Below are 57,671 nucleotides of genomic sequence, written 5' to 3'. Positions count from 1 at the left end.
CGCAAATGGGTTGGAACACGATTTACAATCTAAAATCTGGTTTATTTAAAGATATTGCTGAAAATGAATACATGTATTTAGTACACAGTTTTTATGCGCCACTTTGCAAAGAAACGATTGCTACCACTGATTATGAAGTGGAATATTCATCGGCTTTGGAAAATAAAAATTTCTTTGGAACGCAATTTCACCCTGAAAAAAGTGGTGATGTAGGCGAGCAAATCTTGAAAAACTTTTTACTACTAACTTCTAACTACTAATTTTATCATGAGAATCATACCAGCCATAGACATCATCGACGGAAAATGCGTGCGTTTATCCAAAGGAGATTACAATACTAAAATTATTTACAACGAAAACCCATTGGAAGTAGCCAAAGAATTCGAAGCACATGGAATCGAATATTTGCATTTAGTAGATTTAGATGGAGCGAAGTCAAGTAAGATTGTAAACCATAAAATATTGGAACAAATTGCAACTCAAACTAGTTTGAAAATTGATTTTGGTGGTGGTTTAAAAGCGGATTCCGATTTGAAAATTGCTTTTGAAAGTGGTGCAAACCAAATCACAGGTGGAAGTATAGCAGTGAAAAACCGTGCTATTTTTGAACAGTGGATTGCGAAATTTGGAGCCGATAAAATTATTTTAGGTGCTGATGCCAATAACGAAAAAGTAGCGGTTTCAGGTTGGTTGGAAGAATCAAACGAAGATTTAGTACCTTTTATTCAAAACTATCAGTCAAAAGGAATAGAATACGTAATTTGTACCGATATTGCTAAAGACGGAATGTTAGAAGGGCCAAGTTTTGATTTGTATTCTAAAATATTGAGTCAAGCCAAAGGATTAAAATTAATCGCTTCGGGTGGAATTTCAACTTTTGATGAATTACCAAAATTAGCTGAAATAGGTTGCGAAGGGACGATAATCGGGAAAGCGATTTATGAAGGAAGGATTTCGTTGAAACAATTGGAGAACTACATAATAGGATAATGGTTAGCAGAAACGTTGATCTGTAGAGATGCACTGCAGTGCATCTTTACTTTAGTACATTGTTAGTGAAGATGTTATCCAGAGATGAACTACAGTGCATCTTTACCTAACAAATTGTAATGCATTTTAGATTAAATATGTATTTACTTTTGTAGCATATAATAGATTAAAAAAACAAACAGTAATGTTAACAAAAAGAATTATTCCTTGTTTGGATATCAAAAACGGAAGAACTGTTAAAGGCGTAAATTTCGTAGATTTACGAGATGCAGGTGACCCAGTAGAATTGGCCAAAATCTATTCCGATGAAGGTGCGGATGAATTGGTGTTTTTAGATATCTCAGCGACTGAGGAAAGAAGAAGAACCTTAGTGGATTTGGTTCGGAAAGTAGCGGCTACGATTAATATTCCGTTTACTGTAGGAGGTGGAATTTCGGCTGTGGAAGATGTGGAAGTCTTGTTGCAAAACGGAGCAGATAAGGTTTCTATTAATTCTTCGGCGGTAAAAAATCCGCAGTTGATTAATGATTTGGCACAGAAATTTGGAAGCCAATGTGTGGTCGTAGCTATTGATGCCAAACAAATTGATGGCGAATGGATGGTGCATTTGGTAGGCGGAAAAGTACCTACTGATATCAAGTTATTTGATTGGGCACAAGAAGTGGAGCGAAGAGGAGCAGGGGAAATCTTGTTTACATCAATGAATCACGACGGAACTAAAAATGGATTTGCAAATGAGGCTTTGGCTAAATTGTCAAGCTTAGTGAATATTCCAATTATTGCTTCGGGAGGAGCAGGGAATATCCAGCATTTTGCCGATACATTTATCGATGGAAAAGCAGACGCCGCTTTGGCAGCAAGTGTTTTTCATTTCAAGGAAATCGAAATTAAAACTTTGAAAAAAGAATTAAAAAACAATAATATTGAAGTAAGAATTTAAGACTTAGTACTTAATTCTCGCTACTTAATACTAATAAAATGAACATAGATTTTTCAAAAAGCGCACATGGATTAATTCCGGCGATTATTCAAGATAGTGAAACTAAAAATGTATTGATGCTAGGCTATATGAATGCTGAAGCTTATCAAAAAACTGTTGAAACTGGAAAAGTAACTTTTTACAGCCGTTCAAAACAACGTCTTTGGACAAAAGGTGAAGAAAGTGGAAACTTTTTGAATTTGGTGGACATTAAAAACGATTGCGATGGTGATACTTTATTGATTCAGGCAAAACCTGTAGGACCAACTTGTCATACAGGTGCTGATACCTGCTGGCAAACACCTAACAATGCTTCTTATGGTTTTATTTCTAAATTAGAGGATACAATCCAAACAAGAAGAGAAAATGCAGAATCTGAAAAAAGCTATGTCGCTTCTTTATTCAAATTGGGAATCAATAAAATTGCTCAAAAAGTAGGTGAGGAAGCGGTTGAAGTTGTTATTGAAGCGAAAGATGCCAATGATGATTTGTTCCTAAGTGAAAGTGCTGATTTATTGTTTCACTATTTGATTTTATTACAAGCAAAAGGATATAAATTAAACGACGTTATTGATGTTTTAAAAAGTCGTCAAAAATAAGCATAACACATTTGTAAGAAACAAGAGGTTAACCCAATAGTTCTAATTTTAACTATTGGGTTTTTCTTTTTAGAATCTAAAAAGTTATATTTACGATAATTAAAATTTACAAGTAAATAATACGAATAATGAATTCTGATAATACCACAATTGAATTTAATTCAAATAAAATAATACACAATACTACCTTAAATATCATTTTAACAACTGATGAAGTTGATCTGAGGCCTATTTATTTAGCGGGTAATTTCAATAATTGGGCAACCCAAGACCCTAATTTTGTTATGAAAAAAGTAGGCGATAATAAATATCAATATAGTTTTCCTGAAGGATTTGAATTACCAGAAACACTTTTGTATAAATTCACTAAAGGAGATTGGAGTGCAGTTGAAATTGGAGTAGATGAAGAGATTACTCCTAATCGCACCACCAATTTAAAATCTGGAGTTCAAAATGAATTTGTTCCGAAATGGAGAAAAAACTGGTTGCCTTTTAAACCTAATTTTTTACCACAAGTCGTTTTGCTTTCGGATGAATTCGAAATCCCACAGCTTAATACTACTAGAAAAGTTTGGGCTTTGCTGCCTCATGATTATGATGCTACTGAAGAACATTATCCCGTACTGTATCTACAAGATGCCCAAAATTTATTTCATGAAAATTCTAAATATGGTAACTGGGAAATCGACAAAAAACTAGCCGTAATGTCCGAATATAAAATTGGTAAAATCATTATTGTTGCTGTAGAACATGCCGAAGAGGATCGAATTAAAGAATATAATGTAGGGAAAACGATTCTAGGAAAAGGTCAAGGAAAAAAATACATCAAGTTTTTGACCGAAACATTAAAACCTTATGTAGATAAAAACTTCAGAACCAAAACCGATAGAACAAACACAGGTATCGGAGGAAGTTCGATGGGAGGATTAATTAGTATTTTTAGTGGTTTGCGAAATCCGGAGATTTTTGGGAAGTTAATGATTTTTTCACCTTCACTTTGGGTAGTACCACAATTAAAAATTGATGTAGATGTTGCAAATACAGATGGCACAAAAATATACCTGTATGCTGGTGGTGAAGAAAGTGACAACACACTAGAGCATGTAAAGAGATTCAAAGAACGTCTCATTAATAGTGAGTTTGTTAAAGATAAAATGAGAATTAATTTGAGTATTAATAAGGAGGGACAGCATAATGAAACCTATTGGAGTGATGAGTTCCCTAAAGCCATTGAATGGTTGTTTTTTAATTCAAATAATTAAAACTTCTGAATTAGTGAAAATCTGCTCATCTATGAAGAAATAGAGTTGTAGTTAAAGATGAACTAAAATTACTAACTTAGTTTCATTAAACACTAATTTTAAAACGATGCTACCATGAAGACTTTCTTTGTTTTTCATGTTTTGATTCTTTTACTCGCAAATGGTTCTTTTGCCCAATCAACTTTGGCGTCCAGTCAAAATCAGATTAGTCGACAAGATAAATTAAGAGGTAGTGTAACTAAAGAACGTGGATGGTGGGATGTTAAGAAGTATTGTTTAGATGTAAAAATAAACCCTTCTGATAGTTCGATTTCAGGCTCAAATAAGATTATATACAAGGTTGTAGACGAGTATAGTATAATGCAAATAGATTTGCAGCAGCCGTTACAAATCACAGAAATAACTCAAGAAGGAAAAAGACTTAAATTTAGTAGAGAAGGAAATGCTTTCTTTGTAAATTTAGTTTCCAAACAAGAAAAAGGAAGTGTCAAAGAATTAATTATTTTCTTTAAAGGAAAGCCTAAAACGGCGGTCAATCCACCTTGGGATGGCGGAATAGTTTGGAAAAAAGACAAAAATGGTAAACCATTTATTGCTTCAACTTGTCAAGGTATTGGGGCAAGTATTTGGTGGCCTAATAAAGACCATCTTGCAGATGAAGTTGAGAGTATGGACATTTCAGTAAATGTTCCTTTTGGATTAGTTGGAGTTGCTAATGGGAGATTAGTTGGTACGAAACCATTGAATGACGGCACTATAACCTATAACTGGCAGCTGTTAAATCCCATAAATAATTACGGAGTTAATTTTACGGTTGGAGATTATGTGTCATTTTCTGAAACTTATCAAGGTAAAAAAGGAAATTTAGACTGCAAGTATTATGTTTTAAAATCGAACTTAGAAAAAGCAGCAAAGCAATTCAAAGAGGTTCCTAGAGTTCTAAAGGCTTTCGAACACTGGTTTGGTCCTTATCCCTTTTACGAAGATAGTTATAAACTAGTCGAAGTTCCCTATTTGGGCATGGAACATCAAAGTGCAATTTCATACGGAAATGGATATAAAAATGGTTATTTAGGAACTGATTTAAGTAAAACAGGTTGGGGATTGCAATTTGATTTTATCATCGTGCATGAGTCTGGTCATGAATGGTTTGGTAATAGTATTACCAATAAAGATAATGCTGATATGTGGATTCATGAGAGTTTTACAAGCTATGCCGAAAGTCTTTTTGTAGAATATTATTTTGGAATAAAAGCTGGTTTTGATTATGTCAAAGGAACTAGAATCAATATTTTGAACGACAAGCCTATCATAGGTCTTTATGATGTTAACGATAAGGGGTCTTCAGATATGTATTTTAAAGGAGCAAACATGCTTCATAGTCTTCGCCAAATTGTAGATAATGATGATAAATGGAGGATGATTTTAACAGGGCTAAATTCAACCTTTTACCATCAAACCGTAACCTCAAAGCAAATTGAGGATTATTTTTGTAAAGCAACAGGACTTCCTTTGATTCCTTTTTTTAATCAATATTTAAGAGATAAAAGAGTCCCTACATTCGAATATAAAATCAATAAAAACAAAATAGAATATCGCTGGGTTAATTGTGTCTCAGATTTTTATATGCCTATAAAGGTGTTTGTCAATGGGCAATCATATTGGATTGAGCCTAATAGTAAATGGAAAACTAAAGTTTTCTCTGATGAAAACATTCAGTTTACAATTGATAACAATTTTTATATTCTTGATAGTAAAATTGCAAATTAAAATTCACTAATTTTACCTAAGAATATGACGTATAAACAAAGCGTGTATTCGTCTTGATTTATGAAAAAAATTACTCTTATAGCGTTATTATTTTTAATCTCTACTGTTTCGACTATCGCTCAAACTAGTACTGTAAAACTAAAAGAATCGAAGGCTACTGTTGATGCCGTTCCTACCCAAGTCCTTCCGGTTGTCGAATTCGACTCGATTCATTTTGCCAAGTCTAGTGAAATGCTTGATGAAGATTTGTATTGGACAATAATAGCTAATTCCTTAAAAGACAATCTGCCACAAGAAGACCGTGAAATTATTTTGGCCAATGAAGTTGAAAAATTATCACCAAAAGAAATCATTGGATTCCGTTTAAGAACCGATAAATTACTTTACGATACCTACACATCAAATCTTTGGTGTGCCGCTTTCCTTATGAATGATGGTACTACAGATGCGAGTAGCTTTGATTATTTCAGATGTTGGTTAATCTCACAAGGTAAAGAAACATTTTATAAAGCAGTAGCTAATCCAGATAGTTTAGTGAATCTGCTAAAAGAAGGGCAAACAACTTATGAGTTTGAAGGTTTTTGGTTTGTTGCTATGAATGCGTTTTTGAATAAAACGAACCATGAAATATATGCTTACATTGATTACGACACATTTGTAACCAATGATGAAAACTATCCCTTAATTAACTTTACCTGGAGTGTTGACGAACCAAAAACGATGGAGAAAATATGTCCTATTTTATTTAAAAAACTTTGGAAAAAGTAAGTTAGTTATTTGGGCGTGACCCTTCGTAAAAACTACGGGTCGGGCTATTCGTTTCAATCTTTTTATTATTCCGCAAGCTCCATAGGCACATTCATAATAACACAAAAAGTTGTTTTTCAGTAAAATAGATGTTATTTTAGAAGAAACAAACCCCGAAATTGCTCAAAACGAGTCAAAAACGGGGTTTTCTTTTAAAGTGTGATGGCAAAAATAGTACGTTTAAGCGAATTTCAATACAAATTTTCAATTTTTACTATCAATGAAAATTTTGATAGTTTTTACGCCCAATTTTTAAAAACGGATTTGGGTAAAATATACCTTTCAATGCCTTTTTCTGAGCTTAGTCAAGCCTTCAAATTGAAAGATTCTAACAAAGGGACTCATTGTTATTTTAGTCCCAAGGGTAAGATTGCCCTGATGATGTTAAAAAATTACTACGGTTGCTCAGATAAAAAACTTATCGAACTTTTGAACGGTAATATTTTTATGCAGTTTTTTTGCGACATTTTAATCCTATAGACAAACCCCTGACTAATTTTAAAATCGTGAGCCAAATCAGAATGGAACTCTCCAAAGGCTTAAATATTCGAAAGAGTCAAGAAATATTAGCTAAAAACTGGATTCCATATATGAGTGATTTGGATAAAATTTTTACAGATGCTACTTGTTACGAAAGTGAAGTACGTTTTCCTACTAATCAAAAACTACTATGGGAATGCGTACAATGGAATTACAAACAAATGGAAGCCTTATGCGGCATGTTAAAAATCAAGTTACCAAGAACCAAGTATTTGGATTGGTGTAGACGCTATAATGAATATTCTAAAAAAAGAAAAAAGCAATCAAAACACCGTACAAAAGTAACCAGAGGACTGTTGAAATTATTGTACAAACTTAACGCTGAACTCAATAAAATTGAGAATCAAAATTCTTTTGAAGCTACTAAAAAATACAAAAACCAACGTTCTCTAATCGCTAAGGTGTATCAACAACAGTCTCAAATTTTTAAAACAGGCAAAAGTGTTCCAGATAGAATAATAAGTATTAGTAAAAGCTATATTAGACCTATTGTAAGAGGTAAGGAAGTAAAACAAGTTGAATTTGGAGCCAAAGTCAACAAAATCCAAATTGATGGAATTAATTTTATAGAACATATTCAGTACAGAGCTTTCAATGAAGGTACACGTCTTCAAAGCACGGTTTTTTGCGCTCAAAACTTAACCAAAACTAAAGTAAAAATGCTTGGTGCTGATGCAATTTATGCCACCAATAAAAATCGAACATTCACCACTTCAAACAACATCCAAACCGATTTTGTGCGAAAAGGAAAAGCTGGCAAAAATGAAGAACAGCGTAAAATCTTAGCTAAAGAAATCAAAAAAGAACGCTCCACTCGATTAGAAGGAAGTTTTGGAAAAGAGAAAGAACATTACAATCTAAAAAAGATAAAAGCCAAAACCCAAAAAAGTGAAATGCTTTGGATCTTCTTCGGAATACATACAGGAAATGCCCTGGAAATAGGAAGAAGAATTCTCAAGCAGCAACAAATTTTAGCAGCCTAAAAAAACAAAAAACACCTCCGTGGAGAACGTGCATCTAGTCAATACCTAAAAAAGACTTTTTTGATACATCAGAGTCCGTGAAAAATAAAAATGACCAATTTTGAAACTGAACATGCCCCAAAAAGTTAGACACTATTTGGGGCATTTTTTATGGAAAGAAAAGTTAAATATGATTATGCATTTAAATTAGAATGTGTAGAATTAGTTTTAAAGAAACATTACTCAATGTATCATGTTTCAAGATTAAAAGGTATTAACAGATCCAATATTCGTAAGTGGGTCAGTTTTTATAAGGCTTATGGTGAAATTGGTTTATTACCGCGAATAAATCAAAGTTATTCCGCTGAATTTAAGTTAAAAGTACTCAAAACCATAGAAAAAGACTCTCTTTCATTGATGGCAACTGGTATAAGATTTAATATCCCAGATATTGCCATAATTTTAAAATGGAAAAAAGATTATGCTAACTTTGGCCTTAAAGGATTAGAGACAAAACAAAGAGGCAGACCAATTTCTATGAGCAATAATCGTAAAAAAAGCAAATCAAACAAACCCTTAACAAGGGAAGAAGAACTATTAAAAGAAAACGAAAGACTTCGTTGTGAGAATGAATTGCTAAAAAAGTTACAAGCCTTAATTCAAGCCAGGAAAAATTCCAAGCCATAGTAGATTTAAGGCATAAATTTGATTTAGAGTTACTTCTAGATCTAACAAATATGGCGCGCAGTAGTTTTTATTATCATCAAAAACAGAGCAGATTACCTGATAAATATAAAGAAACTAAAGAGTTAATTAAAGTCATTTATAAACGACATAAAGGGCGTTATGGCTACAGACGAATAACTGATGAACTTCAAAGTAAAGGAGTCGTTATCAATCATAAAACCGTTTTAAAATTGATGAAACTATTAGGACTAAAGAGTATTGTTAGAGTAAAAAAATACAAATCTTATAAAGGGGAAAATGGTAAAATAGCTCCAAACTTATTGCAAAGAAATTTTAAATCAGAAGCTCCAAATCAAAAGTGGGCAACCGATATAACAGAATTTAATGTCTCTGGAAATAAGTTGTATTTATCACCTATAATTGACTTGTTTAACCAAGAAATAATCAGCTATGAACTTACTGAACGACCAGTTTTTAACCAAGTAGTTATGATGCTAAAAAAAGCATTTAAGAAAATACCAAATAATACAAATTTACTACTCCATTCTGACCAAGGTTGGCAATATCAAATGAGGCAGTATCAATATTTATTAAAGAAAAAAGGTATTGTGCAAAGTATGTCACGAAAAGGAAATTGTTTAGATAATGCTATTATTGAAAATTTCTTTGGAACACTAAAGTCTGAAATGTTTTATACGCAAAAATTCAAATCAATAGAACAATTAAAAAAGGAAATCGATAAATATATAATCTATTACAACAACGAGAGAATTAAATCAAATTTAAACAAAATGAGTCCGATAAAATATCGAACTCATTATTATCAAAATTAAATATAAATTTGTCTAAACTTTTGGGTGCAGTCTAAAACTGAAATTTGGTCATTTTTTTTATTTCTTGGAAAAAATAGGATTACTTCTGAATGTGCCTCCATAATAAAAAGGATTTCCACTGCTATCCCTCACGCATATCAGTAGGCAGTTAAGAGATTTTTGAATGTAGATTTTTGATTTTAAATTTCAGATGGTAACCCCATAAAATCTTAAATCAAAAATCTCCAGGCATATTTAATACAAAAACTATCTTTCAAACAATCCAATAGTTCCACCCACCCAGTCTTTATCTTGATTGTATTTGACACCAATCATTTCACCACGACTCAATCGTGTAAGATTACCCAAAATAGTAGGTGTAGCATCTTCGTTTTTCCAGGTACACAACATTCGTACTTCGACTTTTACTTTTCCTTCGATAGCTTGAATAATAGGGGTATAGTTCACTTTTTTTTGCAGAATATAAAGTTCTTTTTCTTTCACATTTTCAATATCTGCTTTTGTAACATGAAAAATAACTCCTGAGCCTGAGAAAGAAAACAAAGGCTTCAAGACGTAGTTTTCTAAGTCTTTAGGAATCTCTTTTAGTTCACTTAATAAGGTTGTTTCAATAAAATATTTTCCTTTAAGGTAAGGAAGAATGAATTTACTAATTCTAAAAAACCAATTAGGATGACCTGCCCATTCAACATCAAGTTCATCGGTGAAATTAAAATCTAATTTCAAATCAGTACGTTTGTCCAATTCGTCAAAAATCACTCTATTGTAAATTCGTTTTATCAAAACCGTTTCATCTTTTTCATTTTTATAAAACAGTTGATTTCCTATTTTGATAATATCGGTTACACAGACTGTATTGATTCCAAGGTCTTTTTTGCAATAATAAAAATCTATTTTGGTGTTTTGTTTTTCAGGTTCAATTTCGAGCAGTATAACATGCTCTTTTGGATGATGATTGCAAATAACTTCTTCCAGTGTTTTTAAATAATCATCATTTGAAATATCATTTACAAAAGGTGTAAGTTCGCTTAAAAAAGGATAATGATTTTTAAATTTTTCAAACAAATTATTTTGAAAATTGAATAAAGAAGGGAAGCCTTGAACTTCAATTAATTTTGGCAGAACTTCTCCATTTTCTTCGCAAATTCCAAAATCAATAGCGATGAAATTAGTGTGTTCGTCCTCGTTTGGAACAATGTGATTTAGTTCTATCGATTTGTTTGTGAGGTTTTTGAAGTTTCTATCTTGAATTAGAGCTATAACTTGATTACAACCTTCAATTAATTGTTCTTTTAGCTCTTTCGAAATAAAAAAAGGGGTTTCTCCAATTCTAAATGTAGGGGCATAATCAAAATCTGAGGCAATATCATCTTTTAATGCTTGGTATTTTTCTTCAGAAAACTGCGAATTAAAAGCCTTCCTATATTTAGAAATCATATTTAATACTTATTTTTAATTGGATAATAATTTTTTAGTTTTCATTAAATCATTAATAGCCAAACGAAGAAAATTAGGTATAAGTGTTTCGTTGGTTTTGTAAATTTTATCATCATCTACTAAATCCTCTAACATATTTCTAAACTTCTTTTTTCCTTTTAGTTTTCTAATTTTTTCTTTAGCATCTAGATTACGTAACGAGGCAATAAAACTGATTGGGTCAGCTTCAGGGTGGAATTGTGTTCCAACAAAATAATCCGTAAAGCGGACTGCCATTATGGCTCTTTCATATTGAACATAATCTCTAATTTTTTCTAATGAAATAATTTTGGCTCCTTTTTTCTTAAAAACACTCAATTTTGGTTGGACAACTTGATAATCTCTAGAATCAATCGCATAAAATGGATCACCTAAACCTTCATAAAGAGGGTCAGAGAGTCCTTCTTTAGTTTTATGTATAGTCATGACACCAAACGAGGTGTCTTTTCTTTTTGTTATTTCAGCTAAACCAAAGTGTTTACAAGCCATTTGAAATGAATGACAAATGAATAACATATGTTTTTTTACAGGGTTTTCAATGTTCCATTTCATTAGTTCATCAATGAATTGGTAATATTTAACATCCCAATCTCCATTTCCTTCTAACGGATTTCCAGGTCCTCCTGTTGAAATATACAAATCATATTTTTCAATATCTGGTAATTCTCCTTTTTGTCTTACATCAAAAATATCAAAATTTACAATGGGTGAAAATCGGGTAACTATATCAATAATACAGCGCATTCCTTGATTGGATTGTCCATCGTACATGTCCAGAATGGCTAGTCTTATTATTTTTTTCATATTCATTTTGTGGTATTTAAATGAAATGCAAAGATAAGTTTTAATTTTTTTTACAGCCCTTTCGTGAATTCTGTTGTGATAAAATTAACTACTTCTTTTAAATCTTTTGTTTCTTCCCAAACAGCAATTTGTTTGGCTGCACCAGTACCTGTTTTTAAAATCTCATGTACAAAGTTGATGTGTTCACGGCTACCTAATTCATCGACTACATCATCAATAAAGTCAAGCAATTCTAAAATCAGCATTTTAGTTTCAACTTCTTTACCCAAGCCAAAATCAATCATTTGCCCTTCAATTCCGTAACGGGCAGCTCTAAATTTATTTTCTTTTATAAGTGCTAATCGAAAAATATTAAAGCTCATATTGTTTTGATTCATTCTGTACAATTTAGCAACCACTGCTTGAATAACAGATACAATGCACATCGTTTCTTGAACGGTCAAACTCATATCGCATATGCGAAATTCAATGGTGTCATAAAATGGATGTAAACGTAAATCCCACCATATCTTCTTTGGATTGTCAATGCAGTTGGTTCTTACCAAGGTTTCTAAATAATTTTCATATGAGGTCAAACATTCAAAATACTCAGGTAATCCCGTTCTTGGGAATTTATCAAACACCTTAGTTCGGTAGGATTTATAACCAGTTAACCTTCCTTCCCAGAAAGGAGAATTAGTAGAAAGCGCAAATATATGGGGCAAGAAGTAACATGCCTGATTCATTAATTGTAAACCAATTTCTCTGTTTTCAATTCCCACATGACAATGCATTCCGAAGATGAGATTGGAACGTGCGGCATCTTGTAATTCGTTGATGATATTGTGGTAGCGAGGGTCATCGGTTATTGGCTGGTCTTGCCAATTGGCAAAAGGATGTGTTCCTGCACCACCAACTATCAAATTTTGATTGTCTGCGAGCTCAACAATTTTGGAACGTAAAAACTTTATTTCTTTTTCAGCCTCACCAATGTTTTGGCAAATATTAGTCCCTACTTCAACAACAGATTGATGCATTTCGGACTTTACTTGCTCATTAAGTATCTTTTTAGCGCCATCAACTATTTTAGATAAATGGGACTTTAAATCTCTGGTTTCTGGATCGATTATTTGATATTCCTCTTCAATACCAAGAGTAAAAACGGGTAGCTTTTTCATTAGAATAGTTTGTTAAAACAATCGTAGGTTTAGTTTAGTTAATATAAATAGAGGTCTTATTTTTTGACACCAGTTTTAATGTAGAAGAACTAAAGTCATGTTCTCAATTGGTTTATTATGGCAAGTAAGATTAGGTATATAGTTTTTAGCTTGATGAAAGTTTTGCTGTAAGCGAGTAAATGAAATGTCAATTCGTTCAGCATCTTCAACTGTTAAACTCTGAAACTCCTTGTTTGACCTAGGAGTTGTCCATTTATAAAACGCTTCTTTCATTATTTTGTTTCAACAATTATAATGAAAATATACTAACATCCAACAGAATAATCCTAACTTATTTTGTGATTTTATTATGATGAAAGTTTACATTTTTGGTGGAATAAAAAATAGAAAAAAAATATTAAGAAACAGTATGATTTTCAAACAGTTGTACTTGGTTTTTAAGTCTTTCGATTAGCATATTCATCATCCTTTTATTAAGATTAGATGAACTTTGAATATAAAGAGCGTATTCATCAGCTGTAAATAAAGCGACAACCATTCCTTTGAGTGCATTCCGATACTTAATGTCTTTTTGAATAGCATTTTCAATTGTGGCTAATTTTTTTTCTACAGACTGAGAATAAAAATCTTTTTTGTATTTACTGATATAATTATGGAAAGAGGCCACAAACAAATCGTTTTGTAGTTTTAAAATTGGACGAATAACTTGATTTTGAAAATTTTCATCTGAGGATGAATTTGGATTGATTGTTCCAATAGATTCTCCTCTAAACTCGCTTAAAAAAATATCTCTCTGATTCATCTTTTTATTTAAAAGTAGCGAAAAATTCTTAATGAAGCCTTATTTTAGCATTAAAAATTATAATATATGAGATTTCATACTAGAAAATGGGTAAAACCACAAGATTTAAATCCTAACGGAACTTTATTTGGCGGACAATTATTGGCTTGGATGGACGAAGAACTGGCTCTTTATTCAATTATTCAACTGGAAAATCCTAGAGTAGTAACCAAAAGTATGTCGGAAATTAACTTTAGATCATCAGCAAAACAAGGCGATGTTATTGAAATCGGGATTGATGTAGTGAAATTTGGAATTACATCTCTTACACTTAAATGTGAAGTACGTAACATGATGACTCGTGAAAGTATTATAACGATTGATGCTACAACCATGGTCAACTTAGGACCTGACGGAAAACCAAAACCCCATGGAAAAACTCAAATTGAGTTTGTAAAAGATCGTTTGGTTTAAAAACAATGACTACAAAGGAAACAGGGGAAGCAAAAAGCTACACTACACTTTTTTTACAGAAGACAGTTGCTAATCTTAGCTAACTCAATTTACAATCTGCCAAATAAGTAAAAATCTGCGTGATAAAATAAGCACGCAGATTTGGCAGATTTTCGTAGGTAATAATATATATCTTTATCTAAATCAAAATTAGCTATGCTACCTTCTGTGTTTAAAGACTATTTTCTTTAAATTGGAAGAAGAAAAACTAAGCCGTTGCTAAATACTTTTTGTCAATATAAAAAGTCCCAAAAGGAACTAATGATGCAGCTAGAATAATTCCTAAGGTTTTCAAATCCCAATTTTGACTCTTTTTTAGAAAAACAGCTAACATTACATATCCTATAAATAAAACTCCATGACTCATTCCAATTGGATATAATAAGGTGTGGTATAACTCAAAATTAGTAGGTTTTATAAAAAGCATATTTGAAAATAAAACCAAATAGGATATTCCTTCTAGAATAGCAGTAATCTTAAAAAGCTTGAACATAATCATTTGTATTTGAATGAGCGGCAAAATTAAGCAATAGGTTTCATAAGGCAAACCTCTGATTTGAAAAATAACCTCATATTAACAGATTTATATTTAAATACTTAAAATTTATAATTTTTGAGAAATAAATTGGCGCTAATTCCCTATAAAACGGTTTATTTGTAACTCAATTTTTTAATTATGAGCAAACGGGATTTAAAAAAATATTTGTCTGAATTAAACAAGGAGCAACTTGAAGCGCAAATTGTTGAATTATATGAAAAATTCAGTCCGGTAAAAGTATATTACGATTTTGTATTTAATCCTAAAGAAGACAAGTTGTTGCAGGAATGCAAACTCAAAATATCCAATGAATATTTTCCAGTAAAAGTTTCTGGAAGGAAAAGCAAACCCAAAATGCGTCGTTCTGTAGCTCAAAAATACATCAAACATTTTATACTGCTCGGAGTTGACCCCTATATTATTGTAGATGTGATGCTCTATAATATTGAAATAGCACAAGCATTTTCTGCAGAAAACACCATCAAGCAGGAGCTTTTTTACAAGAGTATGCTCAATTCTTTTGAGCAAGCAGTGCATTTTAGCATCGCAAATGGGATTTTAGCTGATTTCAAAAAAAGAATTTTAGCAATTTATAATGAAATTTTAGTGCAAAAATGGAAAAATCAAGCGCTATTTAATGCGATTATTGAACCATTTGAAGACTAAATCAATTATAATTCCTATTTATTTAAAGATTATTCATCTTTTTGTTTAATTATAACCGTTTAACTGTTTTTTAGCCGTATTTTTGCAAAAACTCAAAATAGGCGATGCTGGAAAATATTTTAGAAATAGAAAAAGAAGACAAAAAAGAACTTTATACGTATCAACAAGATGACATTAATGCCATTTTTGAACGCATAGACAATGGACCAAAGCAACATCATTTACTCTATCAATTACCTACAGGTGGTGGGAAAACTGTAATTTTTTCTGAAATAGTTCGTAGATATATCACTAAACACAATAAAAAAGTAGTTGTGCTTACCCATAGAATTGAGTTATGTAAGCAAACTTCCAAAATGCTAAAAGGTTTTGGCGTTAAAAATAAAATTATCAATAGTAAGGTAAAAGATCTTCCCGACCAAAACGATTATTCTTGTTTTGTGGCCATGGTCGAAACGTTGAAAAACCGTATCAATGACGAAAAATTACACCTTGATAATATTGGTCTTGTAATCATTGATGAGGCGCATTATAATTCATTTAGAAAATTACTGAATTCTTTCAAAAATGCTTTTATATTAGGAGTTACGGCTACACCCTTAAGTTCTAATATCAAGTTACCAATGCATCAAAGTTATGATGAATTGATAGTTGGGGATACCATCGCTTCATTAATTGAAAATGGTTTTCTAGCCAATGCTGTTACTTATAGTTATGATGTGGGGTTAACTTCACTAAAAGTAGGTATTAATGGTGACTATACGGTAAAATCATCTGATGATTTATATACCAATACCTTAATGCAAGAGAAATTATTACATGCCTATACAGAACGTTCATTAGGGAAAAAAACCTTGATTTTTAATAATGGTATCAATACTTCCTTGTATGTTTATGAAACATTTAGGGAAGCGGGTTATGCTATACGCCACTTGGATAACACCAGTAGTAATGAAGAACGTAAAGAAATTTTGCACTGGTTCAAACATACTAAAGATGCAATTCTTACCTCAGTAGGGATTTTGACAACTGGTTTTGATGAGCCTACTGTAGAAACCATTATACTAAACAGAGCCACTAAATCACTTACTTTGTATTACCAAATGATTGGTCGTGGTTCTCGTAAACTTCCTAATAAAGATACTTTTACAGTAATCGACTTAGGGAATAATGCAGCCCGTTTTGGACTTTGGAGTGAGCCTGTGAACTGGCAACATATTTTTAAATCTCCAGAATTTTACCTTGAAAATTTACGTGATGATTCGGAGATTGAATTGCATTTCAAATATACTATGTCAGCAGAATTACGTGCTAAATTTGCAAAGACAGCCGATGTAACTTTTGATGTAGATGAAGAACACAAACTAGCAATTGCACAAAATTTACGTTCCAAAGTAGTTCTTGAAAAATCCCTAGATCAACATGCGTCGATGTGTGTCGATAACACAGATGAATTGAAAGAGGCAAGATTATTAGCAAAAGAATTAGACCAAGACATTGAGTGTCGTATCAAACGTTACGCTAAATGTTTAAGTCAGTGTAGTAAAAATTATCGTGAATGGTTGGTTGAAGATTATACTTTAAAATTAACCTTATTAATAGGTAAAAAATTTAGAGAGAAAATATTAAGAGAACTAGATGACGAAGACGATGAAGAGGATGATAATGATTAATTAGATGCTAATTCCTAGTTCGATTCAAAAATAAATAATAAGTACAAACAACAACACCCCAATGGCAAATCAATTCTTAGATTTAGGAATTTCAGCACCAATTCTAAAAGCAATTACCGAATTGAATATTGTTGAACCAACAGAAATTCAACAAAAAACAATTCCGTTATTATTATCCAATACTACTGATGTAGTGGGAATCGCTAAAACAGGAACTGGAAAAACGGCTGCATTTGGTTTGCCTCTATTACAACTAATAGACACAGAACAACCTATAGTTCAAGCGGTTATTCTCGCTCCAACTCGTGAATTGGGACACCAGATTTTTTCTAATTTAGAAGCTTTTGCCAAATATATGCCTAAAGTTTCTATCGCAGCTAGCTGTGGTGGAATTCCAATTAAACCTCAAATTGAAAGACTTAGTGCTCCTACACATATTGTAGTAGCAACTCCAGGTCGTTTGATTGATTTGATTCAGCGCAAAGCAATTAACCTTTCCAATACTAAATTTCTAGTATTAGATGAAGCCGATGAAATGGTAAGTATTCTAAAGGAAAGTTTAGACGAAATTGTAGCAGAATTACCTAAAGCACACAAGACTATACTTTTTTCAGCAACGATGCCTGGAACAATCAAGCAATTGGTTCAGAATTATTTAAACAAGAACGTTGTTCAGGTTAGTGCTAGTATGGAAACCATCGGTAATCAAGGAATTGATCATCAATATATAATTGTAGATCCTATTGAAAAATTGGATGTATTGATGCATTTCTTAAATTCGAAAGAAGGTGAGCGCGGTATTATCTTTTGTAAAACCAAAGCTGCTGTAAACAAACTAGCCAAAAATTTAGCTATTAATCGTTTTTCATCAGGAGCAATTCATGGAAGTTTATCGCAAGGAATTCGTGATAGAATCATGGAGCAATTTCGTGAGGGGCATATTAATATATTAGTAGCAACAGACTTAGCGGCTCGTGGAATTGATGTCAAAGAAATATCATATGTAGTAAATTATCATTTACCTGATGCTTATGAAGCTTATGTACACCGCAGTGGTCGTACGGCAAGGGCAGGAGCAAAGGGGCTTTCGTTAACCGTTCTACAGCCAGAAGAAGTAACTGAAATAGCCGATTTTGAAAAAGAATTAGGAATCAAATTTCACCTTTTCAAAAAACCTTCGGTTGCCAGTATTGAAGAAAATAATACCCTATTATGGGCAAAACAAATTTTTAAAACCAAGCCGAATCACGAAGTGGATGCGGACTTTAAAAATAAGGTAAAGACAATTTTTCATCATTTGACTAAAGATGAATTGGTAGAAAAGTTATTAGCTAATTATTTGTTACAAAACAAACCTACTAACACAGAGAAACCTGTGAAAAAACTAAAAAAGAACTAAAAACGGAATATTTATATTTAAGACTAAAAAATGGAAATTGTAATAATCGGAGGAGGATTTGCGGGAATGAACCTAGCAAAAGAACTCCTAAATCATGATGGTGTTCATGTAACATTGGTAGATAAAAATAACTATAATTTTTTTCCACCTCTTATTTATCAGGTAGCAACGGCTTATTTAGAACCCTCAAGTATTAGTTATCCATTTCGTAAATTTTTTGCAGGTAAAAAAAATCTGCAATTCCGATTAGGAGAATTAATGGAAGTAGTTCCAGCTGAGAACAAAGTAATCTTGAGTAATGGGGAATTAAATTATGATAAATTAATTTTCGCTACTGGTGCTGAAACAAGCTATTTTGGTATGGAAAACGTTAAGAAAAACGCGATTCCAATGAAAACACTAAATGATGCTATTGTAATGCGTAATACTTTGTTGAAAAACTTAGAAAAAGCCGCCATTACTAAAGACATGCGTAAGCGTCGTAAATTATTAACTATTGTAGTTGCAGGTGGAGGACCTACTGGTGTGGAGATATCAGGAATGTTTGCTGAAATGCGAAAAAATATTCTTTTAAAAGAATACCCTGAATTAGAAACTACAGCTAGTAATATTTATTTAGTTGATGGTGCTCCCGCATTATTAACTCCAATGAGTAAACAGTCTCAAGAGGACACTTATAAAGCAATTACTGAACTAGGGGTTGTTGTAAAATTGAACAATAATGTGGTAGATTATGTTGACGATACGGTTCATTTTGCCAATGGAGAAACCATTCAAACCAAAAACTTAATTTGGGCTGCTGGAGTTACTGCCAGAGAATTTAAAGGTCTTCCTGCTGAAAGCTACGGACGTGGTAAACGTTTAAAAACAGATGCTTTTAACAAATTAGAAGGCTCAAATAATATTTATGCCATTGGTGATACTTGTATCCAATTTAATGATGCAGCTTTCCCACACGGACATCCACAAGTAGCACAAGTTGCAATTCAGCAAGGAATTAATCTAGCGAAGAACATTAAAGCTTCTCTACAAGGAAAACCATTAGTACCTTTTACTTATGTTGATAAAGGTTCTATGGCTATTATTGGAAAAAATAAAGCTGTAGTTGATTTACCAAAACCAGAAATGCATTTCAAAGGATTCTTTGCTTGGATAATTTGGTTATTTATTCACTTAATTTCGTTGATTACCTATCGAAATAAAGTAAAAACATTCTACAACTGGATGGTTGCTTATTTCTCTAAAGATAACTCTTTAAGAATGATTATCAGACCTGATAAAAAATCATCAAAAGTTGCTTCAGAAGCATAAACGAAACTTTTAAATAAAATCAAACCCCAATGAAATTTAAATTTTCATTGGGGTTTTTGTTTTAAAATTTGCCTAGTCCTAAAAAGACGAAACAGAATTTAAATTACTGTTTCGTCTTTATATAATGGTAAGGACTAATTTTATTTCTTAATCTTAATCATTCTTTTTCCAAGCTGGAGTATTATCAATGCAGTAAGCGTAGTAGTCATCATAATAATGACCATAGGAATTATTGAATCAATTACAAAAACACTTACTATAAATGATGCCAAAGCTCCAAGTCCTAGCTGTATGGCTCCCATTAAGGCCGAAGCACTTCCTGTATTTTTGGTAAAGGGTGCCAAAGTAAGTCCCGCAGTATTAGGGTTTGAAATGCCTAAACAACCTAAAAAAAAGAACAATAATGCAATTGTTTCGTAAAGTCCCAAAAGGTCATTCATAGCAGTAATCAAAAAAGTAATGCTAATAAGAGACTGTGTAATTAAAGCTTTGAAAATCATCTGTTCACTCGTAAATTTACGTAGTAGTACCGAATTAAGTTGGCTTGCGCCAATAAAACTGCAGGACATAAATGCAAATATCCAGCCATAGGTTTTTGCATCAACTTTAAAGATATCCATAAATAGAATAGGGGAGGCAGCTACATAAGTAAATAGTCCAGAAAATGCCATTGCGCCAGTAAAGGCATAAGTGTAAAATTGAGGCTCTTTAAGTACTTTTACAAAATTATTGATAATTGGTTTTGGTTTTAGCGAAATAGATTCATCTGGCTTATACGTATTAGGTAGTCCAAAATGAGCCGATAAAAGGACACCAATCCCCAGAAACATTAATATTAAAAATACTGCTTGCCATCCAAATCCAGCGGTAACATATCCACCAATGGTAGGAGCCAACATAGGAGATAGCCCAACAACTAACATTAATAAGGAGAAAACTTTTGGAATTTCTTTTACAGGGAATAGATCTCTAACCATAGAAACAGAAGCTACAGTAGCGGCACAACTTCCAATGGCTTGAACAAAACGCAAACCAATAAATGTATAGATGTCTTTGACAAAAACACAAGCTAAAGATGCTATTATATAAACAAGTAAACCAATAATAAGAGGCTTTTTTCTTCCAAAACGATCTAACAATGGTCCATATAATAATTGTCCTGCCGAAATACCTATAAAATAACTTGATAAAGTCATGGCTACATTGGCAACACTGGTGTTTAAGTCTTTTGCAATTCCTGAAAAACCTGGTAAATACATATCTATTGAGAAAGGACCAAGAGCTGTAAGTGAACCTAGAATAATAATAGTTTTAAAGTAATTAGACTTTATCATTTAATTTTTTTTTATTTGTCACAAAGATAACTCAATATCTACCGTTTAATAGAGATCCAATATGTTAGAATATTCACAAAAAATATTTTTTTTTTGGATTAAAAATAAAATGTTAATATTGTGTTAAATCAAAAACATCAATTAAACCAAATGATATTTACTCATTCTAAACCATAAATCTATTTTTAATAATTTTAATTTTTTAAAATCCAATATTTAAAGTTGTAGTCGTATACATATTTTATAATTTTTAAAAATTATGGTTTTAGAGTAAAAAAAAAATTCATTGGTTAGTTTGACGATCCATTCTATAAATTATTTAGAATGGGTCGTTTTTTTTTATACTATTTGTAAAATGATATTTATTAAGTTGATTTTTTTGTAATATTTCAAACTATTGAATTTTAGTTTATTAGAAAGTCCTGGAGTATTATTTTATTATTTTTTTTCTTTTTCAAAACCAAAAGGATAGCAATGGCGTAAATGCTATTATAACTTAATAATTAAAATTATGAAAACGAGAAAAATTTTATCAGTAGCATTATTTGCTTTAGTATTTGGAGCCACCTCTTTCGCTCAAAAAACAGTAATGGTTGGTGGAGCAGCAATGTATCCAACAAAAAATATTATTGAAAATGCAGTTAACTCAAAAGATCACACCACATTGGTTGCGGCAGTAAAAGCAGCAGACTTAGTGGGAACATTGCAAGGTAAAGGGCCTTTTACGGTATTTGCACCTACTAATGCAGCTTTTGACAAATTACCAATGGGAACTGTTGAAACCTTATTAAAACCCGAAAACAAAAAAATGTTGCAAACCATTTTGACGTATCATGTTGTTGCAGGTAAAATGAATGCTTCAGATATTGCTAAAGCAATTAAAATGGGTAAAGGAAAAGCAACTATGAAAACAGTTAGCGGTGGAACTTTGACAGCTTGGATGAAAGGAAAAAAAATGTATATCACTGACGAAAATGGAGGAATGTCAATGGTAACTATTGCCGATGTTAATCAATCGAATGGTGTTATTCACGTTATTGATACAGTAGTGTTACCAAAATCTTAAGTTGGATTTTGAATAGCCGTAAAAAAGCCATTAGCAATCAAGCTAATGGCTTTTTTGAGTTTAATTATTTTTCTTTAAAATCTATAGACAATGAATTGACGCAAAAACGTTCACCTGTAGGAGTAGGGCCATCATTAAATACGTGTCCTAAATGTCCACCACAATTAGCGCAAACTATTTCAGTTCGTATCATACCGTGACTTTTATCTAATACATTTTTGACTTTTCCAGGAATGGCTTCATCAAAAGAAGGCCAACCGCAATGCGCATCAAATTTAGAGCTGCTTTCAAATAAAGGTTCTGCACAACCCCCACAGCAATAAGTACCTTTTTCATAATGTAGATTATATATACCAGTATGTGGGTATTCTGTTCCTTTTTCTCTTAATATTCGATAGCGATCACTTCCTAATTGCTTTTTCCATTCTTCTTCTGTTTTTTCTATTGGATATTTCATGATTATTTATTTTTAAAGGAATGATGCCGAAAACACGAGTGGTTTTCCATTAATACGAGTCTATAAAATTATTCCTTTTTTATCATAATTCAAATTTTTTAAGGCTTTCCCTTCCTAATATGAATCCTAATTAATAATCAATAATCAGAATTTGAAAGTTATAAATTATATGATTGTTAGTTTTATGATGATTTAATGTTTCTAAACTGTGAAATATTTACAAATCATCATATTTTACAGGTTTAAAGTGATGTTTTTTAATATTTAATTAATTTTTTTATCAGACTTTTATTTGAAAGTTTTTTTACTAAATTTAGAAAATCATAAACATTGTTTTTGATAAAGAGTTTTGATTATAATTTTTTAGTTGAATTAAATAAGCCGAAGAAAGAATAGTGCTTTGTAATTTGATTAATAAGCTTAGGATTACAATAAATGAAAGTATTAGAAATAATTCATATTAGTGCAGAATGTTATCCTGTTGCAAAAGTAGGTGGTTTAGCGGATGTCGTTGGAGCGATAGCAAAATATCAATTTAATGCAGGGCATAATGTAAGTGTTGTGGTTCCCTGTTATGAAACGAAGTTTATTAAAGAAAATGAATTTGAGACAATACATTGGTCTCAAGTTAAATTAGGTCATTTTAATTTTCCTTTCAGTGTTTTAAAAGGAATTAATCATAATTTAGGTTTTAATTTATATTTAATCACAATTCCAGAACTTTTTGACAGAGGTGAAATTTATGGTTATAAAGATGATATTGAACGTTTTTTGTCTTTTCAAATAGCTACTTTGGATTGGTTTGTAGCACATAATCTTTTACCTGATGTTGTTCATTGTCACGATCATCATAGCGCGGTTATTCCTTTTATGATGCAACAAGCATTCGATTATGAGAAACTAAGACCAGTTCCAACTGTATTAACAGTACATAATGCGCTTTACCAAGGGCAATTTGGATTCGATAAATTACATTATTTCCCTAGTTATGATTTGTCAAAAACACCATTATTGGAATGGAGTGGATGTATCAATTCTTTGGCAGTTGGATTAAAATGTGCAAGAGCAATCACAACAGTTTCTCCAAATTACCTAAATGAAATTAATTATAATGGCTATGGCTTAGAAATGTTATTCAATCAGGTGCGCTATAAGTCTAGAGGAATTCTAAACGGAATTGATAATGATGTATGGAATCCAAAAATAGACCCTCTTATAGCGACAAATTATGATGTGGATGATTTTGAAGTTGGAAAGCAAAAAAATAAGGAAAAACTATGTAAATTATTCAATTTCAACGTTGAATATCCACTTATAAGTTTTGTTGGCCGATTGTATGAAGAAAAAGGAGCAGATTTATTGTCAGAAGTGGCAAGAAAAGCCATTTCAACAAACAATAATAAAATTAATATTCTTATATTGGGTTCGGGAAATAAGGTAATAGAAGATAGTCTGAAGTTGGTTCTTAATGATTTTTCTAGTAATTATAATTTAAGTATTGAATTTAATGAGAAATTGGCCCATCAGATTTACGCAGGGTCTGATTTCATCTTAATGCCATCCCGAATGGAATCTTGTGGTTTGAATCAAATGTATGCGTATCGATATGGAGCTATTCCTGTAGTTAGAAGAACTGGAGGATTGAAAGATACCGTTGTTGATATTAGTGAAAACGGTTTTGGGATATGTCATGACCATGCCACAGTAGATGATGTTTGTGATGCTATTCAAAGAGCCTGCGAATTGTATAAGGAAAAGGAAAAAATAAAAGTAATTGCAAAATCCGGAATGGTACTCAATCATTCATGGGAAAAGGCATATCAAGAATATTTAGAAATGTATAATTTAATAATAAAATAAAAGATGAAAGCGAAGCGAAAAAATGTGATTGCAATTATTCTAGGAGGTGGTCAAGGGTCAAGATTGTATCCATTAACGGAGACTAGGTCAAAACCAGCCGTTCCTATTGGAGGAAAATACAGATTAGTTGATATTCCTATTTCTAATTGTATGAATTCCGATATATATAGAATGTTTGTATTAACACAGTTTAATTCGGCTTCGTTAAATGCGCATATTAAGAATACTTACGTTTTTAGTGCTTTTAGTCAAGCATTTGTAGATATTTTGGCAGCTGAGCAAACGCCTGATAACCCAACATGGTTCCAAGGTACAGCTGATGCTGTAAGACAATGTATGCCTCACTTTTTAAATCACGATTTTGATTATGCATTAATTCTTTCAGGTGACCAATTGTATCAAATGGACTTGAATGAGATGATTGAAGAACATATCAAAAAGGATGCAGAAATTTCTATTGCAACTTTGCCTGTAAATGATAAAGATGCACCTGAATTTGGAATCTTAAAAACGAACAAAGACAGTTATATTGAATCTTTTATCGAAAAACCAGCTAAAGAATTATTGCCAAATTGGACATCAGATGTAAGCGAACAAATGAAATCTGAAGGGAAACATTATTTGGCTTCGATGGGTATTTATATTTTCAATAAAGATTTATTGGTTGATTTGATGAGTAATTTTGAAACCAAAGATTTTGGTAAAGAAATTATTCCACAAGCTGTTCAAACCAATAGAGTATTGAGCTACCAATATGAAGGATATTGGACAGATATTGGAAATATTGACTCTTTCTTTGAGGCTAATATCGGATTGACTGATGATGTGCCTAAGTTTAATTTATTTGATAATGACAATAAAATCTACACTAGGCCAAGGATGTTACCTCCTTCAAAATTTCAAAACACAAACATCGATCGTTCATTGATTTCGGAAGGTTGTATTTTGAATGCTAAAGAAATTAATAAATCGGTTATTGGAATTCGTTCTAGAATTGGAAAAGATACAATTATACAAAATTGTTACATTATGGGTAATGATTTGTACCAAAGTATTGAAACCATGGAAGAAGAGAAGAACAGCGATAAAATATTAGTAGGTATTGGTGAGAGATGCTACATTAAAAATGCTTTAATTGATAAAAACTGCCGTATTGGAAATGATGTTTATATCTGTGGAGGTGAGCATTTAGAGAATTCTTCAAATGAATTATATGCTGTTAAACAAGGGATTGTAGTTATCAAAAAAGGGGTAGTTATTCCAGATAACTATGTAATTAAATAATTTGCTACAATCTTAAACTTGATAAATTAAAAAGATATAAAACAGGAATACTTATAAAAAATTAAAATGCAGAATCAAACCCGTATTATAATAGAAAATGTAATGCCTCAATTAGACTGTGGAGCATTTCCAATAAAGAGAATTGTAGGACAAACAGTGAGAGTGACTGCTGCTGTTTTTGCAGACGGACATGATGTTGTTGAGGCTTGTGTAAAATACAAACACGAAAACGATAAAAAATGGAAGGAAGTTCGAATGATTCCAGCTGTAAACGATGAGTGGTTTACTGAATTTAAAGTCGAAAAACAAGGGAGTTATTCTTATTTCGTAGAAGCTTGGGTCGATTATGCATTAAATTGGCAACACGGTACTGAACGTAAAATTCAAGATAATCAATATGTTAAATCAGAACTTTTAGAAGGGGCTGAATATGTAAGAGCAGTAAGAGAGTGGGTGACACCATCTGAAAGTGATTATTTAGGTCATTTAGACTATTTGTTTACAAATGAATCAGAGTATGATAAAGCTGTTCATGAAGTGAATTCGTCCAAATTGACTGCCATATTTAAAAAACACCCTTCTCGTTTTTTAGCCAATCAATCTGCTGAATTGAAAGTGTATGTTGATAGAAAAAAAGCCTTATTTAGTACTTGGTATGAGTTTTTTCCACGTTCCTCTTCTCCTGAAGATGGAAAACATGGAACCTTTAAAGATTGTATACAATTATTGCCAAGAGTAGCTGAAATGGGGTTTGACACCTTGTATTTTCCTCCAATTCACCCTATTGGTGAAGTTAATAGAAAAGGGAAAAACAATAGTACTAATGCTGAACATGGTGATGTAGGCTCTCCTTGGGGAATTGGTTCTGTTCATGGTGGACACAAATCGACACATCCCGAATTAGGTTCAATTGATGATTTTAAAGAATTAGTCCAAAGAGCACAAGAATTGGGAATTGAGGTAGCTATGGATTACGCTTTACAAGCAGCACCAGACCATCCTTATGTGAAGGATTTTCCACAGTGGTTCAAATGGAGACCTGATGGTACAGTTCAATATGCTGAAAATCCACCAAAAAAATACCAAGATATTCAACCTATTTATTTTGAAAGTTCCGACTGGAAAAATTTGTGGAAAGAATTATTAGATGTAGCATTATTTTGGGTAGAAGAATGTAATATTAAAGTCTTTAGAGTTGATAATCCGCACACTAAACCATTTTACTTCTGGGGTTGGTTGATAGGTGAAATTAAGAAAAAACATCCCGATGTATTGTTCTTAGCTGAGGCATTCACAAGACCAAAAATTATGAATGAATTGGCGAAGCAAGGTTTTAGTCAATCCTATACTTATTTTACTTGGAGAAATTCTAAGGCCGAATTAACAGATTATGTTACAGAGTTAACACAATCCGAACAAAAAGAATTTTACCGTCCTAATTTCTGGCCTAATACTCCAGATATCAATCCATTTGCATTACAAAGCGGAAATGAATCAACGCATTTACAGAAGTACTTTTTAGCTGCAACTTTAAGTTCAAGTATTGGTATCTATGGACCTGTTTTTGAGTATATGGTGTGTCAACCAATGGCTGCAGGAAAAGAAGAATATCTTAACTCTGAAAAATATGAAGTTTATAAATGGGATTGGAGTATTAAAAATAAATTAACACGATTAATTACTAAAATAAATAGTATTCGTAAACAACAAGCTTCATTACAGCAAACTAATAATATTGTTTTTTGTAATACTAACAATGACCAAGTTATAGCGTATTACAAGTTTGATGACAGCAAACAAAATAAAACCTTAATGATTGCTAGTTTGGACGCTCATCATACGCAACAAGCAATGATACAATTACCTATTTCTGAATTAGGAATTAATCCAATTAACATTGTAGATTTAATTACTGGAAATAGTTATTTTTGGGATAAAGAGTGGAATTTTGTGGAATTAAGTCCTGATTTACCATTTCATTTGTTTCAAATTCAAGATTAAATACAATTTAACTAATAATAGTACGGTTTTTAAGAACTAGATTTTTTTCTACAAATTATACTAATTCTAGTTATCATTTTTAAAATGATGGTGTCAAAAATATTTGAAATTAGTGCAATTTTTTTCACTTGAAAGAATTTGTAATAATGAGTGTAATTTGTGAAAAAAAAGACATAACAAACCAATATTGTTTATAAAAACAAACCAAAAAATGAATAAAGTACAAACGCATTCTCTTTTTACCGATTTTGATATCGATTTGTTTAAGGCTGGAAAACATTTCAGACTTTACGAAAAATTAGGGGCGCATCTTATTGAAGTTGACGGAGTAAAAGGAGTGTATTTTGCCGTTTGGGCACCAACTGCTCGTTCGGTTTCTGTTGTAGGAGATTTTAATTACTGGATACAAGGCGAACATCAGCTTCAAGTACGTTGGGATTCTTCGGGTATTTGGGAAGGTTTTATTCCAGGTATCGAAAAAGGAACAACTTATAAGTATAAAATTCAATCAAATAACGGTGGAGTAATTACTGAAAAAGCAGATCCTTTTGCTTTTTACTGCGAAAAACCACCTCATACTGCTTCTGTAGTTTGGGATTTAGATTATAAATGGGACGATAAAAATTGGATGGAAACAAGAAAAGACCATAACGGTCTTGATAAACCTTATTCAGTTTATGAAGTACATTTAGGTTCTTGGAAACGTCATGGTGATGAAAATCGGTTTTTAACTTATGAAGAATTTGCTGTAGATTTAGTAAACTATGTCAAAGAAACTGGATTTACTCATGTTGAGTTTATGCCTGTAATGGAATATCCTTATGACCCTTCTTGGGGGTATCAATTAGTAGGTTATTTTGCTCCAACATCTCGTTTTGGTAATCCTCAGGGCTTTATGCATTTAGTTGATTCCTTACACAAAGCAGGGATTGGCGTAATATTAGACTGGGTACCATCACATTTTCCTGATGATGCACATGGATTAGGCTATTTTGATGGCTCAAACTTATACGAACATCCAGATAGAAGGAAAGGATATCACCCTGATTGGAAAAGTTTAGTCTTTAATTATGGTCGAAATGAAGTTCGTTCATTCTTAATTAGTAATGCTATCTTCTGGTTACAGCACTATCATGTAGATGCATTACGAGTAGATGCTGTTGCTTCTATGTTGTATTTAGATTATTCTAGAAAAGATGGAGAATGGGAGCCAAATGAATATGGTGGACGCGAAAACTTAGATACAATTAGTTTCTTAAAAGAATTCAATGAAGCGGTATATGGTAGCTTTGAAGGTGTTCAAACCATAGCAGAAGAAAGTACTTCATTCCCAATGGTGTCTAAACCAACTTTTATGGGTGGTTTAGGTTTTGGAATGAAATGGATGATGGGTTGGATGCATGATACTTTAGAATATTTCAAAAAAGAAACGGTCTATAGAAAGTACCATCAAAATGAATTGACTTTTTCAATGACATATGCTTTTTCCGAAAATTTCATGCTACCTCTTTCACATGACGAAGTAGTGTACGGAAAATGTTCAATCGCAGGAAGAATGCCTGGGGATGAATGGCAAAAATTTGCGAATCTAAGGCTTCTTTATGGGTATATGTTTACACATCCAGGGACAAAATTATTGTTTATGGGGTCTGAGTTTGGTCAAAGTGCAGAGTGGAATTTTGAAGCAAGTTTAGATTGGCACTTATTACAATATCCTGTACATGCTGGAGTCAAAAAAGTAATTACTGATTTGAATGCACTGTATAAATCCGAACCTGCATTACATGAAAAACAATTTAGTCCAGAAGGATTTGAGTGGATTAATTATTCTGACCATCAGAATGCGGTGATGTCCTATATTAGAAATGGAAACGATAAAAAAGAAAGTGTAATTGTAGTTTGTAATTTTACGCCAGTCGTTCGTAATGAATATAGAATAGGATTGCCAAGAAAAGGAAAATTAAAAGAAATTTTCAACAGTGATGCTGAAATATATGGTGGAAGTGGGATTAGCAACCCTGATAAAATTACAATAGAATCTTCTCCTTATGACGGAAGAGATTATTCTGCAGAATTGGTGTTAGCTCCACTGAGCGTTACTGTTTTTAAAATTTCATAGATTTTTTATAACTGAACTTTTTTGTGATATCGGTATTAATTTATGAATTAATACCGATATTTCATTTCTAAGCTTTTTTCTTTTAAAACAACAGCAATCTTTTCATCAATAAAGTCCTAAATTCAAGTTGGATGCATTAAGGTATTTGTAAATTTGCAATATTAATGACAAGAACTTACAATAAATAGTAAATATGATTACAAATACAGATTTAGAATATAAAGGAGATTTATATCCTTCAAAAATTGTTTCTTTTGAGCACGAAGTAGATTCTGTTTATTTTCATACTAATAATAGTGTAATTTTAAAAGTAACTGTACTTAGAGATAGTATGTTACGTTTCAGATTCACTACGAAAGGATATTTCAGTAATGATTTTTCGTATGCAATTGATAAGTATCATTCTCATGGTTATAATTTTTTGGAAGTGACTGAAAAGAAAGATCATTTCGAAATTCAGACTAGTAAAGTAATTTGTAGGATACAAAAAGTAGATTTAAGACTTTCGATTTTTGATATAGATGGTAATGTGATTCTAGAAGATGAACTCGGATTTCATTGGGAAGAAAGTTATGAATTTGGTGGGAATATTGTCAAAATGAGTAAAGCTTCCCGCGAGGGTGAATGTTTCTATGGACTTGGGGACAAAGCGACTCAAATGAATCTAAAAGGCAAAAGGTTGGAAAATTTTGCCACTGACCAGTATGCTTTTCAAAAAGATCAGGAGCCTTTGTATAAAGTAGTCCCTTTTTATATAGGCTTGCATAATAAAAAAGCGTATGGAATATTCTTTGATAATACATTTCGAACTTTTTTTGATTTTTGTAATGAAAGACGTAATGTAACTAGTTTTTGGGCTGAAGGTGGTGAGATGAATTATTATTTCATTTACGGACCAAAAATGCAAGACGTGGTTACCTCTTATACAGATTTAACGGGTAAACCTGAGTTACCGCCACTTTGGACACTTGGTTATCACCAATGTAAATGGAGTTATTTCCCAGAGAGTAATGTAAAAGAAATAACAGCAAAGTTTAGAGAATTGAAAATTCCATGTGATGCCATCTACTTAGACATCGATTATATGGATGGTTTTCGTTGTTTTACTTGGGATAAAAATCATTTTCCCGACCCAAAACGAATGGTTGCTGAATTAGCGGCCGATGGATTTAAAACAATTGTTATCATTGATCCAGGGATAAAAATAGATAAAGAATATTCTGTTTATCAAGAGGCTTTAGCTAAAGACTATTTTTGTAAAAGAGCAGACGGCCCTTATATGAAAGGAAAAGTGTGGCCTGGAGAATGTAATTTCCCTGATTACACAAATCCCGAAGTTAGAGAATGGTGGGCGGGATTATTTAAAGAATTAGTTTCGGATATTGGAGTAAAAGGGGTTTGGAATGACATGAATGAACCTGCCGTAATGGAGGTACCAAATAAAACTTTTCCAATCGATGTTCGTCATCATTATGATGGAAACCCTTGTAGTCATCGTAAAGCACATAACATTTATGGGACACAAATGGCTAGGGCTACTTATCATGGGGTGAAACGATTTATATATCCTAAAAGGCCTTTTGTGATAACGCGCTCCGCTTATGCAGGTGCACAACGGTATACATCCTCATGGACAGGAGATAATGTGGCTACATGGGAACACCTTTGGATAGCTAATATTCAAGTACAACGAATGAATATATCAGGAATGGGATTCACTGGTTCGGATATAGGTGGATTTGCAGAACAGCCTTCAGGTGAATTGTATGCACGTTGGATTCAGTTAGGAGTATTTCATCCTTTTTGTAGAACACACTCGTCAGGAGATCATGGACATCAAGAGCCATGGGCATTTGATGAGGAGGTAATTGATATTACTCGAAAGTTTGTTAACCTTCGTTATCAATTATTACCGTATTTATACACCATGTTTTGGCAATATATCGAAGAAGGTTTACCAATGCTGAAACCTTTAGTTTATTTTGACCAAGAGGACATTCAAACACATTATAGAAATGACGAATTTGTATTTGGAAATCAAATATTAGTTTGTCCTATATTAGAACCTAATTCTTTAGGTAGAAGAATGTATATGCCAAGAGGACAATGGTATAATTACTGGACAAACAAGATGGTTAATGGAGGGAAAGAAATGTGGGTAGATGCGCAATTTGATGAAATTCCAGTTTTTGTAAAAGCGGGAGCTATCATTCCTAAATACCCAGTCCAGCAATATGTGGGAGAATTAGAGTTTGATGAATTAATTTTAGATGTATATTACAAAGAAGGTAAAGAAAAATCGGTAGTATATGAAGATGCCCAAGATGGGTATGATTATAAAAAAGGAAGGTATAGTTTCTTAACTTTCAAAGTTATCGGAAAAGAGAAAGAATTGAATATTCAGTTGCACAAGGAAGGTAAATTTGAAACAGCCTATTCGAAATATAAAATTAATTTAATAGGGCTTCCATTTAAAGTTAAAAGCATCGAAATCAATAACGAAACATTAGATTTTGACAAGAAGACTTTAGATTTGTATAATTATCTAATAGTTGATAAAGAATTTACTGTACTACATATTGTTGGAGTGTAGTTCAAATAGTTTATTTTTGTAATAAAATATATAACAATGAAAAAGAATTTATTTATAGGTATTTGTACTATCGGTTTGATGGTTTCTTGCGCAACTAATCCTCTTACAGGAAAAAAAACGTTGAATTTTGTTTCAAATAGTGAATTGTTTCCATCTTCTTTTCAACAATACGGTGAGTTTTTGAAAGAAAACAAAGTGATTACTGGAACAACTGATGCAAAGAAAGTTGAAACGGTAGGTCTTAAAATTAAAAGTGCTGCCGAAAGATATTTAGCATCTCTTGGGCAAACGGAATATTTAAAAGATTACCGTTGGGAATACAAACTAGTAGATAATAAAGAAGTAAATGCTTGGTGTATGCCTGGAGGTAAGATTGTAGTTTATTCTGGAATTATGCCTATAGCTAAAAATGATGCAGGTTTAGCAACGGTTATGGGACACGAAGTATCACATGCATTAGCTAATCACGGTGCACAACGTATGAGTGCTTCACAAATACAATCGCTAGGTGCTGTAGGTGTTGCTGTTGCAACAGGTGGTCAAAGTGCTGAAAAACAAGCGATGTGGCAACAATATTACGGTATGGGATCTCAAGTAGGAGTGATGTTACCTTTTAGCCGTAGTCATGAAACTGAAGCTGATAAGATTGGATTAGTATTGATGGCAATTGCAGGGTATAATCCAGAGGAATCAATCAATTTCTGGACAAGAATGTCTGCAGGTTCAAATGGACAAGCTCCCGCTGAAATGCTAAGTACACATCCATCTGATGCGACTAGAATTGCTAACTTAAAAGCAATGGTTCCTGAAGCAAAAGCTATTGCAGCTAAATTTGGAGTTGTTTTCAAATAAATAAAAAAAAACAGGATAGTTTATCAGGAAGCCAATTCGAAAGAATTGGCTTTTTATTTTTTAAGGAATATAGGTTGTAATCAAATTAAAAAATAATAAATTCGTTAAAAATAATTTTATGAATGATTTACAAAAAGGAGATAAAAAGTTATTGAATGCTTGGGCTTTTTATGATTGGGCTAATTCGGTTTACACACTTACAATTGCTTCGGCAGTGTTTCCTATTTTCTATGAAGCTTTATTTTCAAATGATGATCATTATATAAATGTTTTTGGTTTACATCTCAAAAATACGGCCTTGATTAGTTTCATTACGGCTACTGCATTTTTAGTGGTTTCTTTCATTTCTCCTTTATTATCTGGAATTGCTGATTATGTAGGTAACAAAAAATCATTTATGAAGTTTTTTTGTTACCTAGGCGCTTTGTCTTGTATGGGTTTGTATTGGTTTGATTTGGAAAACATATATTTAGGTTTAGGATTTTATTTTTTAGGCTTAATAGGGTATTGGGGGAGCTTGGTTTTTTATAATTCCTATTTGCCAGACATTGCTTTTCCTGAACAACAAGATCAAATTAGTGCCAAAGGATATTCATTAGGATACATTGGAAGCGTTGTTTTGTTGATTATTAATCTAACGATGATAATGAAACCAACACTTTTTGGTATTACAGGAACCGCAGGTGAGGCATCAATGAAAGCCATGCGCTATTCCTTTGTAATGGTAGGAGTGTGGTGGGTTTTATTCAGCCAATATTCGTATTATTATTTGCCAAAAGGAAACAATAATTCGCAGCATAAAGTAACCAAAGCCATTATTTTTAATGGATTTAAGGAGCTTAAAAAAGTTTGGTTATTATTAGAAGAAAATGTTCGCTTAAAAGCGTATTTAAAAAGTTTTTTTGTATCAATTATGGCGGTGCAAACAGTGATGTTAGTAGCAACTTATTTTGGAGCACAAGAAATTCAATGGTCTTCAAAAGAGGAAAGCACCATTGGGTTGATTATTTGTATTTTATTGATACAAATTGTAGCTGTTTTAGGAGCTATTTTAACTTCTCGATCTTCTAATAAATGGGGAAATATACCCACTTTAATAGGAATCAATTGTATATGGATCGTGTTTTGCATTCTGGCTTACTTCATCACTTTGCCCATACATTTTTATATCATGGCTACTATAGCTGGACTTGTCATGGGAGGAATTCAATCGTTGTCTCGTTCAACCTATTCAAAGTTATTACCTGAAACGAAGGACACGGCCTCTTTTTTTAGTTTCTATGATGTGGCTGAAAAAATTGGAATTGTAATAGGAATGTTGGTTTACGGACTAATAGACCAAATTACGGGTAGCCCTAGATTAGCAATTGTATTTTTAGCTTTCTTTTTTATCATTGCAGTGGTTTTATTAAATAAAATCCCCAAAAAAGAGCACTAAATTTACTAAATTAGAATAAGCATAGATGTATCATTTTGTTTATGGCATAATGATTGACTTTAATACATCAAGGTAATCGGGGTAAATTATTATCAATTGATTATCAGTTATATAAAACACCATATCTATTAACTTTGTTTCCAAATATTTTTTTGTTTGGTGACAAAATGACTTAATTACATATATGTCAAATCATAAAATAAGTACTATTGACAATCTGTCACTTCAAGAGATCGATTCTCAAGCCGAATTAATCCCATTACTAACTCCTGAAGATGAGGAAGAAATGATGAATGAAGTATTGCCTGAAACGATTCCTATTCTTCCATTGCGAAATATGGTCTTATTTCCAGGTGTAGTTATTCCTATTACTGCAGGACGTGATAAATCAATTAAATTAATTGATGATGCAAATGCTGAAGGAAAAATTATTGGTGTAGTTGCTCAAATTGACGAAGATGTTGAAGAGCCTACAAAAAATGATATCCATCAAATTGGAACCGTAGCTAGAATTCTACGTGTTCTAAAAATGCCTGATGGAAATACTACAGTAATATTACAGGGTAAAAAACGATTCGAAATTTCATCGATTGTTACTGAAGAGCCTTATATGACTGCGAATATCAAAGATATTCTAGAGAAGAAACCTAAAGGTAAAAATTCGGAATTTTTGGCGATTTTAGAATCAGTTAAGGATTTAGCGATTCAAATTATCAAAGAGAGCCCAAATATTCCAAGCGAAGCTACTTTTGCAATAAAAAATATTGAAAGCCAGTCTTTCTTAATTAATTTTGTGACTTCAAATCTGAATTTATCAGTTAAAGAAAAACAAGACTTACTAGCGATTAACAACCTTAAAGATAGAGCATTAGAGACTTTGAAATACATGAATGTTGAGTTGCAAAAATTGGAACTTAAAAACGACATTCAATCTAAAGTTCGCTTTGATTTAGACCAACAACAAAGAGAATATTTCTTGCACCAACAGATGAAAACTATCCAAGAGGAATTGGGTGGAACATCTCAGGAAGAGGAAATGGACGAAATGTTGGCGAAGTCCAAAACTAAAAAATGGGACGAAAAATGTCAAAAACATTTTGAAAAAGAACTATCTAAAATGCGTCGTATGAATCCACAAGCACCAGACTTTGGGATTCAAAGAAATTATTTAGAACTTTTATTAGAATTGCCTTGGAATGAATTCTCTAAAGATAATTTTGATTTAAAGAGAGCACAAAAAATATTAGACAGAGACCATTTTGGACTCGAAGAGGTGAAAAAGAGAATGATTGAGCATTTGGCAGTTTTAAAATTGCGTAACGATATGAAATCGCCAATCATTTGTTTGACAGGACCTCCAGGTGTGGGTAAAACTTCTATTGGACGCTCTGTAGCTGAAGCTTTAGGTAGAGAATATGTCCGTATTTCTCTTGGAGGATTACGTGATGAAGCAGAAATTAGAGGGCATAGAAAAACGTATATTGGTGCTATGCCAGGTCGAATTATCCAAAGTTTGAAAAAAGCTGGAACCTCAAATCCTGTTTTTGTGTTGGACGAAATCGATAAATTATCCAATAGCAATCAAGGAGATCCGTCTTCTGCTTTGTTGGAAGTTTTGGACCCTGAGCAAAACAGCACTTTTTATGATAATTTTGTTGAATTGGGCTATGATTTATCTAAAGTGATGTTTATTGCTACTTCAAATAATATGTCGATGATTCAGCCTGCTTTACGCGACCGTATGGAGGTGATAAAGATGTCTGGCTATACGATTGAAGAAAAAGTAGAAATTGCCAAGCAGCACCTGTTTCCACGTCAATTAAAAGAACACGGATTAACGTCCAAGGATTTGACTATTGGTAAAAAACAATTAGAAAAAATCGTTGAAGGATATACTCGTGAATCTGGGGTTCGTGGCTTGGAAGCTAAGATTGCTCAAGTAATTCGTAATGCTGCTAAATCAGTTGCGATGGAGGAAGAGTATAATAAAAAAGTAACTGATGCCGACATTGTTGAAGTTCTAGGTGTACCTCGTTTAGAAAGAGATAAATACGAATCAAATGATGTGGCTGGAGTAGTTACCGGTTTGGCTTGGACTAGTGTTGGAGGAGATATCTTGTTTATTGAGTCTTTGATTTCTCCAGGTAAAGGAGGGATGACAATCACAGGGAACTTAGGTACAGTAATGAAAGAATCTGCGACAATTGCCTTGGAATACATAAAAGCTAATACCGAATTATTAGGTTTAGATCCTGAAATTTTAACCAAATACAACATTCATTTACACGTGCCAGAAGGAGCAACGCCCAAGGATGGTCCAAGTGCGGGAATTGCAATGTTGACTTCATTAGTTTCTTTATTTACCCAAAAAAGAGTAAAGAAAAATATTGCCATGACTGGTGAAATTACTTTAAGAGGTAAAGTGCTTCCTGTAGGTGGAATTAAGGAAAAAATATTAGCTGCCAAAAGAGCTAATATTAAAGAATTAATTTTATGTCATGAAAATAAAAGTGATGTTGATGAAATCAAACCGGAATACGTAGATGGTCTTATCTTTCATTATGTCAAGGAGATGAATGAGGTATTGGAAATTGCTATTACAAATCAAAAAGTAAAAAATGCTAAAAAACTATAACTTATAGTTTGCATTATTTTTTATATAAAACCAAAATTAGACTACAAATTCAAAGGTCTAGTTTTGGTTTCTTTATTATTATTTGATTTTCAATAAAAAAGCAAGTAATTATTGCATATTAATTTTATCTTCGCAACTGCGTTTTATTAAAACCATATTTAGCATGTTTAAAAGGCAGATTGTTTTTTTGTTTTTATTCTTTTGTTCTTTTTCCTATTCTCAAATAGGAGGTAAGAGTGTTTATCAATTTTTAAATTTGGTTACCTCTCCTAGACAAGCTGCGCTAGGTGGAAAGATAATTACTATTTACGATGAAGATGTGAATCAAGGGATTTTTAATCCCGCATCCATTAATCCTGATATGCACAATCATCTCGCGATCAATTACGGAAGTTATTTTGGAGAAGTCACTTATGGTACCGCTTCTTATGCCTATACTTATGACCGCCATCTGCAAACTTTTCATGCTGGTGTCAATTATATCAATTACGGTGATTTTGATGGATATGATGAAAATGGTCAGCAAACGAACTCATTTACTGGTAGTGAAATAGCCATTTCAGGTGGGTATTCTTATAATGTTCCTTATACTACGTTGCACTTGGGAGCTAATGCTAAGTTTATTTCTTCCAGTTTAGAAACCTATACTTCATTGGGAGGAGCAATAGATTTAGGTGCCATTTATATTGATGAAAAAAATGATGTCAATTGGGCGTTGGCAATTCGAAATATAGGAACTCAGTTTACGACTTATTCAGGGATTAGAGAGCAATTGCCTATGGAGGTAATTTTTGGTGTATCTCAGGAATTAGAACATGTTCCAATACGCTGGCACCTTACCTTGGAAAACTTACAACAATGGAATATCTCTTTTTCAAATCCTGTGAGAGCAGAGAGTTCTTTTGATGGTGAGACTACAGAAGAAAAAGTTTCCTTTCTTGGAAACACCTTTAGACACGTGATTTTAGGAGCAGAATTATTTCCTAAAAAAGCCTTTAATTTAAGATTGAGTTACAATTTCAGAAGAGCACAAGAATTAAAAATTCTTGAACAACGCACATTTTCTGGATTGTCGGTAGGATTAGGATTAAAAATGAATAAATTAAAATTCAATTATTCTTATTCTAGATATACATTGGCGGGAAATACGAGTCTTTTTGGATTGACCATTAATTTTCAATAACAACAGTTTGAGTTCAAAAATTACCATAGCGATAGATGGTTTTTCATCTACAGGAAAAAGTACCTTAGCCAAACAATTGGCGAGTCAGTTAGGATATGTGTACGTGGATACGGGGGCTATGTATCGCGCTATAACTCTTTTTGCGATGCAAAACGGTTATATAGCCGATGGTTTTTTTGACAAAGAATCGTTGCGTCATAGTTTGCCTTATATTCGCTTGCAATTTCAGTTTAAGCCTGAGTTGGGATTTGCCGTAATGATACTTAATGATGTAGATGTTGAAAAAGAAATCCGTTCCATCGAAGTTTCTAGTTTTGTAAGCAAAGTGGCCGAGTTGGCCGAAGTGCGTCAAAAACTAGTCGAGCAGCAACAGGAAATGGGCAAAAACAAAGGAATAGTAATGGATGGTAGAGACATTGGTACCGTTGTATTTCCAGATGCCGAACTTAAAATTTATATGACTGCAAGTGCAGCCACTAGAGCACAAAGGCGTTATGACGAACTGGTCGCAAAAGGGGATAGCGTGAGTTATGACGAAGTATTCAATAATGTGGTCGAAAGAGATTATATTGATACCCATAGAGACAATTCGCCACTTATAAAAGCTGCTGATGCTATCGAAATCGATAATTCAAACATGACAAGAGAAGAGCAATTGGCCTTAGTTTTAGACTTAGTACAAAAAGCAAATAGCTAAAAGTTACCTCAAATAAATAAAAGACCTTTTTAAATTCATTCGCAAGACTGTATTTTCAAAGGTTTTTTTATGCGCCAATTCCAGCACTCCGCTATAGCCCTCCATTCGCTGGCTTTTTTTACTAGCCACTAGAGGAGCTTCCTCCGGTCGCTCTCTATCGGCTGTAAAAAATAGCCATCAAATTCTCGGGGCTGCCGCTGCGGTCTGGGGCGAAAGTCGAGTACACAACAAAAATTAGATAATAAAAAAATCGGAACAAAAATTCAAATGTCCCGATTTATGGAGTTAAATATGTTTAATAACAATAGTTATTAGCTTTTATAAATTTAGCCACAGATTAATCCTTTTAATCCTTTTAATCTTTTTAATCTTTTTAATTCTATCTAACTCTTTGTCTAAATGTGTGTTTGTCAAATATTTCTATTAAAAAAAATCTGTGTAAATCTGCGTGCAAAAAATAAGCACGCAGATTTGGCAGATTTTTGCAGATAATAATTTTGATATTAATTAGAAATTTGTGTAATTCAATTTAATACATTTTTGAATTTGTGCTAATTTGTGTAATTTGTGGTCTTTTTCCAAGTTAGCAACTCTTTGTCAAAGTCCGACCACTTTCTTTAAATCTGTGGCAAATAAAAAAAAACTAATCTTGACCATTGAAAATTCCATCTTTAGTCTATAACAGTTTATTTTGCATAAGCACCTGATGAATAGGTCAGTTCATAACTATGTGTGTAGATTTCAAAAACAATCCCAAAAGGATCTTCAACATAGCACATTTTAAAAGGCTTATCTTCAGGATAATATTCTCTAATAGGCATTCTTTGTTTTCCACCATAAGCGACAATTTTATCTATCAAAGTTTCAATGTTAGGATCTTGTACGCAAAAATGAAATAGACCCGTATTAAATGGATTAAATTCTGGCGCTTCTTTTACACCATTTGGAAACGAAAACAATTCAACACCTATTCCGTCCGAAGTGGAGAGATGTGCAATCTCAAATTCTTCCCAATCTTCCCCAAATACATCAATACACATTTGACCGATGGCTGTTTCTTTTTCTTTTTTTACTTTGGAAGCCTCCATAATAACATACCATCCCATTACTTCTGAATAGAATTTTACTGCTTGATGAATGCTGGGAACGGTGATTCCAATATGCGAAAATGATTTTGGATAATTTGTATTAGTTGTCATATCATATAATTTAGATTGCAAAATTAGACTATATTTGCCTTAATGACAATAACTTACCAAATTGTGGTATAGTTACCAAAACGAGTAAATTTAAGAATATCAATGGTTTAAATGATTATATTTTGAGTAAAATAACAAATTGTCCTTTGCATTATACAATGAATTTGATTGGTACCAAATGGAAACCTCTTCTTTTGTTCCATTTATTAGATGGAGCTTTGCGCTCTGGATTATTACAAAAAATGATTCCTGAAATTTCTAATAAAATGTTTACTCAAACAGTGAGGGAACTTGAAAAAGATGGTCTTATTACCAGAAAAATATACCCCGTTGTGCCACCAAAAGTAGAATATGAACTAACTGAACGAGGAAAATCACTTGAAGCTATTTTGAGAAGTTTGGATAAATGGGGATTAGAGGATATTTCTAATTAAGTTTTCTTCTTTCATTAAGATAAAAAAAGCCACAGACCTATCTACCGAGGCAGGTCTGTGGCTAAACAAAAGCTAAAACCATACAGACTTTACGTCTGCTTACCAAATCTATGAACTTTCAGCTGTGTGTTTTTTGTTGTTATAGAAACGCAAATTATTTAATTGCTATTTTTTTTATAGGTTTTGGTTTAGCTTCTTCTTTTTTTGGGATCGTAATTGATAAAATTCCGTTGTCGTACTTGGCTTGAATTTTATCTTCTTCAACTAGTTCTGGTAGTCTTATGGAACGAGTAAAAGATTGGTAGCTAAATTCTTGTTTGGTAATTCTTTCTTCCTCTTTTTCCTCATTTTTGACTTCCTTCTCTGAAGATATGGTTAATAAATCATCATTCAGTTCAATATTGAAATCTGATTTTTCAAATCCAGGGGCAGCAACTTCAACAAAAAAAGCATCACTATTTTCTTTGATGTTCAAAGAAGGTAAAGTTGTGTTTGTCATTGAAAAATTGTCTCTATTCCAACTGTCAAAATCATTATTAAAAAATCTGTCAAATAAACTAGGAAACTGATTTTGGTATCTAACAATTGTCATAATAATAAATTTTTAAGTTAAACATCATTTTAATTACTTAATAATCCGCAAAGAAAATGCCATAGCTAACAATATGACAATAAGTAAGTTGTAGAGAAAAATAAGATGTTGTTTTATTTAAAATTTTATTAAATTTTTAGAAAAAAATGACATTTTTTCAGTTTGTACTAATAAAGTACAGGAGGAATTATCGATGGGAATAAAAAACACCCTTCATTTAAAAAAGATTTAAAGAGGGGTAGATTTTTACTTTGTGTCCCGTCCTGAAATAACTCCTTTAAACTTATTATTCCTTAGTCCAATAATCCATAATAAAAACATCCTCTAGTAACGGGCCTACTTTGCTTACCAATTGTAAATGGGCTTCGTGAAAAAGATATATTTCTCTTGCATGAACATCTTTAAACGTAATGGTAAAACAATACTTAAAACCTTTGCTATGTCCTTCTGTACTGTCGTTTAATCCCCATTCTAAATTCTGGATTTCTGGAATTTTATTTTTTAAGTTTTCAAAAGTCGAAAGTGCCTCGCTAACTTCTTTTTCGTTTGTATTTTCTTTGAATTTCAGGTTAACTATATGTCTTAAAACCTTTCCATTAGTGTTCGTGTTTTCAGGAGATACTTTATAGCTAACTAATTTTTTAGTATCAAATCTAACTGAGCCAGCGACAAAGAAAAGATTCTCGTCAATTTTTAAAGAGCTCAAACCATAATATATTGGATATCCCGTTTTTAAATAATGTAAAGGAGTTAGAATTCCAGCGGCGTCTAATTTACACAGTTGAATACTTTCGTCGTCTCTAGTTCCTACCGCAACAATAGCTTCTTTATCACTAATCCTTAGGATTTCTATTCTTGTTTGCCCAGAAAGCATTGTCTTATCATCATCAATTAGAGTAGAGTGAGGGATAAGTGCTCCTTTGTTATTTATTTTGAAAACACTCACAGCATCACCATGGTATACAAAATCTTTCTTTTTGATAAAATTACCTCTTTTGTAATATTTATGGTGCCTATGTCCCACAACTACATAGTGATTTCCTCCTAATGTAATACCTGTTACAGGATAGGTTCCAGTAAGATATCTATCAGTAGTGTTGTCATCTATATTGTTTATATTTTTGAAGGTTCCATTTTCGTATACTCTAAAACTACTAACGCCATTGTCTTGAAAACCGCCAGTATATAAAAACGTTTTATCTTTTATTTTATGGGTAAACATTCCTATAATACCATCGGTATGAATTTTATCGTCGTCTTTTTGCGACTGAATATGAGTCAATGATCCGTTACTATTTATCTTGAAAGAGCTTAATCCAGGATTGTCTTCTAATCCGCCAACAAAAAGATAGGACGATTGCTTCATATGTACCACTTGTAAAGTGATGACTACGCCTAAATGAGTTTGGTCAGTATCGTTAACTACAAAAACGCGGTTGAGAGAACCATCGTTTTGAATTTTAAATACTTCAACAGCATTAGCACCTTTATTCCCTACAAATAGGTAGTCTTTACCATCAACCGAATCTGCAACAAGCCCCCTTGCAGGCCCTTTGTCATTAGTAAGTTTATGGTTACTCACAGCAGTCAAAGTTCCCGCTTTATCGATAGAAAAAACATCAATTGTTCCGCTGTCACCTCCTGCATAAAGGTAATTTGTATTTCCTTTTTTATAGTTTGTGACGGTTACTGTGTTGTTTGTAGTGTTTTTGAAATCCTGCCTTTGGAGTATTGGATTGTCAATCGTTTGAGCGATGCAAATGGTTGATAGCAATAAAAAACCTAATAGGATATTTTTTTTAATCTTGTTCATCATTATTGTTTTTATGAGTAGCCTTATTCAATTACAGATAAGGCTCCAATTGTTGCAATTTCGTGATCTTGTTCAATAGTACCACCACTTATTCCAATAGCACCAATAATTTTGCCTTCCTTATTTTTTATAGGCACCCCTCCTGGAAAAGAGATTAATCCATTATTAGAGAGTTCGATGTTATAAATAATCCCTCCTGGTTGGGTTAGTTTACCTAAATCTCCGGTGTCGATGTCAAAGTAGCGAGCCGTTTTTGCTTTTTTGATGGCTACATCAATACTACCTAAATATGATCCATCCATACGGAGAAACGCTTTTAAGTTGGCACCAGCATCTACAACAGCAATATTTACAGGTACTTTGGACGCTTCTGCTTTTTTCTTTGCTGTTAGTAAAGCTTTAAATGCTTCTTCATGACTAATGTCGTTTGTAATTTGTGCTTGTACTGAATGGGTGTATAATGCAATTGTAAATACAACAATACAAAATTTTAATTGTTTAAGTGAATTCATCTCTTATTTATAATTGATTAAATAATAATTGTGCAACAGCTAGGGAGGAAGCCGGATTTTGTCCTGTAATTAAATGACCGTCTTCAATAGCATAAGATTCCCAGTCTTCCCCTTTGGAAAAATATCCGCCTTTGTTTTTCAATTCTTCTTCAACCAAAAAAGGAACAATCGTGTCTAAACCAATGGCCATTTCTTCTGAATTTGAAAATGCCGTTACTTTTTTCTTATTTACTAATGGTGTGCCATTACTGTCTTTAGCTTCTTTCAAAACTATAGGTGCGTGACAAACAGCTGCTACAGGTTTTAGGGCTTTGTAAAAACTTTCAATAAGAGCAATCGAAGTTTTGTTTTCGGATAAATCCCAAAGTGGTCCGTGACCACCTGGGTAAAATATCGCATCATAATCGTTAGGATTTACAGTCTCAAGAGCTAAGGTTTTAGCCAATTTGCATTGTAGTTCTTTATCATCATTGAATCGGATGGTTGCTGGTGTTTGAAAATCTGGTACATTACTTTTGGGGTCAATAGGAGGTTGGCCTCCTTTAGGAGAACTTAGTGTTACCTTAATTCCGTTGTCAATTAAATAATAATAGGGAGAGGCAAATTCTTCTATCCAAAAACCTGTTTTTTCTCCAGTGTTTCCTAATTCTGAGTGGCTTGTTAAAACAAATAATACGTTTTTCATTTAGTTTAAAATTTTATAGTACAAAATTTGTAAAACCTTATGAGAAAATAGTTGAACAAGTTCAACTCTATAAAAAAACGGAATTTTATTTTAGTTGCCTTTTTTGATTTTACTTAGGAATTCATGAGTAATTCCAAGGTAACTTGCTATTTGTTTGTCGTTGATTTTTGAGGCGATGTTGGGGTAGTTTTCTATAAAATAAAGATAGCGTTCTTTTGCTGTATGGCTATGGTTTCGAATCAATCTTCTTTGCCAAGCAACCAAAGCTTTTTGAGACATGACTCTAAACAGTTTTTCTACAACAGGCATGGATTCGTATAAAGCCAATTTATCAGTTCTATTTATCAAAAGGACTTCACTGTCTTCCAAAGCTTGAATATTTAAATCAGAGCTTGATTGATTCATAAAACTATCAATATCCATTATCCACCAATCTTTAGCGGCAAAATAGAGCGTGTTTTCATTTCCTTTTTTGTCGATTGTGAAAATCCTAAAACAACCGTCTAATACAAAACCTTCAAACTTACAGACTTCTCCTTGCACTAGCAGAAATTCCTTTTTCTTAATCGTTTTAGGGTAAAAATATCGGCAAAACACTTCTAACTCAGTGGTAGAAAATGAAATGTTTTTGGTGATGTTTTCTTTTAATAAATCGTTTATCATTGGGTTATTTTGAACTGTAAAAACTTAGCGCTATTTTGTGTAATATGTTTTTTAGGATTTTAAAAATCCAGAATTAACTTAAACGAAAGTACAAATAAAAAGAGGTTCTCACAATCTAATCTCCTTAGCGTTTGATTGCGTTTGTTTATTCGTTGGTACGAAATGAAATGTGCCTTTTGACTAACCGTGTTGATTGTGTTTTATAGCTATGGTAGAATCCAAATTATCAGCAATAAGATATATCGGTATCGTTTGAGATTTTGACACCACCGATTTTGGGGGTAAAAAATGTTTTGTAGAAAAGTCAGTATACTTTTAGGACGATTTCGTTTAATTAAACTGTTAAAATTGCGCAAAGTCAGAGACATTTGCGCAGCACTTAGAATAGTATTTGGTACTCTTCGAGGAGCATGGATAAATCCACGTTATCGATCTAATCTACAAGCCATCCGAAAGTATTCGGGCGGGAGCGAGGGTACTCTTCGTGGAGTCTAGGATTCTTCGTGGAGCGGGGTTTTTAGTTCAATCTTTGTATTATGTGCTTCCCGTAATCATTTGAAGGCGCAATTTTAATTCCTTTTATTGTAGTTATTGTACTTAATAAATTGAATTTTTTAATTCTTTGACGTGATTCATCACTAAATCGTTTAGATGCTACTGCAAACCAAATAAGTAATAGTTCGTAAGTAGTTAGACTATCAATAAAATATTCTAAATAAAATTTATTGTCTTCAATACTGTCTATATGCTTTAATATCATAGATATAGATCGATAATAACTATCAAAAAAAACATAATATTTGTTTAAAAAAGGTTTTGTGATATAATTATAATATTTTAAATAATATTCATCCGATTGTTCGTAAAAATATTTCATAAATATCTCTGATAATATAATATCAAGATCCTTATATTGAGAATATTCATAAAATTCATGATCGAAATCTCGTTCATAAATTAATTTTCGACTTTCTTCATCTGCCAACAAGAAAGCATTTTTAAATATTGTAAAATCTGGGTATGCTTTTTTTTTAACTTCTTTATATAATTTGATCCAAATTTCATCAGCAATAATTTCTGGATTAAAAATTAAAATTTGTATGCCAAAAAGTATACTTGACTTTTCTGCTTTACTAACAGTTTCTGAAACAATGTATTGTAGAATAGTATAGCCTTTTTCTATTTTTTCACTATTAGTACGTTGAATTTCTGAATTTGAAATTCGAGTTTGAATATTGTCTACAAGTCTATAAAAATTCTGATCGTAATTTTGCTTAATAAATTGATCTTGAATTTGTGAGTTAGCTTTGATTTGTGCTTTGAAAGCAATATAAACAAGTGCACTTCCAATGAAACTTAATAAAGGAGCTAACATATTTGCAAAATGATCTCCATCTTCATAATTATTTGCTTTTGCAGCAAATATTGGTATCACTAAAAGTACTAGTACAGTTGCGATTAAAAACAAAGTTTCAATTAAAGTTCTTGTTTTTGATAATTTCATTTTTTAAGTTACATTATTTTCTGTATTCTATTTTTGTTTCGTTTGCCACCAACTTATATGTTACGAAACAAATCTTCGCAGATATACCCAAATATAGGTAGATTTATGAAGGATTGTTTCTTTTTTAGTTGCATCAAATATATCCTTTTATTTCATAAAAATCACACAAGAGTAATTTTTTTTGTAAGATTCCCCATAAAAACTAACTATAGAAAACAAAACCTAAAAACTAGCCCTGATGGAGCCGGTATCCTCGTAGTCCCGATGCTTCGGGACGGAGAGATAAAGGCGAGAGCAGGAGGGGAGTGTGTTGTGAAAACGGGGCATTTTGCTCCTAAAAACAGGAAAACCGTTTATATATGGTGTTATGTTTTGGTTTTGTGGTAATTATCAGTAGTATTTTCTTTGTAGTTAACTAAAAATGTATTAATTTTGCAGTCCTTTTGGTGAATAAGAGTTTCCACTAGGTATCAATTAATTATACAAACAACTTCTGTTGTTTTCTCTCACTCAAGAAACTCAAGCGAACGCAGAATACAAATTTTTAATCAGCATGTCTGAACAAATCCAATCACAAGAAGAGTTTTTAGCAAATTTTAACTGGCACAATTTCGAAGAAGGTATTGATGTAGTTGATGAACAACACTTGCAAGAATTCGAAGAATTAGTATCAAAAACGTTTATCGCTACAGATCAAGAAGAAGTAGTAGATGGTGTTGTTGTTAGAATTACTGATAGAGACGTTATCGTTGATATCAATGCTAAGTCTGAAGGTGTTATCTCTTTAAACGAATTCCGTTACAACCCAAACTTAAAAGTTGGTGATACTGTAGAGGTATTAATTGACATCCGTGAGGATAAAACAGGTCAATTAGTATTGTCTCACAGAAAAGCGCGTACTATCAAATCATGGGATAGAGTTATCGCTGCTAATGAAACTGGAGAAATCGTTAATGGTTTTGTTAAATGTAGAACTAAAGGTGGTATGATCGTTGACGTTTTCGGAATCGAAGCGTTCTTACCTGGATCTCAAATTGATGTTAAACCAATTAGAGATTATGACGTTTACGTAAACAAAACTATGGAATTCAAAGTTGTGAAAATCAACCACGAATTTAAAAACGTTGTTGTATCTCACAAAGCGCTTATTGAAGCGGATATTGAAGTACAAAAGAAAGAAATCATTGGTCAATTACAAAAAGGACAAGTATTAGAAGGTGTTGTTAAAAACATTACTTCTTACGGTGTGTTTATTGACTTAGGTGGTGTTGATGGATTAATCCACATTACTGACCTTTCTTGGTCTAGAATCAACCACCCATCTGAGGTTCTTGAATTAGATCAAAAATTAAACGTTGTAATCCTTGATTTCGATGATGAGAAAACAAGAATCCAATTAGGATTGAAACAATTAAACGCTCACCCATGGGATGCACTTGATGCAAACTTAACTATTGGTGATAAAGTTTCTGGTAAAGTAGTAGTTATCGCTGATTACGGAGCTTTCATCGAAGTTGCTGAAGGTGTTGAAGGTTTAATCCACGTTTCTGAAATGTCATGGTCTACTCATTTACGTTCTGCTCAAGATTTCGTAAAAGTAGGTGATGTAATCGAAGCTCAAATCTTAACATTAGATAGAGACGATCGTAAGATGTCATTAGGTATCAAACAATTATCTCAAGATCCATGGACTGATATTACTTCTAAATACCCAGTAGGTTCTAAACATACAGGTATCGTTAGAAACTTCACAAACTTTGGTATTTTCGTAGAATTAGAAGAAGGAATTGATGGATTAATCTACATCTCTGACTTATCTTGGACTAAGAAAATCAAACACCCATCTGAGTTTGTAAACGTTGGTGAAAAACTTGACGTTGTAGTATTAGAATTAGATGTTGAAGGACGTAAATTATCTTTAGGTCACAAACAAACTACTGCTAACCCTTGGGATCAGTACGAAGATTCATTCGCTGTTGGAACTATCCACAACGGAGAGATCTCTGAGATTGTTGACAAAGGAGCTACTGTAGAATTTGGAGATGATATCGTTGCTTTCATTCCTACTCGTCACCTTGAAAAAGAAGACGGTAAGAAATTGAAAAAAGGTGAATCTGCAGATTTCAAAGTAATTGAATTCAACAAAGAATTCAAAAGAGTAGTAGCATCTCACACTGCTATCTTCCGTGAAGAAGAAGAGAAAAATGTGAAAGCTGCAACTGAAAATACTTCATCTGCATCTACTAACGCACCAGCTGCGACTTTAGGTGACAACAATGATGTATTAGCTGCTTTGAAAGCTAAAATGGAAAAATCTGAGAAAAAATAATTCTCAACTTTTTTATAATAGAAAGCCTCACAGGGATGTGAGGCTTTTTTTGTTTAAAATTATTTAAAGTAGGAAAATATTTAGTGTTAGTTTTTGTTGTATATTTGCTCCAAAATCTTACAAATGAAGAAAAACTACTTTTTATTAATTGCATTATTTATTTTGAATAATGTTGTTTCACAGATAGTGAATATTCCTGATGCTAATTTTAAGGCGAAGTTATTAGCGGCGAGTTCTAGTAATACAACCGCAAAAAATTTAGCTGGAAATTATTTTAAAGTTGATGCTAACAGTGACGGACAAATCCAAGAAAGTGAAGCACTACTACTAAAAGAATTGGACGTAAGTTTTACCGCAATTAACTCTTTAGTAGGGATTACGAGTTTTACAAATATTCAGGTTTTGAATTGTTATACTAACCTACTTTCTTCACTAGATGTAACTGGTTTGACGAATTTAAAATCATTAAATTGTACTAATAATAAGCTTACTTCATTTAATGTTAGTAGCCTAGAGAACCTTCAGTATTTGTGGTGTGATCAAAATTTGCTTACTACATTAAATGTAACTGGGTTAAATAACCTTGAAACTTTTAATTGTGGCTTTAACCAACTAACAGAATTAGATGTTAGTAGTTTAAGTAAACTCAAAGAGTTGGTTTGTGAGCAGAATAAACTTACTGCGTTAAATTTGTCGGGTTTAAGTACTCTTATTACTCTGCGTAGTCAGGAAAATTTATTGACTTCTATCAATTTTAATGGAGCAAATAATCTAGAAATTATAGATGTTTTAGGTAATGATTTATCAATTCTCAATTTAACAGGATTGTCAAAATTAAAATATCTAGAATGTGATGGTAATCAATTAGATAATTTAGACTTGACAGGATTGAATAATCTTTTGGTGCTGATTATATCAGGAAATAATATTTCAAGTATAGAAGTCTCTCATTTGACAAATCTAGAGTATTTTTCATGTTATGGAAATAAACTCACGTCTTTGGATGTGAGTTCTTTAGTAAATCTTGGAACTCTAATTTGCCATGATAATAAATTGACTAATTTAACTATTGGAGATGTTGTTCTAAAGGAACTGGATTGTAGTTCTAATTTATTAGAGGTTTTAGTTGTTAAAAATGTTTTTAATCTAAATTGTAGTCATAATAATTTAACAACATTAACTACGGAGTTTATTAGAGATTTAGATTGTAGTTTTAATAAATTTGTGACTTTGGACTTAAGAACTATCAAGACCTTTTATCATGCTTCGGAAAACTCTCCAAATGATTTTTTTGGTTTGAATTCGGTTAATTTCAGTGATAATCCATTTTTAACTAACACCTATCTTAAAAACCCAAGTGAATCGTTATTTGGTATTCCTAATCCTCCAGGTCAAAATAACACCATAAGGTATCCTTTTACAAACACACCTAATCTTACCTATTTGTGTGTATGGGATTATGACGTAAATAATTTTAAAAATAAAGCTACACAAAATGGTTACATTGATTGTGTTGTAGATTCTTCATGTGATAGTTCATTGGAAACAATTGACTTTAATTTTTCAACCTATTTTACAATTCATCCTAATCCAGTAGATACTTTTCTAAGTCTCACGGTCAAAAATGAAATTCTAATAAAATCAATAGCTGTTTATGATATGTTAGGCCAACTTGTTTTGGTTTTACCAACTAATAAAGAAATTTCGAATATTGACGTATCTAGTCTTAGAACCGGAAATTACATTATCAAAATAGATACAAACAAAGGGATTTCAAGGTCTAAGTTTATCAAAAACTAGTGGTTAACTTATATTACGCTCTTTTTTTAGGAGCTATTTCCAGCTGTCCGCTCTATCTTGTGGCGGCATAAATGCCCGCCGCCACAAGGATGCCGCTTCCATCTGGGCTAGGAATACACACAAACGACCTTACATATAACAAAAATGCCTCACAGCAATGTGAGGCATTTTTTTGGTTAAAAAATTATTGGTTATTGCTGCATTTTGAAATAGTAATCGGCAGAGTTTTTACCGCTACCATAAAATAAAAAGAAAATACAAATTGCTAAAGTAACAGCGGCTAGTAATAGATTGTGTGTTGCCATATCATTCATTAGAGCTACTAATACCGCTCCTGCTAAAATAGGTAGTTGCGCTATTATTGCCCATCTAGTGAGTAACCCAAAAACAATCATTATTCCGCCAATCATATGTGCTGGTGCGATATAATGTACAAGGAACATTCCGCCTCCAATTTTATCTATAGGGGATATTAAATCTACTAAATATTGAATATTGGTAATAAATTCAACTCCCTTCATGAATAAAAATACACCTAGAGCAATTCGGACAAAATCGATAGTTAAATAAGAATGAGCATTTGCCCATTTATTTAAGGTTTTTACATTGGTCATAATACTGTAGTTTAGAAATTGATACACTAAGGTAGTGATTTTTAAAGCAAAAGCATAGTGATTAGACCAAAAATATTTGTTCAGACTACTAGAAATGAGTTGATTATAAGTAAATATTTAGAAAAAAGAACTATCTGTTAAATAGAACGAATGCTATTCTATATCTTTAATAAATTCGTCATATTCCAAATAGAAAAGCTCCAAAGCATTCATTTTTTCGAAAAAGAAGTCAAAAATGGTGTCCCAATGATTTCTATTGCTAAAACCGACACCTAATTTTTCTACCCAGATACGACTTATAGTTTTGCCACTTTCAAGGACATATTCTTTTTCGAATACCAAGTCTTTGATAAATTCTTCTTCGAGTATGTTTTTTAAGGCTACTAATTTTTCAAAATAAGCCGAACGTTTTTCATCACTTCGATGCTCAATATCAATGAAAACCTGAGCTTTTTTATTATCAACATAAAACTTAAAAGAAAAGTCTTTGATTTTAGTATCATAAAGTACCCATTTGCGAGGATATTTTTCGGCAAATGTGACCCAAAATTCTCTTTTGATTTTTTGACTTTCTGCTTTACTGTACATTGTTTTATGCGATTTGAATTAAGAAAACTTGCGAAGCTTTATTTTCTAGACTATATTTATATTGGCTACGGTCTGCAAAAATAAGATTTGATTATGGATTTTCACTATTTTTTAGAAATTGTTCCCCATATTATTAAGGCTGAACTTCCTGCTACGGTTGCTCATGCTAAAATGGCTCCTTTTGAGCGAATGGAAGAGCTAAAAAATATTGACTTTGAAGCCAAAAAAACAAAAACTGCAGCCGTAATGATGTTATTGTATCCTAAAGCAGGTTTAACACATTTGGTTTTGATTGTTCGCAATTTATATGAAGGCGTTCATTCTGGACAAATCGCTTTTCCTGGGGGCAAATTTGAAGCAGAAGATGGTGTGTTTGCACAAACAGCCTTGCGTGAAACACATGAAGAAGTAGGAGTGCCGCCTGATTTTATCGAAATAAAAAAAGATTTTTCGCCTATTTATATTCCGCCTAGCAATTTTTTGGTTTATCCTTTTATGGGAATTAGTACAAACGAAATCGCATTTGTTCCTGACCCTTCTGAAGTAGATCGAGTAATTGAATTGCCTTTATCTGTGTTTTTGAGTGAAGAAATTATTGTAAAAGTACGTTTGACAACCTCGTACGCCACCGATATTGAAGTGCCGGCATTTGAAATTGAAGGACAAATGGTATGGGGAGCAACTGCCATGATGTTGAGTGAATTAAAAGAAGTATTAAAGGATGTAATGCGACTATCAAGATAAACACGAAATATAGAATCAATCAAAACTAGCACTAAAATAAGCTAATCGAAGGATAGTGAACAGCTAAACCAATCTATAGTTATGAAAAATGATACATTCGTACCCCAACATTATTATAGAACATTTTTTTTATGGATTATTAAAACGCAATCCTTTTGGTCATATATTGTTATCAAAAGTGGTTAATTCGTGTTTTGGCGCCTTAACTCTAGACGTTATCGAGGGTTAATGCATTGCAAATTGAAGGTTCTGAATCATTAAAATTTACCCGAAACCAATGTTCTTTTTGTATCCAACCATCAACCTATTTTGCGGATGTGGTGGCCATGTTTCATGTTTTTAATGCAAGTTTGAGCGGTCGTACTGATAGTATCAAAAATGTAGGCTATCTGTGGGAACCTAAACTCAATAATTTATTATGTAGCGGCCAAAGAAACCATGCAAGCGGGCTTGTTGCCTCGTATTATGGCGTATGCCGGAGCCATTACAGTTGAACGTACTTGGCGTTCAAAAGGAGTAGATGTAACCGAAAAAAAAGAAGTAACCCTAACGATACTGAGAATATAAAACTAGCACTTCAGGACGGATGGGTGATTACTTTTCCGCAAGGAACTACCAATCATTTAAACCTGTTCGAAAAGGACAGCCCACATTATCAACAACATAAGCCTATTGTTGTACCTATCGTCATTGACGGTTTCCGCGTTCATTTGATAAAAAAGGCTTGCGTGTCAAGAAAAAAGGAATTTTAACAATCATTTATCATCAAAGAGCCATTGCAATTTGATTATGAAAACGACACCATGACGAAATTGTAGAAAAAGTAGAGTATGCGATAGAGCAACATCCATCATTCTTAATGTGCTTTCGGTGAAGATCTAGAAGAACAAGAACGATAGATAGGTGAGAGAATGGAGGGTTAGTAAGTCGTTTAAGAGTTTAACGGATTAATTGGTTAACTGCTTAATCGACTGAAATAATTACGTAAATTCTAACCGATTAAACAATTAACCAATTACCCTTAACGAATAAGCCTTTTCTAACCGATTAACCTCTAACCTTATAAATCATGAATATTCCAAATACCTCTTACCTAGAATTGTTATCATTGGCGGTGGTTTTGCAGGAATCCGCTTGGCGAAAGCCTTAAAAAACAAGCTGTACAAGTGGTGCTTTTTGGATAAAAACAATTACCATACTTTTCAAACCTCTACTGTATCAAGTAGCAACAGTGGACCTCGAAGACGGTTCGATGTGCTATCTATGCGAAAAGTGATTCAGAATATGATAATTTTTATTTTAGGTTAACCCATGTTCGAGAAATTGACACCCAAACCAAAAAATAAATACTGAAATAGGGGAGCTTGCTTATGATTATTTGGTCTTGGCAACTGGGCAAAAACGAATTATTTTGTAACAAAGAAATAGAACGCAACAGCATGGCGATGAAAACATCCCACAAGCGTTGAATATTCGAAGTTTGATTTGGAAAACTTTGAGCAAGCGGTTTTAACCAACGATATAGCTGAAAGAGAAAGTCTTATTAATTTTGTCCTGTGGGTGGCGGACCACAGGAGTAGAGTTGGCTGGCGCTTTGGCCGAATGAAAAAAGCCATTCTTCAAAAAGACTAACCGATCTTGATATTTCCAAAATGCACATCAATCTGATTCAAAGTGGCGACCGACTCCTGAATCCTATGATGAGAATCTCGATTGCGGCGCAAAATTCTTGGAGAGCTTAGGGTGCGTATTTGGAAAAATGTGCGTGTAAAAAACTATAACGGTCGAACTGTTACCACCAATTCCGAACTGACTTTTGAGTGCGGCAACGAGGTGATTTGGACTGCTGGTGTACAGGGCTTTGGTGCATGGATTAGCCCCCGATTCGTTAATTGAAAAAGCGGAACGCATTCCGCGTAAATGATTTAAGAAATAATAAGGGTAGAAATCTATTTGCTATAGGCGATGTCGCTTGTATGGAAACAGCTATTTTCACAAGGGCATCCTATGATGGGCCACCGCTTTACATCAAGTAAAGTTTTGGGAGAAAATATTGTGAAGCTTATTCAAACAAACCCATGGAGGCTTTTGAATATTGCGACAAAGGTTCGATGGCAACCATCGTCGAAATAAGGCAGTTGTTGATTTACCTAAATTTCATTTTGACATAACAGTTATGTGTGTATCTTTTTTTTTCCTCCGTTGTTGTAGTAGAGCGAGATACCACAAGATGTGCGTCTCAACAGAAATTTAGGTAACTCAAAAACTATGCTTTTTTGACCGATTTGTTGCATCGACTATGTCGCCATTTCAAAAGTCATGTTGTTTTGCAAAGTTCACAATATTCTCCCATATCTTTAGTAAAGTGTAGGGCTATAGGCGCCTTGTGGAAAATCAGTGTTTCATACAAGCGACATCGCCTATAGCAAATAGTTTTCGTCCTTTTATTTGGCTAAAATTCATTTTCGCGAATGCGTTCCGCTTTTTCAATTAAACGAATCGGGGGTCCTACATGCCACAAAGCCGCTTGCACACCAGCCGTCCAAATCACGTTGCCGCCTCAACAGTCAGTTTCGGAATTTGTGGTAACAGTTCGACCGTTCTAGTTTTTTACCGCACATTTTGCCAAATACGCACTCCTACAGTCTCCAAGAATTTTTCGGCGCAATCGAGAGGTCACCACTATCGTATTCCGGAATCGGTCGCCACTTTGCATCAGATTGATGTGCATTTTGGAAATTATCACGATCGGGTCGTCAGTTTTCTTTTTGAAAGAATGGCTGTTTATCATTTCGGCCCAAAGCGCCAGCAACTCTACTTGTTAGGTCGCCACCACCAGGATAAACTCTAATAAGACTAGTCTCTTTCAGCAATATCGTTGGTATTTTACATACCGTTGCTCAAAGTTTCCACAATCAAACTTCGAATTATTCAACGATTGTGGGAAGTTTTTCATTCGCAGGCAGTTTGCGTTCTATTTCTTTGCTACCAAAATAATTCGTTTTTGCCCAAGTTGCCAAGACGCCAAATAATCATACGCAAGTCCTATTTCAGTACTTATTTTTTGGTTTTGGGCTGTCACTTTCACGAACCATTGGTTAAACCTCAAATAAAATATATTCATATTCTGAATCACTATCGCAAAGGATCAGCAATTCGAACCGTCTTCGAGTACTGAAGCTACTAGATACAGTAGAGGTTTGAATAAGTATGGTAAATGTTTTTATCCAAAAAGCACCACTTGTACAGCTTGTTTTTTTAAGGCTTTCGCCAAAGCGATTCCTGCAAAACCCCCGCCAATGATAACAACTTCTGGTTAAAGAGGTATTTGGAATATTCATAGATTTATAAGGTTAGAGGTTCATCGGTTAAGAAAAGGTTATTCGTTTAAAGGGTAATAGGTTAATTGTTTAATCGGTTAGACTTTACGTTACTTATTTCAGTCGATTAAATGCAGTTTAACCAATTACTCCGTTTACACTCTTAACGACTTACTAAACCTCCATTCTCTCAACTATTCAAATCGTTTTTGTTTCTCGTTTTCACGGAAGACTTTACGAAATGTTGGATGTTGCTTATCGCCTACTTACTTTTTACAATTTTGTCAATGTGTCGTTTTTTTATCAAATTGCAATGGCTCTTGATGATAAATGATGTAAATTCCTTTTTTCTGACACGCAGCCTTTTTTATCAAATGAACCGGGAAACGTATTGGACGATAGGTACAATAGGCTTATGTTGTTTGATAAGTGGGTGTTCCTGTTGAAAGGTTTACATGATTGGTAGTTCTTGGGAAAAGTAATCACATGTCCAGAAGTGTAGTTTTATTTCTCAGTATCGTAAGGGTTTCTCTTTTTTTTTTCGGTTCATTTACTCCTTTTGAACGCAAAGTACGTTAACTGTAATGGTCGGATCCGCATATACGAGGAAAGCCCGTAGATTGTTTCTTGGCCGTAATATAAATATTTGAGTTTCGTACAAGATAGTACATTTTGATATATCGTCGAGCTCAACTTGATTAAAACCTGACAATGGCACATGCCAAATAGGTTTGATGGTTGGTTGGATACAAAAAGCATTGGATTGGGTAATTTTTAATGAATACAGCACCTTCAAAATTGCAATTCAATAACCACGCCACGTTATGGTTAAGGCGCAAAACAGCCATTAACCACTTTTGAAAACAATATATGACAAAAGGATGGTTTTTAATCCCAATAACATGTTTCTTATACAGTTGGGGCAGAAGGTACTCATTTTTTCATAATATCGATGGTTACGCTGTTACAACTCTTCGATACGTCTTTAGTGACTATTTTTGCTTTGATTCTATATTTCGTGTTACCATGATGTGCCTATTACATTTTATATTTTTTAATTCATCACTCATGCCGTTGTCCCATACCACTTTGTCTTCCCTTTAAATGCGGATTCAATATCGGTTGGCTGTACGAGGTTGGTCAACGTACTTTTAAAACTTTCTTTCATCAAAAACACAGTAAGGCAATTCATTATGATCTATTCAGAAGGGTCAGGAACAAATGCGATTTCGTTTGTATAAGTCATAAACGGATTAAACCAAAATGCTAGGAGGCATATAAATAGGCGAAAAATTTTTTTTATTTCGATAAAATAGGCGGCACTCTATTCTTTATGTGTTTCACGCAGGTGTTTGTGCAAAAACCCTTTCTGCTTCAAATTTGCCCAGGAAAAGCGATTGTTCAGACTGAACGCTTATATAAATTTGCGCACAATCAAACAACTGTGTCATGCTTTAGGATCAATAACCTCATTAGGCTGCAGATTTTGTTTTTGTTGGTTCAACGTAATATTTTTTAGTTTCCTTGCTACCGGAGCATTTTGCATGAGCCAACCGTAGCAGGACGTTCGTTAATAAATATGGGGAACTCATTTCTAAAAAATAGTGA

General features: G+C 32.8%; 47 protein-coding genes and 2 pseudogenes (1 of these 49 running past the window's edge). 31 read left to right on the top strand and 18 right to left on the bottom strand.

Annotated elements, in window-relative coordinates:
• The 10 genes and pseudogenes from hisH to SLW70_RS12635 all read left to right on the top strand — a co-directional run.
• Positions 1–260, top strand: the end of a protein-coding gene (hisH, locus tag SLW70_RS12685) for an imidazole glycerol phosphate synthase subunit HisH (RefSeq protein WP_320888812.1). The gene continues 334 nt to the left of window position 1, outside the view; only the last 260 of its 594 coding nucleotides appear in the window; the start codon falls outside the window, past its left edge; the stop codon is at positions 258–260.
• A 7-nt stretch (positions 261–267) separates the two neighbouring features.
• A complete protein-coding gene (hisA, locus tag SLW70_RS12680) occupies positions 268–990 on the top strand; it encodes a 1-(5-phosphoribosyl)-5-[(5-phosphoribosylamino)methylideneamino]imidazole-4-carboxamide isomerase (RefSeq protein ID WP_320888811.1) in 723 nt (240 codons plus the stop codon).
• Positions 991–1,174: 184 nt separating this feature from the next.
• Complete coding sequence (gene hisF, locus SLW70_RS12675; RefSeq protein ID WP_320888810.1) at positions 1,175–1,930, top strand: imidazole glycerol phosphate synthase subunit HisF; 756 nt, start codon at positions 1,175–1,177, stop codon at positions 1,928–1,930.
• Positions 1,931–1,968: 38 nt separating this feature from the next.
• Positions 1,969–2,568: a bifunctional phosphoribosyl-AMP cyclohydrolase/phosphoribosyl-ATP diphosphatase HisIE gene (gene hisIE, locus SLW70_RS12670; RefSeq protein ID WP_320888808.1), complete on the top strand. Its 600-nt coding sequence runs from the start codon at positions 1,969–1,971 to the stop codon at positions 2,566–2,568.
• A 128-nt stretch (positions 2,569–2,696) separates the two neighbouring features.
• On the top strand, positions 2,697–3,830 hold the full coding sequence (locus tag SLW70_RS12665; RefSeq protein WP_320888807.1) for an alpha/beta hydrolase: 1,134 nt from the start codon (positions 2,697–2,699) through the stop codon (positions 3,828–3,830).
• A gap of 114 nt (positions 3,831–3,944) precedes the next feature.
• Complete coding sequence (locus SLW70_RS12660) at positions 3,945–5,600, top strand: M1 family metallopeptidase (RefSeq protein ID WP_320888806.1); 1,656 nt, start codon at positions 3,945–3,947, stop codon at positions 5,598–5,600.
• A gap of 60 nt (positions 5,601–5,660) precedes the next feature.
• A complete protein-coding gene (locus SLW70_RS12655) occupies positions 5,661–6,368 on the top strand; it encodes a DUF4240 domain-containing protein (RefSeq protein ID WP_320888805.1) in 708 nt (235 codons plus the stop codon).
• Between the two features lie 201 nt (positions 6,369–6,569).
• On the top strand, positions 6,570–6,887 hold the full coding sequence (locus tag SLW70_RS12650) for a hypothetical protein (protein ID WP_320888804.1): 318 nt from the start codon (positions 6,570–6,572) through the stop codon (positions 6,885–6,887).
• 26 nt (positions 6,888–6,913) lie between these two features.
• Entirely contained in the window at positions 6,914–7,930 is a 1,017-nt protein-coding gene (locus SLW70_RS12645; RefSeq protein WP_320888803.1) for a transposase, read from the top strand.
• Between the two features lie 150 nt (positions 7,931–8,080).
• Positions 8,081–9,429 (top strand): annotated as a pseudogene (locus SLW70_RS12635) (IS3 family transposase).
• A gap of 246 nt (positions 9,430–9,675) precedes the next feature.
• Here the strand turns inward: SLW70_RS12635 and SLW70_RS12630 are convergent.
• The 4 genes from SLW70_RS12630 to SLW70_RS12615 form a co-directional block, all read right to left on the bottom strand.
• Positions 9,676–10,866, bottom strand: coding sequence for a hypothetical protein (locus SLW70_RS12630; protein ID WP_320888800.1), 1,191 nt, complete (start codon positions 10,864–10,866; stop codon positions 9,676–9,678).
• 15 nt (positions 10,867–10,881) lie between these two features.
• Positions 10,882–11,709: a glutamine amidotransferase-related protein gene (locus SLW70_RS12625; RefSeq protein WP_320888798.1), complete on the bottom strand. Its 828-nt coding sequence runs from the start codon at positions 11,707–11,709 to the stop codon at positions 10,882–10,884.
• Positions 11,710–11,759: 50 nt separating this feature from the next.
• Complete coding sequence (locus SLW70_RS12620) at positions 11,760–12,866, bottom strand: carboxylate-amine ligase (protein ID WP_320888796.1); 1,107 nt, start codon at positions 12,864–12,866, stop codon at positions 11,760–11,762.
• Between the two features lie 397 nt (positions 12,867–13,263).
• Positions 13,264–13,668 (bottom strand): glyoxalase, encoded by a 405-nt coding sequence (locus SLW70_RS12615; protein ID WP_320888795.1) that lies wholly within the window; start codon positions 13,666–13,668, stop codon positions 13,264–13,266.
• A gap of 66 nt (positions 13,669–13,734) precedes the next feature.
• Here SLW70_RS12615 and SLW70_RS12610 point away from each other — a divergent pair, with 66 nt between their 5' ends.
• Positions 13,735–14,121, top strand: a complete 387-nt coding sequence (locus tag SLW70_RS12610) for an acyl-CoA thioesterase (protein ID WP_320888794.1) — start codon at positions 13,735–13,737, stop codon at positions 14,119–14,121.
• A 247-nt stretch (positions 14,122–14,368) separates the two neighbouring features.
• Here the strand turns inward: SLW70_RS12610 and SLW70_RS12605 are convergent, their stop codons facing one another.
• Positions 14,369–14,653 carry a DUF3817 domain-containing protein gene (locus tag SLW70_RS12605; RefSeq protein WP_320888793.1) on the bottom strand — a complete coding sequence of 95 codons (285 nt, stop codon included), beginning with the start codon at positions 14,651–14,653 and terminating at the stop codon, positions 14,369–14,371.
• 183 nt (positions 14,654–14,836) lie between these two features.
• Here SLW70_RS12605 and SLW70_RS12600 point away from each other — a divergent pair, with 183 nt between their 5' ends.
• The 4 genes from SLW70_RS12600 to SLW70_RS12585 all read left to right on the top strand — a co-directional run bounded on the left by SLW70_RS12600 (position 14,837) and on the right by SLW70_RS12585 (position 19,747).
• Positions 14,837–15,364: a DUF6155 family protein gene (locus tag SLW70_RS12600; RefSeq protein WP_320888791.1), complete on the top strand. Its 528-nt coding sequence runs from the start codon at positions 14,837–14,839 to the stop codon at positions 15,362–15,364.
• A 104-nt stretch (positions 15,365–15,468) separates the two neighbouring features.
• A complete protein-coding gene (locus SLW70_RS12595; protein WP_320888790.1) occupies positions 15,469–17,037 on the top strand; it encodes a DEAD/DEAH box helicase in 1,569 nt (522 codons plus the stop codon).
• A 61-nt stretch (positions 17,038–17,098) separates the two neighbouring features.
• Positions 17,099–18,436: a DEAD/DEAH box helicase gene (locus SLW70_RS12590; RefSeq protein WP_320888789.1), complete on the top strand. Its 1,338-nt coding sequence runs from the start codon at positions 17,099–17,101 to the stop codon at positions 18,434–18,436.
• Positions 18,437–18,466: 30 nt separating this feature from the next.
• Positions 18,467–19,747 (top strand): NAD(P)/FAD-dependent oxidoreductase, encoded by a 1,281-nt coding sequence (locus SLW70_RS12585; RefSeq protein WP_320888788.1) that lies wholly within the window; start codon positions 18,467–18,469, stop codon positions 19,745–19,747.
• A 140-nt stretch (positions 19,748–19,887) separates the two neighbouring features.
• Here the strand turns inward: SLW70_RS12585 and SLW70_RS12580 are convergent, their stop codons facing one another.
• A complete protein-coding gene (locus tag SLW70_RS12580; RefSeq protein WP_320888787.1) occupies positions 19,888–21,081 on the bottom strand; it encodes a multidrug effflux MFS transporter in 1,194 nt (397 codons plus the stop codon).
• Between the two features lie 511 nt (positions 21,082–21,592).
• Here SLW70_RS12580 and SLW70_RS12575 point away from each other — a divergent pair.
• Entirely contained in the window at positions 21,593–22,147 is a 555-nt protein-coding gene (locus SLW70_RS12575; protein ID WP_320888786.1) for a fasciclin domain-containing protein, read from the top strand.
• 64 nt (positions 22,148–22,211) lie between these two features.
• Here SLW70_RS12575 and msrB read toward each other — a convergent pair whose 3' ends face one another.
• Complete coding sequence (gene msrB / locus SLW70_RS12570) at positions 22,212–22,604, bottom strand: peptide-methionine (R)-S-oxide reductase MsrB (protein ID WP_320888785.1); 393 nt, start codon at positions 22,602–22,604, stop codon at positions 22,212–22,214.
• 435 nt (positions 22,605–23,039) lie between these two features.
• Here msrB and SLW70_RS12565 point away from each other — a divergent pair, with 435 nt between their 5' ends.
• The 10 genes from SLW70_RS12565 to cmk all read left to right on the top strand — a co-directional run bounded on the left by SLW70_RS12565 (position 23,040) and on the right by cmk (position 39,266).
• The gene (locus SLW70_RS12565; protein WP_320888784.1) at positions 23,040–24,464 is read left to right on the top strand and encodes a glycogen synthase; all 1,425 of its coding nucleotides are present in this window, start codon (positions 23,040–23,042) and stop codon (positions 24,462–24,464) included.
• A 3-nt stretch (positions 24,465–24,467) separates the two neighbouring features.
• Positions 24,468–25,748: a glucose-1-phosphate adenylyltransferase gene (locus tag SLW70_RS12560; protein WP_320888783.1), complete on the top strand. Its 1,281-nt coding sequence runs from the start codon at positions 24,468–24,470 to the stop codon at positions 25,746–25,748.
• Positions 25,749–25,814: 66 nt separating this feature from the next.
• Complete coding sequence (locus SLW70_RS12555; RefSeq protein WP_320888781.1) at positions 25,815–27,749, top strand: alpha-1,4-glucan--maltose-1-phosphate maltosyltransferase; 1,935 nt, start codon at positions 25,815–25,817, stop codon at positions 27,747–27,749.
• A gap of 211 nt (positions 27,750–27,960) precedes the next feature.
• Positions 27,961–29,868, top strand: a complete 1,908-nt coding sequence (gene glgB, locus SLW70_RS12550) for a 1,4-alpha-glucan branching protein GlgB (protein ID WP_320888780.1) — start codon at positions 27,961–27,963, stop codon at positions 29,866–29,868.
• Between the two features lie 193 nt (positions 29,869–30,061).
• A complete protein-coding gene (locus tag SLW70_RS12545) occupies positions 30,062–32,461 on the top strand; it encodes a glycoside hydrolase family 31 protein (protein WP_320888779.1) in 2,400 nt (799 codons plus the stop codon).
• A 36-nt stretch (positions 32,462–32,497) separates the two neighbouring features.
• Entirely contained in the window at positions 32,498–33,313 is an 816-nt protein-coding gene (locus SLW70_RS12540; RefSeq protein ID WP_320888778.1) for a M48 family metallopeptidase, read from the top strand.
• Between the two features lie 118 nt (positions 33,314–33,431).
• The gene (locus SLW70_RS12535; protein WP_320888777.1) at positions 33,432–34,751 is read left to right on the top strand and encodes an MFS transporter; all 1,320 of its coding nucleotides are present in this window, start codon (positions 33,432–33,434) and stop codon (positions 34,749–34,751) included.
• A 184-nt stretch (positions 34,752–34,935) separates the two neighbouring features.
• A complete protein-coding gene (gene lon / locus SLW70_RS12530; protein ID WP_320888776.1) occupies positions 34,936–37,386 on the top strand; it encodes an endopeptidase La in 2,451 nt (816 codons plus the stop codon).
• A 163-nt stretch (positions 37,387–37,549) separates the two neighbouring features.
• Positions 37,550–38,569 carry a type IX secretion system protein PorQ gene (porQ, locus tag SLW70_RS12525; protein ID WP_320888775.1) on the top strand — a complete coding sequence of 340 codons (1,020 nt, stop codon included), beginning with the start codon at positions 37,550–37,552 and terminating at the stop codon, positions 38,567–38,569.
• A gap of 7 nt (positions 38,570–38,576) precedes the next feature.
• Positions 38,577–39,266 carry a (d)CMP kinase gene (gene cmk / locus SLW70_RS12520; protein ID WP_320888773.1) on the top strand — a complete coding sequence of 230 codons (690 nt, stop codon included), beginning with the start codon at positions 38,577–38,579 and terminating at the stop codon, positions 39,264–39,266.
• 686 nt (positions 39,267–39,952) lie between these two features.
• Here cmk and SLW70_RS12515 read toward each other — a convergent pair.
• Complete coding sequence (locus SLW70_RS12515; RefSeq protein WP_320888772.1) at positions 39,953–40,465, bottom strand: VOC family protein; 513 nt, start codon at positions 40,463–40,465, stop codon at positions 39,953–39,955.
• Positions 40,466–40,623: 158 nt separating this feature from the next.
• Between SLW70_RS12515 and SLW70_RS12510 the strand changes: the two genes are divergently transcribed.
• Positions 40,624–40,899 (top strand): winged helix-turn-helix transcriptional regulator, encoded by a 276-nt coding sequence (locus SLW70_RS12510; RefSeq protein ID WP_414458256.1) that lies wholly within the window; start codon positions 40,624–40,626, stop codon positions 40,897–40,899.
• Positions 40,900–41,053: 154 nt separating this feature from the next.
• Here the strand turns inward: SLW70_RS12510 and SLW70_RS12505 are convergent, their stop codons facing one another.
• The 6 genes from SLW70_RS12505 to SLW70_RS12480 form a co-directional block, all read right to left on the bottom strand.
• Entirely contained in the window at positions 41,054–41,491 is a 438-nt protein-coding gene (locus SLW70_RS12505) for an Hsp20/alpha crystallin family protein (RefSeq protein WP_320888770.1), read from the bottom strand.
• A 286-nt stretch (positions 41,492–41,777) separates the two neighbouring features.
• Positions 41,778–43,304, bottom strand: coding sequence for a Dabb family protein (locus SLW70_RS12500; RefSeq protein WP_320888768.1), 1,527 nt, complete (start codon positions 43,302–43,304; stop codon positions 41,778–41,780).
• 23 nt (positions 43,305–43,327) lie between these two features.
• Entirely contained in the window at positions 43,328–43,816 is a 489-nt protein-coding gene (locus SLW70_RS12495) for a heme-binding protein (RefSeq protein ID WP_320888767.1), read from the bottom strand.
• Between the two features lie 7 nt (positions 43,817–43,823).
• Positions 43,824–44,501: a type 1 glutamine amidotransferase domain-containing protein gene (locus tag SLW70_RS12490; protein ID WP_320888765.1), complete on the bottom strand. Its 678-nt coding sequence runs from the start codon at positions 44,499–44,501 to the stop codon at positions 43,824–43,826.
• 90 nt (positions 44,502–44,591) lie between these two features.
• The gene (locus SLW70_RS12485) at positions 44,592–45,164 is read right to left on the bottom strand and encodes a Crp/Fnr family transcriptional regulator (RefSeq protein ID WP_320888764.1); all 573 of its coding nucleotides are present in this window, start codon (positions 45,162–45,164) and stop codon (positions 44,592–44,594) included.
• A 517-nt stretch (positions 45,165–45,681) separates the two neighbouring features.
• Positions 45,682–46,668 (bottom strand): hypothetical protein, encoded by a 987-nt coding sequence (locus tag SLW70_RS12480; protein WP_320888763.1) that lies wholly within the window; start codon positions 46,666–46,668, stop codon positions 45,682–45,684.
• 553 nt (positions 46,669–47,221) lie between these two features.
• On the opposite strand from SLW70_RS12480, the gene rpsA reads away from it, so the two are divergent.
• Positions 47,222–48,997, top strand: a complete 1,776-nt coding sequence (gene rpsA, locus SLW70_RS12475; RefSeq protein WP_320888762.1) for a 30S ribosomal protein S1 — start codon at positions 47,222–47,224, stop codon at positions 48,995–48,997.
• A gap of 123 nt (positions 48,998–49,120) precedes the next feature.
• Complete coding sequence (locus SLW70_RS12470) at positions 49,121–50,797, top strand: T9SS type A sorting domain-containing protein (protein WP_320888760.1); 1,677 nt, start codon at positions 49,121–49,123, stop codon at positions 50,795–50,797.
• A gap of 191 nt (positions 50,798–50,988) precedes the next feature.
• Here the strand turns inward: SLW70_RS12470 and SLW70_RS12465 are convergent, their stop codons facing one another.
• Together SLW70_RS12465 and SLW70_RS12460 are read right to left on the bottom strand one after the other, a co-directional pair.
• A complete protein-coding gene (locus SLW70_RS12465) occupies positions 50,989–51,411 on the bottom strand; it encodes a DoxX family protein (RefSeq protein ID WP_320888759.1) in 423 nt (140 codons plus the stop codon).
• Positions 51,412–51,564: 153 nt separating this feature from the next.
• Positions 51,565–51,999: a DUF4268 domain-containing protein gene (locus SLW70_RS12460; protein WP_320888758.1), complete on the bottom strand. Its 435-nt coding sequence runs from the start codon at positions 51,997–51,999 to the stop codon at positions 51,565–51,567.
• 93 nt (positions 52,000–52,092) lie between these two features.
• Here SLW70_RS12460 and SLW70_RS12455 point away from each other — a divergent pair, with 93 nt between their 5' ends.
• Both SLW70_RS12455 and SLW70_RS12450 read left to right on the top strand, forming a co-directional pair.
• The gene (locus tag SLW70_RS12455) at positions 52,093–52,743 is read left to right on the top strand and encodes a CoA pyrophosphatase (protein WP_320888743.1); all 651 of its coding nucleotides are present in this window, start codon (positions 52,093–52,095) and stop codon (positions 52,741–52,743) included.
• Positions 52,744–52,831: 88 nt separating this feature from the next.
• Positions 52,832–53,602, top strand: a pseudogene (locus SLW70_RS12450) (lysophospholipid acyltransferase family protein); the annotation flags it as partial.
• Positions 53,603–55,966: 2,364 nt separating this feature from the next.
• On the opposite strand, the gene SLW70_RS16705 reads toward SLW70_RS12450, so the two are convergent.
• Both SLW70_RS16705 and SLW70_RS12440 read right to left on the bottom strand, forming a co-directional pair.
• Positions 55,967–56,017 carry a hypothetical protein gene (locus tag SLW70_RS16705; protein WP_414458255.1) on the bottom strand — a complete coding sequence of 17 codons (51 nt, stop codon included), beginning with the start codon at positions 56,015–56,017 and terminating at the stop codon, positions 55,967–55,969.
• Between the two features lie 1,112 nt (positions 56,018–57,129).
• Entirely contained in the window at positions 57,130–57,255 is a 126-nt protein-coding gene (locus SLW70_RS12440; RefSeq protein ID WP_320888756.1) for a hypothetical protein, read from the bottom strand.
• Positions 57,256–57,671: the final 416 nt, after the last annotated feature.

This window comes from Flavobacterium sp. NG2 (assembly GCF_034119845.1).
Classification (GTDB): Bacteria; Bacteroidota; Bacteroidia; order Flavobacteriales; family Flavobacteriaceae; genus Flavobacterium.
The sequence above is the reverse complement of the archived record's forward strand: the minus strand, read 5'-3'. Positions and strand labels throughout refer to the sequence as shown.

What these genes read in the sequence shown, in the direction of transcription:
- hisA (WP_320888811.1), top strand. Translation starts at nt 268, where the DNA reads ATGAGAATCATACCAGCCATAGACATCATCGACGGAAAATGCGTGCGT.
- hisF (WP_320888810.1), top strand. Translation starts at nt 1,175, where the DNA reads ATGTTAACAAAAAGAATTATTCCTTGTTTGGATATCAAAAACGGAAGA.
- hisIE (WP_320888808.1), top strand. Translation starts at nt 1,969, where the DNA reads ATGAACATAGATTTTTCAAAAAGCGCACATGGATTAATTCCGGCGATT.
- SLW70_RS12665 (WP_320888807.1), top strand. Translation starts at nt 2,697, where the DNA reads ATGAATTCTGATAATACCACAATTGAATTTAATTCAAATAAAATAATA.
- SLW70_RS12660 (WP_320888806.1), top strand. Translation starts at nt 3,945, where the DNA reads ATGAAGACTTTCTTTGTTTTTCATGTTTTGATTCTTTTACTCGCAAAT.
- SLW70_RS12655 (WP_320888805.1), top strand. Translation starts at nt 5,661, where the DNA reads ATGAAAAAAATTACTCTTATAGCGTTATTATTTTTAATCTCTACTGTT.
- SLW70_RS12650 (WP_320888804.1), top strand. Translation starts at nt 6,570, where the DNA reads ATGGCAAAAATAGTACGTTTAAGCGAATTTCAATACAAATTTTCAATT.
- SLW70_RS12630 (WP_320888800.1), bottom strand. Translation starts at nt 10,866, where the DNA reads ATGATTTCTAAATATAGGAAGGCTTTTAATTCGCAGTTTTCTGAAGAA.
- SLW70_RS12625 (WP_320888798.1), bottom strand. Translation starts at nt 11,709, where the DNA reads ATGAAAAAAATAATAAGACTAGCCATTCTGGACATGTACGATGGACAA.
- SLW70_RS12620 (WP_320888796.1), bottom strand. Translation starts at nt 12,866, where the DNA reads ATGAAAAAGCTACCCGTTTTTACTCTTGGTATTGAAGAGGAATATCAA.
- SLW70_RS12615 (WP_320888795.1), bottom strand. Translation starts at nt 13,668, where the DNA reads ATGAATCAGAGAGATATTTTTTTAAGCGAGTTTAGAGGAGAATCTATT.
- SLW70_RS12610 (WP_320888794.1), top strand. Translation starts at nt 13,735, where the DNA reads ATGAGATTTCATACTAGAAAATGGGTAAAACCACAAGATTTAAATCCT.
- SLW70_RS12605 (WP_320888793.1), bottom strand. Translation starts at nt 14,653, where the DNA reads ATGTTCAAGCTTTTTAAGATTACTGCTATTCTAGAAGGAATATCCTAT.
- SLW70_RS12600 (WP_320888791.1), top strand. Translation starts at nt 14,837, where the DNA reads ATGAGCAAACGGGATTTAAAAAAATATTTGTCTGAATTAAACAAGGAG.
- SLW70_RS12595 (WP_320888790.1), top strand. Translation starts at nt 15,469, where the DNA reads ATGCTGGAAAATATTTTAGAAATAGAAAAAGAAGACAAAAAAGAACTT.
- SLW70_RS12590 (WP_320888789.1), top strand. Translation starts at nt 17,099, where the DNA reads ATGGCAAATCAATTCTTAGATTTAGGAATTTCAGCACCAATTCTAAAA.
- SLW70_RS12585 (WP_320888788.1), top strand. Translation starts at nt 18,467, where the DNA reads ATGGAAATTGTAATAATCGGAGGAGGATTTGCGGGAATGAACCTAGCA.
- SLW70_RS12580 (WP_320888787.1), bottom strand. Translation starts at nt 21,081, where the DNA reads ATGATAAAGTCTAATTACTTTAAAACTATTATTATTCTAGGTTCACTT.
- SLW70_RS12575 (WP_320888786.1), top strand. Translation starts at nt 21,593, where the DNA reads ATGAAAACGAGAAAAATTTTATCAGTAGCATTATTTGCTTTAGTATTT.
- msrB (WP_320888785.1), bottom strand. Translation starts at nt 22,604, where the DNA reads ATGAAATATCCAATAGAAAAAACAGAAGAAGAATGGAAAAAGCAATTA.
- SLW70_RS12565 (WP_320888784.1), top strand. Translation starts at nt 23,040, where the DNA reads ATGAAAGTATTAGAAATAATTCATATTAGTGCAGAATGTTATCCTGTT.
- SLW70_RS12560 (WP_320888783.1), top strand. Translation starts at nt 24,468, where the DNA reads ATGAAAGCGAAGCGAAAAAATGTGATTGCAATTATTCTAGGAGGTGGT.
- SLW70_RS12555 (WP_320888781.1), top strand. Translation starts at nt 25,815, where the DNA reads ATGCAGAATCAAACCCGTATTATAATAGAAAATGTAATGCCTCAATTA.
- glgB (WP_320888780.1), top strand. Translation starts at nt 27,961, where the DNA reads ATGAATAAAGTACAAACGCATTCTCTTTTTACCGATTTTGATATCGAT.
- SLW70_RS12545 (WP_320888779.1), top strand. Translation starts at nt 30,062, where the DNA reads ATGATTACAAATACAGATTTAGAATATAAAGGAGATTTATATCCTTCA.
- SLW70_RS12540 (WP_320888778.1), top strand. Translation starts at nt 32,498, where the DNA reads ATGAAAAAGAATTTATTTATAGGTATTTGTACTATCGGTTTGATGGTT.
- SLW70_RS12535 (WP_320888777.1), top strand. Translation starts at nt 33,432, where the DNA reads ATGAATGATTTACAAAAAGGAGATAAAAAGTTATTGAATGCTTGGGCT.
- lon (WP_320888776.1), top strand. Translation starts at nt 34,936, where the DNA reads ATGTCAAATCATAAAATAAGTACTATTGACAATCTGTCACTTCAAGAG.
- porQ (WP_320888775.1), top strand. Translation starts at nt 37,550, where the DNA reads ATGTTTAAAAGGCAGATTGTTTTTTTGTTTTTATTCTTTTGTTCTTTT.
- SLW70_RS12515 (WP_320888772.1), bottom strand. Translation starts at nt 40,465, where the DNA reads ATGACAACTAATACAAATTATCCAAAATCATTTTCGCATATTGGAATC.
- SLW70_RS12510 (WP_414458256.1), top strand. Translation starts at nt 40,624, where the DNA reads ATGAATTTGATTGGTACCAAATGGAAACCTCTTCTTTTGTTCCATTTA.
- SLW70_RS12505 (WP_320888770.1), bottom strand. Translation starts at nt 41,491, where the DNA reads ATGACAATTGTTAGATACCAAAATCAGTTTCCTAGTTTATTTGACAGA.
- SLW70_RS12500 (WP_320888768.1), bottom strand. Translation starts at nt 43,304, where the DNA reads ATGAACAAGATTAAAAAAAATATCCTATTAGGTTTTTTATTGCTATCA.
- SLW70_RS12495 (WP_320888767.1), bottom strand. Translation starts at nt 43,816, where the DNA reads ATGAATTCACTTAAACAATTAAAATTTTGTATTGTTGTATTTACAATT.
- SLW70_RS12490 (WP_320888765.1), bottom strand. Translation starts at nt 44,501, where the DNA reads ATGAAAAACGTATTATTTGTTTTAACAAGCCACTCAGAATTAGGAAAC.
- SLW70_RS12485 (WP_320888764.1), bottom strand. Translation starts at nt 45,164, where the DNA reads ATGATAAACGATTTATTAAAAGAAAACATCACCAAAAACATTTCATTT.
- SLW70_RS12480 (WP_320888763.1), bottom strand. Translation starts at nt 46,668, where the DNA reads ATGAAATTATCAAAAACAAGAACTTTAATTGAAACTTTGTTTTTAATC.
- rpsA (WP_320888762.1), top strand. Translation starts at nt 47,222, where the DNA reads ATGTCTGAACAAATCCAATCACAAGAAGAGTTTTTAGCAAATTTTAAC.
- SLW70_RS12470 (WP_320888760.1), top strand. Translation starts at nt 49,121, where the DNA reads ATGAAGAAAAACTACTTTTTATTAATTGCATTATTTATTTTGAATAAT.
- SLW70_RS12465 (WP_320888759.1), bottom strand. Translation starts at nt 51,411, where the DNA reads ATGACCAATGTAAAAACCTTAAATAAATGGGCAAATGCTCATTCTTAT.
- SLW70_RS12460 (WP_320888758.1), bottom strand. Translation starts at nt 51,999, where the DNA reads ATGTACAGTAAAGCAGAAAGTCAAAAAATCAAAAGAGAATTTTGGGTC.
- SLW70_RS12455 (WP_320888743.1), top strand. Translation starts at nt 52,093, where the DNA reads ATGGATTTTCACTATTTTTTAGAAATTGTTCCCCATATTATTAAGGCT.
- SLW70_RS12440 (WP_320888756.1), bottom strand. Translation starts at nt 57,255, where the DNA reads ATGAATTGCCTTACTGTGTTTTTGATGAAAGAAAGTTTTAAAAGTACG.